Source organism: Ruegeria sp. BF12 (genome assembly GCF_056538705.1).
The window spans coordinates 1-49525 of the sequence record NZ_JBQFTP010000023.1; the positions used below are offsets into that span (position 1 = coordinate 1).

Genomic DNA, 49525 nt, shown 5'->3' on the forward strand with positions numbered 1-49525 from the left:
GTAATTGCACCGCTGCGGGCTGTTCATCCCCCGCGGCAACGCACCCGGCAATGCCTCGGTCTCAAAATCGTTCCCAAAGCCGGGCATGTAACCCTTGGAAATGGCGGCCTCATCATTAGCGATAGTCATTCCGCTATTCTTCTGGAGGTCAGTCATCAGGGTCTCCTGTTCAAACGATTCGGGCAGACTTTGAGCTTATGCTCAATAAACGTTTCAATTGCAACGAAGTCAATATTTTTGTTGCAGGTGCAACGAAGATCTGGCTTCAATGACGTTGAAAGGAAATTGATGCATGAGCACCAGAGACTTGCCTGAATTCGATTTGGAAGGGTTCTTGCCGTATCGACTTACAGTTCTGGCCGCGCACCTGAGCGCAGAAATGGCGCAACAATATAAAAACCAATTTGGAATCTCGAATTCCGAATGGCGCGTCCTTGTGAATGTTGGATATGCCGAGAATCCGTCGGTTCGGGACATTGAAAAAAGGGTCAATCTGGAAAAGTCAAAGGTCAGCCGCGCGGCGGCACGGCTCGAAGGCCGCGGCCTGATTACCAAAGTTGTGGATCCCGATGACCGACGGTTGGTCAATCTCGCTTTGACAGGCAAAGGCGCCGATCTTCTAAGTCAACTTGTCCCAATCGCGATGTCATTTCAATCCAGCCTAGAAGCCAAACTTGGCGAAGCCGAGGAAGCTCTGATAAACGCCCTCGATTTGCTGTCGGACGAACAGTAGAACTGAAAAAATCACGATTTTGGCAAACTGTAGGGTTCGGATTGCTCTTGGCCATGCCCGGGAAAACAAGGAAGGTGTTGTGGTAAAACTGATGTAAACCGAACAGCAGCCCAAAGCGCGTCTGTCCAAAAACTCGCATTGCCTGGTGCCACAGCTACACAATGCGCCTCGGTGGAGCATTGAACTGAGTGACGCGCCGAAAGTTTTGCGTATAAGGACCGCGTTGGCCGAGAATACGGCCTTTTTGACGCGCATCCGGATCGATGCCCATTTAGATCAACCGATTGCTCTTCGGTCTCACTTATTTTCAGTGACTGCCCTTGGGGACGGCAATAGCCCTCAGCAATCTGTCATGAGAAAGCCTCGGCTGCTTAGGGGGAGTTTCTTCGTCCCTGGGATTGCACCTATTTCCGCCAACTCGACTCGTTGCAAGTGCAACGACTTGATTTAGATCAAGTGGCGGTAATCCGATTCGAGATAATCATTGCAAATGCAACAATTATGGAGGAGGCCAAAATGAACGCTCAGACTCTCAAACTCGATCAAATTCATCACGTCGCATATCGCTGCAAGGATGCGAAGGAAACGGTCGAATTCTACACCAAAATGCTGAACATGGATTTTGTTCTGGCAATTGCCGAAGACCATGTTCCTTCGACGCATGAACCCGATCCATACATGCACCTGTTTTTGGACGCGGGTAACGGAAACGTGCTGGCGTTCTTCGAATTGCCGACCAAACCTGAAATGGGGCGCGATCCGAATACGCCGAAATGGGTCCAGCACATCGCGTTCAAGGTCAAAGACCGAGAAACGCTGATCGGGTTCAAGGAACACCTCGAAGCCAACGGCATAGATGTGCTGGGCGTCACCGATCACTCGATTTTCCATTCGATCTACTTCTTCGATCCCAACGGCCACCGTGTGGAACTGGCTTGTCCCGATCCAGAGGAAGAAGAAATGATCAAGCGGCTGGACGCGGTGAAATGGGACATGCTGGAAGAATGGTCGCGCACCAAGAAGGCGCCTCAGCATGCGGACTGGCTTCACGCCAAAGAGTTGGGGAAAAAGTGATGCTCAACACCTATGATTTTCCCAAATTTCCCTATGTGCAATCAGAGGATCAGAAATCCGGTCAATCGGTTCGCCACCCTGTCGTGATCGTCGGCGGTGGTCCGGTCGGGTTGACCGCAGCGCTGGACCTAGCTGCGCAAGGGATCAAGGTTGTTGTGCTGGACGACAACAACACGGTTTCGGTCGGTTCTCGGGCCGTCTGCTATGCCAAGCGTCCGCTAGAAATCTGGGATCGCCTTGGTGTAGGCGAGCGGATGATCGAAAAGGGCGTCGACTGGAAGCTGGGGCGTGTGTTCCTGCGCGATAAAGAGGTCTACACCTTCGATCTGTTGCCGGAAAACGGACACAAAATCCCAGCCTTCATCAACCTTCAGCAATACTATCTCGAAGAATACATGGTTGAAGCCTGTGATCGGAATTCGCTGATCGACATCCGGTGGAAACACAAGGTCGTGTCGCTGCACCAGCAGGATGACCATGTCGAGATGGCCGTTGAAACTCCTGACGGGATTTTCACCCTCGAAGCGGACTGGCTATTGGCCTGCGATGGAGCAAATTCGGATACCCGGCGCATGGTCGGGGCCGAATTTACCGGCCAGTTCTTTCAGGACCGTTTTCTGATCGCCGACATCGTAATGAAGGCGGATTTCCCGGCCGAACGTTGGTTCTGGTTCGATCCTGACTTTCACCGGGGGCAGTCGGCTCTGTTGCACAAGCAATCCGATGACGTCTGGCGGTTGGACTTTCAACTGGGCTGGGACGCTGACCCAGAGGTCGAAAAACGCCCTGAAAATATCATCCCCCGGGTCAGGGCAATGATTGGGGAGGATGTGGAATTCGAACTGGAATGGGCATCCGTCTATCAGTTCGCCTGCCGCCGCGTCGATCAGTTCCGTCACGGTCGCGTTCTGTTTGCCGGAGATGCGGCGCATCAGGTTTCCCCCTTCGGCGCACGCGGAGCCAACACCGGGGTTCAGGACATTGACAACCTGTCATGGAAACTGGCTGCCGTTCTGCGCGGCGAAGCCCCGGTTGCCCTGTTGGACACGTATCATGCCGAGCGGGCCTATGCTGCTGATGACAACTTGCTGAATTCAACCCGATCCACAGATTTCATCACGCCCAAGAGCGGCGCATCGAAACGGTTCCGCAACGCAGTTCTGCATCTTGCAAACGAGACCGAGTTCGCCCGACCGTTGGTCAATTCGGGCCGGTTGTCTACGCCTACGCCGTATCTGGACAGCGCGTTGAGCACGGCCGATGACTGCGCGTGGAAGGGGCGGATGGTGCCTGGCACCTGTGCTTCTGACGCGCCAGTAGTTTTGGATGGCAAGGATGGTTGGCTGCTGGATCAGTTCACTGGCGGTTTTGTCCTGCTTGCCTTGGGCGTTGAGGCTGAGCCGGTCGATGCCGGAGTCTTCACGCCGAAGGTGGTCACGTTGGGCAGCAGCTTTGACGATCCACAGGGGCTGGTGTCCGAGCGCTATGACGCGGCGGACGGCGCGCTGTATTTGATCCGCCCGGATCAGCATATCGCGGCCCGCTGGCGCAGTTTCGACGCGGACGCCGTAAAATCCGCGATTTCCAAAGCCACAGCGGGAGCTATCTGATGAGCCTGAACCTGACACCCAATATCGAGTCTCCGGACGATTTCTATCAGTTGCTCACAGATGCACAGCGCGATTTGACGGATGAAGACGCCAATGACATGAATGCGCGTCTGGTTCTGATCCTTGCCAACCAGATTGGATCACTGGACGATTTGAAAGAAGCAATTGAAATCGCAAAGTAAAGATCGCCACGCCCGCTTGGTCGGGCGTGGTTTTCCAGCCCGTCTTTAACGACACCTGAATCCGGCTGCGCTCCATCAAACGATAGCTGCCTATGCGCGCAGTTTGCGGAAAGTCCCAAGCCAAAAAATAGTTGCAAGGCGCCATAGTTCGAGGCGAGAGTTTTGAGGCCGACGCGGGCGATCAGAGCGGGCGCATGACAAAATGAAAAAAGCCATTAAAGCGGAAGACGCTGCTGAACTTATCCCTGATGGCGCCAGTCTTTTGATTGGAGGTTTCATGGGCGTTGGCACTCCGAACCGGATCATCGATGCCCTTGTTGCGCGGGGTGCCAAAGGCCTTGAGATCATTGCGAACGACACCGCGATGCCCGATGTCGGCATCGGCAAGCTGATCGCTGCGAATGCTGTGCGTCGTGTTGTGGCAAGCCATATCGGCCTCAACCCGCAGACGCAGGAAAAGATGATGTCCGGCGAGATCGAGGTTGAACTTGTCCCGCAAGGCACGCTGGTGGAACAGATACGTGCAGCAGGTGTTGGGCTCGGTGGAATCCTCACCCCGACTGGATTGGGCACCAGTGTTGCGGAAGGAAAAGAAATCGTGACCGTTGGCGATCGGGATTATCTTCTGGAGCAGGCCATTTCGGCCGAGTTCGCGCTGATCGCGGCCAAAAATTGCGACTATGTTGGCAATCTCGAGTATTCGCTGACCGCGCATAACTTTAATCCCGTCATGGCGCTTGCCGGAAGAACCGTGATTGCCGAACCCGAGCATATCCTGCCGGTTGGTGCTATTCCGCCTGACAGCGTCAAGACACCGGGTATTCTGGTGGATCATATTCTAGAAAGGGCGCGCAAATGACCCTGCCATCCAGCCCCAAAGACATCATTGCCCGGCGCGTGGCGCAAGAAATCAAATCGGGAATGCTCGTCAATCTGGGTATCGGCCTGCCGAGTTTGGTGGCCAATCATCTACCCTTGGACGCGGGCGTGTTCTTCCAGGCCGAGAATGGCGTTATCGGTCTGGGGGCCCGCCCGCCCGAGGGGATGGAGGACGAAAATCTGACGGATGCAGGCGGCGGCTTTGTCTCCGCAGTGCCGGGGGCTGCGTCCATCGACAGCGCAATGAGTTTCGGCATAATTCGCGGAGGCCACCTGGACATGACAGTCCTGGGTGGGCTGCAGGTTGATGCCATGGGGCGGCTGGCAAACTGGATGGTTCCGGGCAATCTGATACCGGGCATGGGTGGCGCAATGGATCTGGTTACCGGCGCCCGCCGCGTCATCGTCGCGATGCAGCATTCAGCAAAAGGTAAATCGAAGGTCGTGGCTGAATGTGACCTGCCTTTGACGTCGACCAGGCCCGTGGACCTGATAGTAACCGAACTGGCCGTTTTTGTGCCAACGCTGGACGGCTTGGTTCTCAGAGAGCTCGCTCCGGGCACAACTGTCGAAGAGGTCGCGCGCCATACGGAAGCTGGGTTTATCGTTGAAGACGATATCGGAGTTATGAACTTAGCGAACTGGACGAACTAACAGCGCACAGTGGTAGATCTGACCGGGGGTTAGACTTTGACCGCTTGCAATTCCTCGAGCAGATCCAACAGGTCGTCCAGTTTCTTGCGGCCCATCTGTGCCTCGATTTTGTCCGCAATCTCCAACGAAGCGGCAAGGTTCTCTTCCAGTATCTTGCGGCCCTCAACCGTGATCTTGACCATGGTTCGGCGCTTGTCCTGACTGTCTTGGCGGCGGCTGATCTGACATTCAGCCTCCATTGTACGTAAAATGCGGGTGAGGCTTGGCAGCAGCAGGCAAGCTTCGTGGGCGATGGTGCTTTGCTCGACCTCGCCCAATTCGTCCAGAACACGCAGGATTCGCCACTTCTGCTCGGTCAATTGAATGCCCTGCAGCATGTCGCGCACGGGGGCCATGACGGTTTCGCGGGCGCGCAGCAACGCAATCGGAAGAGAGCGCGCGGTGCTCTTTGTGTGGCTTTGAGTGTTCATGCCATCTTCTAGAGCGGCATTTCTGAAATTGCAAAGATTAACAAGGCAAGCACTTGACGGCGGGGACTCAAAAAAGTAAACATGTTAACAAATAAAGGAGAGCACATGCCACATTTTCACGTCGAATATTCCGGGAATCTGGAAGACAAGATCGACATGGCTGGCCTGTGTGAGTGCATCCGGGCAACGGCAGCTGACATCGACGCGTTTCCAATGCCGGGAATTCGTGTCCGCGCCGTGAGGGTCGATCATTTCGCCATTGCAGACGGCAATCCCGCGCATGGGTTCATCGACATTTCGATCCGTCTGCGCGCCGGACGACCCGACGAGGTTAAGCAGGACGCTACAACCCGCATTTTTGACGCGGTCAAGGCGTATCTGGCACCAGCCTTCCTACAGCATTCCATCGCGCTCTCGCTTGAGATGCGCGACATCGAACCGAACCTTTCGCCCAAAACCGGCACGATTCGGGACCATTTGACCGCGAATACCCAGGAGACCTGAAGCATGAGCGCACTGGATACAAATACCGATAAACTAGCGGGTTTCTTGGCGCGCTTCAAAGAGACAGGCATCAAGAACCGCATCGCCGGAGAGGATCGCGACGGGGCGGCAGGTGTGTTTCAGACTACATCACCGGTCGATAAATCGGTGATCTGCAACGTGGCGCATGGCACGGCAGACGACATCGATGCCGCAGCAAAAGCTGCCCACGCCGCCTTTGCCGAGTGGCGCGACATGCCCGCGACCGAGCGCCGTCGCATTCTGCTCAACGTGGCCGACGCCATTGAGGCGCGCGCCGAAGAAATTGCCCTGTGCGAATGCTGGGACACCGGCCAAACCTTGCGCTTTATGTCCAAGGCCGCGCTGCGCGGGGCCGAAAACTTCCGCTATTTCGCGGATCAGGTGGTTCAGGCTCGGGACGGCCAACACCTGAAGTCGCCTACGTTGATGAACATCACAACCCGCGTTCCGATCGGGCCGGTGGGCGTGATCACCCCGTGGAACACGCCGTTCATGCTGTCCACTTGGAAGATCGCTCCGGCGCTGGCGGCGGGTTGCACCGTGGTCCACAAGCCGGCCGAAGACAGCCCCCTCTCGGCCCGCCTGTTGGTGGAAGTCGCAGAAGAGGCCGGCCTGCCGAAGGGCGTGTTGAACACCGTCAACGGCTTTGGCCCTGATGCTGGCAAGGCGCTGACCGAACATCCGTTGATCAAGGCCATTGCCTTTGTCGGCGAAAGCCGTACCGGCAGCATCATTACCAAGCAGGGTGCTGACACGCTCAAGCGGATGCATCTGGAACTGGGCGGCAAGAACCCGGTGATCGTGTTCGATGACGCCGATCTGGATCGGGCACTGGATGCGGTGATCTTCATGATCTACTCGATCAACGGCGAACGCTGCACATCATCCTCACGTCTGCTGGTACAGGACACAATCAAGGAAGAGTTCGAGGCCAAACTGGTCGAGCGTGTGAACAACATCAAGGTCGGCCACCCGCTGGATCCGGCGACTGAGATTGGCCCGTTGGTGACAGAAGAGCACTACAACAAGGTGACCAGCTATTTCGACATTGCCAAAGAGGACGGCGCGACCATCGCGGCGGGAGGTGTCAAAGTCGGTGACGAAGGCTATTTCGTGCGTCCCACCTTGTTCACCGACGCCAACAACGACATGCGCATAGCGCGAGAGGAGATCTTTGGCCCGGTGCTGACCTCGATCCCGTTCTCGACCGAAGACGAAGCCCTGCAGATGGCCAATGACACCCCCTATGGTCTGACCGGTTACGTCTGGACCAACGACCTGACCCGCGCCCTGCGCTTTACCGACAAGCTTGAGGCCGGGATGATCTGGGTGAATTCGGAAAACGTGCGTCACCTGCCAACCCCCTTTGGTGGGGTCAAGGCCTCGGGCATCGGGCGGGACGGCGGCGACTGGTCCTTCGAGTTCTACATGGAACAGAAACATGTGGGCTTTGCCACCGGCCAGCACAAAATCATGCAGTTGGGCAAGCTGTAACAGCCTGCCCCAACAGAATCTGGAAGCGCGCGCACCTTAACCTCCAGGAGGAGAAAATGGGAGAAATCGTTCTTGCGGCCAAAATGACCCATGTGCCGACCATGCTGATGTCGGAACAGGAAGGCCCGGTCAAAGGCGCGCGTCAAGCCGCGATTGATGGCCACCGGGAGATTGCGCGGCGCGCAAAGGAACTGGGTGCCGATACGGTGGTGATTTGCGATACGCATTGGGTTGTGAACGCGGGTTTTCACATCAATTCGAATAAGCATTTCGAGGGCCTGTTCACCTCGAACGAATTCCCGCAATTCATCAAGGACCTGCCTTACGTATATGACGGTGACCCGGCGCTTGGGGATGCCATAGCCGACATCGCCACGAAAAAGGGCGTGCACACGCTCAGCCATCAGGTGGACAGCCTCGAGCTGGAGTACGGCACCCTTGTTCCAATGCGCTTCATGAGCCGCGAGGCGGATTTTAAGGTGGTCTCGATTGCCGCCTGGTGCACTGTTCACTGTCACGATGAAAGCCGCCTTGTTGGCGAAGCCATCCGCGAGGCGGTGGAGGCCAGCGACAGCAAGGTTCTGCTGGTCGCCTCCGGATCGCTGAGCCACAAGATCTGGCCGAACAAGGATTATGCCGCAAACAATGGTACATTCACCATCAGTTCCGAGTTCAACCGTCAGGTGGATCTGCATGTTCTGGACATGTGGCAGGCCGGAGATCACGCTACATTCCTGAAAATGCTTGGTGAATACGCAAAGTTCTGCTGCGGCGAAGGGTCGATGCATGACACCGCCATGCTCTACGGCGCTCTGGGTTGGGACTCGTATGTTGCGAAATGCGAGGTTGTTACCGAGTATTTTCCGTCCTCCGGAACCGGGCAAACCAATGTGATCTTCCCGGTAACCTGAACCAGCTGACAGGCGCGCAACGCCATTTTTGGAGAGGAGTCGATCATGGGAAAGATTGTACAGGCCGCGAAGATTACGCATGTGCCAAGTATCTGGATGTCCCACACGATGCCGAAATACAAAGGCATCCGCCAACCTGCCATCGATGGCTATGCGCGCCTGCGTCAGGATGCGATCGACCGGAAGGTCGACACCTTTGTCGTTTTCGACACCCACTGGATCACCAATCAGGGCTTTCACCTGAACACGAAAGAACACCACAAAGGCCGTTTCATCAGCCACGAACTACCGCACATGCTGGCGGATATGGAGTTCGACTATCGCGGTGATCACGAGTTGGGGGAAACCATCCTGGACGTTCTGCGTGAGCGTGGAGAACGGGCGCTAGGCCATTCGCACCCCGACATGGGCATGGAATATGGCACCCTTCTGCCGATGCATTTCATCAATGATGGCGTAAACGCGCGCGTCCTGCCTGTCGCGGTCAATCAGTTCTCGTCCATTGCCGAAAACCGGGTCTGGGGCGAGGCGATTGCCGAGGGCATCCGGCGGTCCGGGCGCAATGTCTCGATATTGGCCTCGGGCTCGCTCAGCCATGATTTTTCGCCCAACGAACGTTCGCAGGACGGACTGAACTCGGTCAACGGTGAGTTCAATCGCCAGATGGACCTGCGCGTGTTGGAGCTGTGGGAGCAGGGCCGTTTCGAAGAATTCCTCGCGCTTTTGCCCGACTACGCAAAGAAATGCGCAGGCGAGTGCGCCATGAACGATACCGCCCTGCTGTTCGGAGCCCTTGGCTGGGGCAGCTACAAGGGTGAGATCGACATCTACACGCCTTATTTCGGAAGCTCCGGCACAGGTCAGGCCAATGTCAGCTTTTCGGTCTGACGCAGGATTACAGGAACCAACAGAATGACAGAACTGCGTCTCAACGACCCCTCTTTGCTGATCCAGGCAGCGAAAGTTGGTACGAATTGGGTTGGCACCGCCGATGCGGTGGACACAATCGACGTCACCAACCCGGCGACCGGCGAGCTTATCGGCAAGGTCCCCAAACTTGGGGCGACCGAAACTGCCACTGCCATTGCGGAAGCGCAAAACGCTCAGAAAGACTGGGCGGCCCGCACCGCGAAGGAGCGTAGCCAGATTCTGCGACGCTGGTTCGATCTGATGATGGAACATCAGGACGATCTGGGCGCAATCCTGACAGCCGAACAGGGCAAGCCGCTGGCTGAGGCGAAGGGTGAGATTGCCTATGGCGCGTCCTTTATTGAGTGGTTCGCCGAAGAGGCGCGCCGCGCCTATGGCGATGTGACGCCCGGCCACGCGCCGGATAAGCGGATCGTAACTATAAAGCAACCGATCGGGGTGGTTGCGGCGATCACACCGTGGAACTTCCCCAATGCCATGATTACCCGCAAGGCCGGTCCAGCCTTTGCCGCAGGCTGTTCCATGGTGTTGAAACCGGCCAGCCAGACGCCATTCTCGGCCATTGCATTGGCGGAACTGGCTGATCGGGCGGGTCTTCCGAACGGGTTGTTCTCGGTCCTGACCGGGTCCGCGCGCGGGATCGGGGGAGAGATGACCTCCAGCAAGATCGTGCAGAAGCTGACCTTTACCGGTTCCACCGAGATCGGCGCGCTGCTTTACGCCCAATGCGCTCCAACGATCAAGAAACTGGGGTTGGAACTGGGCGGCAACGCGCCGTTCATCGTGTTCGACGATGCCGATCTGGACGCGGCTGTCGAGGGTGTCGTGATCGCCAAGTTCCGCAACAACGGCCAGACCTGCGTCTGCGCCAACCGCATTTACGTTCAGGCCGGTGTCTATGACGCCTTTGCCGAAAAACTTGCTGGAAAAGTCGCAACCTTGCCGACCGGTAACGGATTTGACGAAGGCATAATTTTTGGTCCCCTGATTGATCAGGCCGCCGTCGAAAAAGTGGCCGAACATGTCGCCGACGCGACCGGGAAAGGTGCGACTGTGACGCTGGGCGGCAAGGCCCACGAATTGGGCGGTACCTTTTTTGAGCCTACCATTCTGACCGGCGTAACCTCGGATATGGCGGTGGCCACCGAAGAAACCTTTGGCCCTGTCGCCCCGCTGTTCAAATTTGACACTGAAAGCGAAGTTGTCGACGCAGCGAATAATACCGACTTTGGTTTGGCGTCTTACTTCTACTCTCGCGATCTCGCCCGCGTCTGGCGCGTTTCCGAGGCGTTGGAATACGGCATGGTCGGGATCAATACCGGCCTGATCTCGACCGCCGAAGCGCCATTTGGCGGAGTTAAGATGTCTGGTCTAGGCCGTGAAGGTTCGCGCCACGGGCTGGATGACTTCATGGAACTGAAATACCTGTGCATGGGTGGCATTGACGCCGCCAAGGAGGCCTGATGCGCTTTGCAACTTACACCGCCAAAGGAGCGACCTATTTCGGTGCCATCACCGATAAAGGCGCAATCGCGCTGAACGACGCCTTCCCCGATCAGGCCAGCCTCTATGAGGTGATCGCCGCGGGCGATTTTGACAAACTGACCGGGGCAGCAGAGGGCCGCGAAGTGACGCATGCAGAGTTCACTTATGAAATGGTGATGCCGGATGTCCGCCGTATCCTCTGCGTCGGCGTGAACTTTCCCGACCGCAATGCGGAATACAAGGATGGCAGCGCACAGCCCAAATACATGTCGCTGTTCCCGCGCTTTGCGAGCGGATTTACAGGCCATGACCGCCCGCTGATCCGTCCGCCGGAAAACCACACGCTGGATTACGAGGGCGAGGTCGCCATCGTAATCGGAAAGACCGGCCGCCGGATTTCGCAGGAGGATGCTTATAACCACATCGCAGCGCTGACCCTGTGTAACGAGGGTACGATCCGCGATTGGGTTCGGCACGCCAAATTCAACGTCACGCAGGGCAAGAACTGGGATAACTCGGGCGCAATCGGCCCATGGCTGGTGCCCTTCACTGATGCGGCGCAACTGGATGATGCGCGCATTCAGACCCGCGTGAATGGCGAACTGCGCCAGGACGACACATTGAACCGCATGATGTTCCCGATCCGGCACGAGATCGAGTATATCTCGACTTTCATGACCCTGCAGCCAGGTGACATCATCGTCACTGGCACCCCCACAGGGGCAGGGGCGCGGTTTGATCCCCCGAAATATCTGGCGCCGGGCGACATGGTCGAGGTTTCGGTCAAAGGCATCGGCACGCTGCGCAACACGGTTGAGGACGAACAGGTATGACCCCCGAGGATCACAACCGCGCTGCCGCTGACTTGCTACAGGCAGAGCGTACGCGCGAGCAGATTGGCCTGCTGACCTTGCGCCATCCCGAGATGGGGATGGATGACGCATATGAGGTACAGAACGCCATCTATCGCCAGAAGCTGACCGAAGGGCGCAAGGTGATCGGCTGGAAGATCGGGCTGACCTCGAAGGCGATGCAATATGCGCTGAATATAGACATCCCCGACAGCGGTATTCTGTTCGATGACATGGCGTTCGAAAATGGCGCGACCGTACCCGCGAACCGCTTCATCCAGCCTCGGATCGAAGCCGAAATCGCGTTCGTCATGAAATCTGCAGTGGGCGGTGAACATGTCACCCGCGACGATATCATTGCGGCCACGGATTACGTCGCCCCGTCGATTGAGATCCTCGACACGCGCATTCAACGAGTGGACCCCGAAACCAGTAAAGCACGCACAGTTTTTGACACGATCAGTGATAATGCCGCCAATGCGGGCATTGTTCTGGGCAACGACCGGCACGCGGTCGAAGCCTGTGACCTGCGCTGGGTCGGCGCACTGACTTTCCGCAATGGCGAAATCGAAGAAACGGGGCTGGGCGCGGGAGTGCTGAATGACCCGGTCGAAAGCGTAGTCTGGCTGGCCCGCCGCATGGCGCAATACGGCCAAAGCATCGAACCCGGTCAGGTGATCCTGTCGGGCAGCTTCATCCGCCCAGTTGAATGCCCCTCGGGCACGGAAATCCACGCGGATTTCGGTCCGTTCGGATCGGTCGATATCAATTTTGCCTGAAGGAGCGCTGTGAATGCCTGCGCCAAAGAACACGTTCAAAGCGGCCCTGGCAGCCGGAAAGCCTCAGGTCGGTTGTTGGGTCGGCATGGCCGACGCCTACGCCGCCGAAATCGCCGCGACCGCACGGTTCGACTGGCTGTTGGTTGACGGGGAACATGCGCCAAACGACTTGCGCTCGGTACTGGAACAGGTGCGCGTGATCGAAGGATCGGGTAGTGCACCCGTCGCGCGCCTGCCGATCGGCGAGGCGTGGATGATCAAACAGTATCTGGATGCGGGCATTCAGAACATTCTGGTGCCGATGGTCGAAAGTGGTGATCAGGCGCGGGATCTGGTGCGCGCTGTACAATACCCGCCTCATGGAGTGCGCGGCGTCGGTTCAGCGCTTGCGCGCGCGTCGCGCTTTGCTGCGATCCCGGATTATCTGGCAACCGCGGATGATCAGATCTGCTTGCTGGTGCAGGTTGAAGACCGCGCCGGGCTTGAGGCGTTGGATGACATTCTGGCCACCGATGTAGATGGTGTTTTTGTCGGCCCCTCGGATTTGGCCGCCGATATGGGGCATATCGGTAACGCGGGTCACCCCGAAGTGGTCGTGGCAGTTCTGGACGCCATCACCCGCATCGTGGCGGCGGGCAAGGCGGCAGGTATCCTGACACTTGATCCTGAGATGCAGCGTAAGTGTCTGGATCTGGGCGTTACCTTTCTGGCCACCAGTATCGACGTCACGCTGTTTGCCAAGGCTGTGCGCGATGCAGCTGATGCCGGTTTGCGCCTGGTGGTAGATCGGATGGGTGATTGCCGCCCCATGCAGGCTTCTAGCCAAAGCCGATAGCATTTCCTTTCGCGGCACTAGAAATTCGAGGGATACTACTGATTTCGAACAGTTCAGCATCGCAGTCCAACGCGACCAATTCTGTACGTGAAACGCCAGGGCAAGAGCATGCGTACAGCATGTACCGAAACACGCTTAACGACTACGGAGCAGGCTGGATCGGAGCACAATGATGCGTTTTCTCCTGGCACTGCTTCTTCTTACCGGACCGCTTGCCGCCCACCCGCACACCAAAGTCGAACAGCAAGCCATTCTTTCCATAGGTCTCGAGCGTGCGGCCATACGTATCCGCATCTTGCCCTCGTATGATGAAGGCGCAGAGATCTTTGCCCATATCGACTTGGATGGCGACGGAAAGGTCCCGGAAGCAGAGGTACTACACTTCGCAGAGGAGGTGGCCTCGGAAACGGGTTGGCCATTGATGGAAGCAAGACCACCTTCGACAATCTGGCGGTTGCAATGCCGGATTCACATGGCGTCGTATCCGGCAACGGGATGATCGAAGTCAAAGCCGATGCGCGGTTTTCCACACTAAGTGGCGCTGAGCACGTGATAGGCTTCTCGATCAGCTATGCAGAGCTAACACACGATTGGTTCGTTCAGCCGTTCTTTTTTTGGTGAAGTGCAGGAAGCCTTTCCCAAAAAGGGCATAGAGTGACCCGCACACGGGTTACGAGTGACAGTCAAGTTGTCTGGAAAATGATATCGCTGCCATGGCTGTTTGATATGCGTTCGACACGAAAGGCCGGAAGCTGGGGCTGATACATCCTCAGCGCAAACCCGTCACCGAAACACTCAGGTGGCGGGTGAGATAATAGAAGACACTTATCGATTGGCTCAGAGCTTGATGCGGAAAGCTGCGAAGCCGTCCGAGCCTTCCCCGGCATCCTCGATTGAGACACCTTTGACGTCATCCATGTAGTCCCGGGCTTTTGGACCGGTCTCGAACAACACTGTCGTGCCCTCAAGCGGAGCAAACGACCAGTTGGCATCTGCTTTTGGGTCGATTGTGCCTTGCTCGACAATATAGCGCACGATGACGTCACGGTTGGTGTCCGGGGCCTCAAAGACGATTGTGTCACCCAGCGCACCGGGGAACGAGCCGCCGCCGGATGCACGGTAGTTGTTGGTGGCGATGATGAATTCCATGTCATCCGTGACGGGTTCGCCGTTGAAGGCAAGGTTCACGATCCGGGCAGCATCGGGATTTACCTCCTCACCTTTCGGTCCAAAGCGCGAAGCCTGGGACAGGTCGATTTGATAAGTTACACCGTCCATCACATCGAAATTGTAGGACGGGAACTCAGGGTTCAGCAGGATCGCATCCTCTGAGCCTGCTTCAACTTGATTGAACATGCCGGCAGAGCGCTCCAACCAACCCCGCACCTGCGCACCATTCACACGCACCGCGCGCACTGTGTTTGGGTAGAGGTAGAGATCTGCTACGTTTTTAATTGCAACGTCGCCGACAGGAACATCTGTATAGTATTCCGGGCCACCTCGACCGCCAGCCTTGAACGGTGCTGCTGCCGATAGGATCGGCAGACCTTCGTGCTCGGTGCCTTTCAGCATCTCTTCAACATACCATTTCTGCGCGATCGACACGATCTGGACAGATGGGTCATCCGCGACCAGCGCGAAGTAGCTGTGCAACGGGGCCGAGGTTTTGCCGACCGCACGACGAACATAGGCCAAGGTTTCATCGTGATCCTTCGCGGCCGAGTCGAGAACCTTCTGATCGTCGCCGACCAGAGCAGTTACCGAACGGTCTTCGTTACGTTTGGAAATGGGTCGTGCCTCGGACGTTGTGGTAACCACCCGCCATTCATTTCCGTCCCGCTCCAGCAGCAGGTCCAGCAGGCCAAGATGCGACCCCCAAAAGCCGCCCATGACCGCAGGTTTGCCCATCAGGGTGCCTTTTTCCACATCAATGCCCGGACGGTCTGCAAAGGTCGGCGACGGGAAGACAAGGTGATTGTGACCGGTAACCAGCGCATCGATCCCGTCGACACCAGCCAGAACGACCGAAGCGTTTTCCATACCCTCTTCATGATCGGCGGCACCAATCCCCGAATGTGACAGGGCGATGATCAGATCGCACCCCTGTTCCTTCATTTCGGGTACATAGGCTTGTGCCGTTTCGACGATGTCGCGGGTTTGAACGTTGCCGTCCAGATGTCTACGGTCCCAGCTCATGATCTGCGGTGGCGTAAAGCCGATGACGCCGATTTTGATCGGATGTTTAGTTCCGTCGCCCAATTCGATTTCACGGTCGAGAATGGCGTAGGGCTGCACAAGCGTCTTGTCGTCGCGAGGGGTCGCCCCTTTCTCTTTTGCGACATTGGCCAGAACAACCGGGAAGTCCGCCCCGGCCAGAGCCTTGTCCAAGAATTCCAGGCCGTAGTTGAATTCGTGGTTCCCCAATGTAGCAGCATCGTAGCCGACCGTGTTGAATGCGGTGATAATTGGGTGGCTGTCCCCTTCTTTCATACCCCGCTCATAGGCGATGTAGTCGCCCATCGGATTACCCTGTAGAAAGTCACCATTGTCGACCAGAAGTGAGTTCGTCGCTTCGGATCGGATTTCATTGATGATCGAAGCTGTGCGGGACAGGCCCACCGTGTCACGAGGTTTGTCCGCATAGTAGTCATAAGGGAAGACATGGACATGAATGTCCGTGGTTTCCATGATCCGCAAATGCGCTTGATTGTTGGCCGCAGCAGCCGAGAATGGGTGCAGAGTTATGGCTGCAGCACTGGCAGTTGTTGTGGCGAGAAACTGGCGACGAGAAATTTTGGAGCGGCTGGAGAAAGACATATGTCACCTTTCAGGTTCATGGGTTAACGCGCCTTTTGCGGGCTTTTCACAACAACGATATGACATGGGCTGCCAACACATCTGGCGCATTGTTTTTTGGGCGTAATGACCCTCACCATACCCCAACTTCACGCGCTTGCCAGGGCAGGATACGCTACCAATCGACAACATGTGCGGCGAGGGCGATTGTCGACCGGATGACCATCGGGAACCTGTGGTGACGAGTAGCGACCCGCCGCCAGTCCTAAAACTTGCCAAGCACGAAGCACAACCCGGTTGCGCCACCGCTTCCACCGTTTGTAGGGCTGTTGTGCAAATCGTGTTTTGCACGCGCATTGGTCCCTCTTAACACATTGTTAATAAATAAAAATACTGGTAAAAACGTGGGGACCATTAACGCGAGGTTTGCCGCGGAACTTAAAAACATAGGTTTCCAATCCCGCCACTTGCGCATCCGTCAACCTGATCAGAACTGACATGTTCTCTGATCGTTTTAGCAACCGAGAATTACGTCAGTTCACGGAAATCAATGGGTCCTGTGCCTGGATTGTTGACCAACGGTTTCGCATATTCGTTGATCAAAGCGGCGAGCTCTGGCCGACATGAACCACAATTCGTTCCCGCTTGAAGGGCTTCTCCGATTTCGTCCACGTCAATCAACTGTTCGTCGTGAATTGCGCGGACTAAGGTTTTTAGCCCAACTCCGAAACACGAACAGATCATCGGTCCGCAATCCTCTAATTCCACGGATGAGCGGCCGGACAATATTTGGTAAGGTGCGACCTCTGGCAATGTTGCAAGGTAGTCTCGCATCAGTGTGATCGGCTCAGAGGATACAAACAACACGGCCAACAGCCGCTCTCCTTTTGAAAACGCAATCCTGAATGACCCGCGCTTTGGATCCTCTATCGAAGTGGCCACAGCGTCGGGTATGCTGAACCATTCGCGGGCCGTGCTCTCCCAGTCGTCGATGGCACGATATCCTGCCAGCTCTGTCCTGAAACCTTTGTCCGTTTTAGCCCTTGCCCAGTAGTCCGCCTTGGGTGATGCGGTCGCAACCGACACTGCGAACCCATACCAGGCGGCATCCATACGCCGAATAGATACTGCGGTTGCCTTACTCTCCGGCTGACCAGAGATTGGGTCGGTAACACTTGGAACAAGCGTATCAACACGGGCAGTCGGAGCCGTTTCACCAGTCCAGTGAATGGGCGCGAACACCTGGCCGGGTTGGACAGTATCGGTGATACGAAGACGGAATATTCCCTTGCCAACGGGGCTTTCGAGCTCGACCAAGTCTGCAGAGGCGAGGCCCAGGCGGCTGACGTCCTCTGGGTTTATGTCCACAAAGGGTTCGGCAAGATGGGCCGATAACCGGGGCGACAAACCAGACCGGGTCATAGTGTGCCATTGGTCTCGATTCCGCCCGGTGTTCAAAAGAAACGGAAATCGCTTTGATGTTTCTGCCTTGGGTGCGCTGTGGGTTACTGGTACAAAACGCGCTTTTCCGTCTGGATGAAAGAACCGTCCGTCGCCAAAAAACCGCCCGTCGGTAGCGTGTGATATCACCGGCCATCTCGTTGGGCTCAACTCAGCATATTCATCGTCATCAATGTTCGAAAACGCGGAAATGTCGAAGTCCTTGCCAAATGATTTCGCAACAGATGACATTGCCGAATACTCTCGAAAAATCTGCGCCGGGGAGTCGTAGTTGAAAGACTTTGTCCATCCCATGCGTCGCCCCACTTCGGCCAAGACATCCCAGTCCGCACGAGCCTGCCCCGGAGGTGCCAATACGGCGCGTTGTCTGCTGATCGTGCGATCGGAGTTGGTTACGGTCCCGCTTTTTTCGGCCCAACCCGCCGCTGGTAACAGCACATCTGAGAGGCGGGCGGTATCCGTGTTGGCCGTCATATCGCTGACAACGGTGAAGGGGCAGTTCGATATCGCACCTTTCACGCGATCAGCGTCGGGCATTGATACTGCTGGGTTGGTGTGAATAATCCAAAGGGCCTTGATCTGATCGTCCTCGACGGCTCGAAACAGGTCGACCGCTTTTAATCCCGGCTTATGAGGCATGGATGGCGCATTCCAGAAGTCTTGGACGGCTAAGCGGTGGTCATTATTTTCGATTTCCAAATGGCATGCCAGCGTGTTGGCCAGCCCGCCTACCTCTCGGCCGCCCATGGCATTGGGTTGTCCGGTGACCGAAAACGGTCCCATTCCCTCACGCCCAATCCGACCTGTCGCCAGATGGCAATTCAGGATCGCGTTGACCTTATCCGTTCCGCTGGAGGATTGGTTCACGCCTTGGCTGAAGATCGTCACCACACGTTCGGTTTCTATCCAAATTTCGCAGAACTTCTCGATCTCACATCGACTTAGGCCAGTTACCGATGGATCGTCCTGCTTTGCCGCGCTTATGGCTTCTGCGAAGCCGCTTGTCCGATCTAGAAACTCCTGATCGAAATGCCCCCCTGCGTGAATTCTGCGCAGCAACTGGTTGAACAAGGAAACATCACTGCCCGGTTTCAGCGCCAGATGAAGATCCGCCTGATCGCAACTTGCTGTTCGACGCGGATCGACAACAACAATTTTTGTCCCGCGCGCCATCCGCGCTGCGAGCACGCGTTGATAGAGCACTGGATGACACCAAGCGAGGTTGGATCCCACCAAAACCACAAGATCGGATTGATCCAGATCCTCATAGGTTCCCGGGACCGTATCTGTCCCGAAAGCACGTTTGTGCCCCGCCACGGTTGAGGCCATGCAAAGCCTTGAATTGGTGTCGATATTGGCGGAACCGATGAAGCCCTTCATCAGTTTGTTGGCGACATAATAGTCTTCGGTCAACAGCTGCCCGGAAACATAGAATGCGACGCTGTCCGGCCCGTATGCCTCGATGGTGGACGAAAAGCGATCGGCGACCAATTGCAGAGCTTCGTCCCACTGAACGTCCTTGCCGTATGCTCTGGGCGTCAGCAAACGGTGATCAATTCCTACCGTTTCGCCCAAGGCCATACCTTTGGAGCACAAACGCCCGTAATTCGCGGGATGGTCCGGGTCGCCTCGAACCGACAATCCTCCGGCTCCGTCAGGGCGCAGCAGGACACCACATCCAACACCGCAATATGCGCAGGTCGATCTAACCTCGGGCAGGCCGGTGCCGTCCATCAGGCTGCACTCCGCTGAGCTACAGCGCTGTCGTCCAGCAGGATGCGGCCACCTTCAAGACGTACCGGATAAGTGGTGATCCGCCCATCGTCCGCACCCTGCGCTTCGCCCGTGTTCAGATCAAAGACCCAATTGTGCAGAGGGCAAGTAACGGATTGCCCATGTACGATACCTTCGGACAACGGACCGCCCCGGTGCGGGCAGCTGTTGGTCGCCGCAAACACCTCAGCCTCGGCCGTTCGAAAGACCGCGATGCAACCGATATGTGTTTTCACCAAACGCGCGCCGCGCAATGGTACTTCGTCGATATGTCCGATGTCGATCCAGCTCATTCTGCGGCCTCCAAGGTGAAATCTGCAATCGGCGCGTAAGTCTGCGCCTTGTCCCGCACGTGCTCGGCCCATGGGTCCTTGCGGTAGATGCTTTGCGACAGTTCGAACCGTTCGACCAAGGCGACGCGGTTTTCCAGATTGTCAATGACTTGAGCCTTGACCCAATCCATGCCGACCTTCCCCAGCCATTTGTACAGCCGATCCAGATACTTGCCGCCTTCGCGATAGGCTTGCGTGACGGCCATCACGACCTCAATCGCTTCGTCTTCGGTTGGCACCTGGCACAGCAGCTCGGTCTCTTTCACATCCATGCCGGCGGCCCCGCCGATGCTGATCTGATAGCCCGAGTCAACACAGACCACGCCGATATCTTTGCAGGTTGCCTCGGCGCAGTTGCGGGGGCAGCCGGACACGGCGAGCTTTAGTTTGTGGGGCGTCCAAGACCCCCAAAGGACTTTCTCAAGCTTGACCCCAAGTCCGGTGCTGTCCTGCGTTCCAAACCGACAATGATCGGTGCCGACGCAGGTTTTGACCGTTCTCAAGCCCTTCGAGTACGCATGACCCGAGACCAGCCCGGCCTTGTTCAGATCCGACCAGATCGCGGGAAGATCCTCACCCTTGACGCCCAGCAAGTCGATACGCTGACCACCGGTGACCTTGACTGTCGGCACGTCGTACTTGTCAGCTGCATCCGCAATGGCACGCAGCTCTTCAGGTGTAGTGATCCCGCCCCACATACGGGGCACAACGCTGAACGTGCCGTCTTTCTGAATGTTGGCGTGCTTGCGTTCGTTCACGAACCGGCTTTGCGGGTCGTCCTGATATTCCAGCGGCCAGTCCGCTAACAGGTAATAGTTGATCGCCGGGCGGCAGACGTGGCAGCCGTTGGGCGTATTCCAGCCGAGTTCCTGCCAGACGGCAGCCTGGCTCTTCAGTTCCTGCCCTTTGATCAGACGGCGCACATCCTCGTGCGTCAGGTCCGTGCAGCCACAGATCGGTTGAGCGGTCGGCATTTCGAAGCCGTCGCCCAAAGTGACCCGAAGCAATTGCTCGACCAACCCCGTGCATGTCCCGCATGAGGCGCTGGCCTTTGTGGTTGCCCGAACGGCACCGAGATCATTGGCACCTGTGCTGATCGCCTCGACGATATCGCTTTTGCATACGCCGTTGCAGCCGCAGATCTCCGCCTCAGGCGACAATGCTGCAACGGCTGAGAGAGGGTCCGCGGTGTCCCCCCCCTGATAGGCTGGCCCGAAGATCAGCGTCTCGCGCATCTCATCGATATCGGGGCCGTCTTTGATCAGGCCAAAGAACCAGCTGCCGTCGGCAGTGTCGCCATACATGACGGCGCCGATCAGGCGATCTCCTTCGATAACAAGACGTTTGTAGACACCGCGCGAGGGGTCTCGAAACACGATATCCTCGCGCCCCGGGGCGTCTGCAAAATCGCCCGCGCTGAACAGGTCGCAGCCAGTGACTTTCAGCTTCGTCGACAGTGTTTTCTGAACGAACGCGGCCTCTTCACCCAACAATGCTTGTGCCGCCACCTTTGCCTGATCGTAAAGTGGCGCGACAAGGCCGAAGACATCTCCGTTATGCTCCACGCATTCACCCACTGCATAGACGTCCGGGTCTGAGGTCAGCATCTGGTCATCGACATGGATGCCGCGACCGGTGGCGAGCCCTGCTTGTTGCGCCAGCGCCGTGTTGGGGCGGATGCCCACGGCCATGACCAGCAAATCGCAGGGCAATTCGGTTCCGTCGTCCAGCAACAGCGCACGAACCTTGCCGTCTTGTCCGAGTATTTCCTTGGAGTTCGCCTGCAGGCAAATCTTGATGCCTTTGTCCTGCAGCGACTTTTTCAACAGGTACCCGGCGGCCTCGTCCAGCTGGCGTTCCATCAGATGACCCATGATGTGTACGACGGTGACGTCAACGCCGTGTGCGGCCATCCCTGCGGCGGCCTCTAGTCCCAGCAAGCCGCCGCCAATCACGACGACCTTGTTGTCCGGGCCCATGCCCATCATCTGCTGTGTGTCTTCCAGATCGCGATAGGCGATCACGCCATCCAGATCATGACCGGGCAGGGGGATCATGAACGGGTTCGACCCAGTGGCGATCACCAGCTTGTCGTAAGGTACATGCCCGTTTGCGCACTCGACCACCTTCATCTCACGATCGATCTTTTCGACCTTTTCACCGAAGCGGCAGGCGATACCACGCTCGGCATACCAGGAGTCGTCATGGGTAACGATCTCTCCATAGGTCTTCTCACCCGACAAAACCGGGCTGAGCATGATGCGGTTGTAGTTCCCACGCGGTTCGGCGTTGAACAGGGTGATGTCGAACGCGTCCGGGGCGGCGTCAGTCAGGTGTTCCAGCACCCTGCCCGAAGCCATGCCTGCGCCTATGACAACTAGTCTTTGTTTCATGGTTTCACTCCGCTGCAATCGCCTTGGGGGCGGGCGATTTCGGCTTGGCGCCGTGTTCGTATTCTTCAAGGAAATCGAGAACTTCCTGCCGGTAGGCGTAATAATCCGGGTGCTCCAAAAGTGCTTTGCGGGTCCTTGGTCGCGGCAGGTCAACCTTGGTGATCTTGCCGATGGTCGCTTGTGGACCGTTGGTCATCATCACCACGCGGTCGGCCAGCAGGATCGCCTCGTCCACGTCATGGGTCACACAGATCGCGGTGACCTTGGTACGGGACCAGACCTCCATCAGGACTTCCTGCAATTCCCAACGCGTCAGGCTGTCGAGCATCCCAAAGGGTTCATCCAGTAGCAGCAGTTTGGGGGAAAGGGCAAAGGCGCGCGCGATGCCGACACGTTGTTTCATGCCGTTCGACAGATCGGAGGCAGATTTGTCCATCGCATCGGCCAGACCGACGCGTTCCAGATAGTATTCAACGACATCCTGCCGCTCGGCCATGGTGGCCTTGGGGTAGACCTTGTCGACACCGATAGCGACGTTTTCCTTGGCGGTCAGCCACGGGAACAGGTTGGGGGATTGGAACACCACCGCGCGTTCTGGGTCGGCCCCTTCGACATGGCGGCCATCCAGCTTGATCGCGCCTTTAGAGATTTCGTTAAGCCCTGCCGCCATGGTCAAAACCGTGGACTTGCCACAACCCGAATGGCCGATCAGCGAGATGAACTCGCCCTTGTCGATCTTGAGATCGAAATCCTCGACCACGGTCAGCGGGCCTTTGGGCGTCGGGTAAACTTTGTGCAGTTGCGAGAAGTCGAGGAAACGGCTCTCGATCATCCCCTTCTGCGCTTCGGCCACCGCCGTAGGTACGCCATGGATTGGCGTGACGTCGGGCAGGATGCGCGAGCCTTCGACCTTGGCTTCGATCCCCACATCCATCAGGTATTTGGTGACGTCGGCACGCAGGCGTTTGAACGTCTCATCGTTGTTCATGGCTCCGCGTTCGCGCGGGCGCGGGATCGAGACGCGGAATTCCTGCCCCAGCGTGCCATCGGGGTTCAGGGCAACGATCCGGTCGGCCAGAATTATTGCCTCGTCCACATCATTGGTGATCAGAACGCAGGTCTTCTTGTCGGCTTCCCAGATGTGTTCGATCTCATCCGCCAGATTGGCGCGGGTCAGCGCGTCGAGCGCGGACAGCGGCTCATCCAGCAGCAATACTTCAGGGTTCATCGACAGCGCCCGAGCCACGTTGACCCGCTGGCGCATCCCGCCGGATAGTTCCGCCGGGCGGCGTGTTGCCGCGTGGTTAAGTCCCACCATTTGCACGTAATGCGCTACCTTCTCGGCCTTTTCTGTCTTGCTGAGGTTGGGAAAGACGGTATCGACGGCCAACCCTACGTTGCCGCTGACCGTTAGCCACGGCATCAGCGAGTAGTTCTGAAAAATCACCCCGCGTTCCGGGCCCGGACCCTTGATCGGTGCCCCTTTGAACGTGACCTCTCCGCTGGTTGGGGTGTCCAGCCCTGCCATCAAGTTGATCAGGGTTGTCTTGCCGGTGCCTGAAAACCCGAGGATCACCAGAAACTCACCTTCTTGCACGTCCAGATCGATGCCTTTCAGCACATCCGCGCGCGCGGTGCCTTCACCGAAGGATTTCGTGGCGTTCTTGAAGCTAAGAATGCTCATTTCGCTCACCGGTTATTCGAAAAGGTGAAGAGGGATTGCAGCGCGTACATCACCCGGTCCAGCAAGAAGCCGATGATGCCGATGGTGAAAACCGCAACCATGATCTTGGCGAGCGAGCTGGACGAACCGTTCTGGAACTCATCCCAAACGAATTTGCCAAGACCGGGGTTCTGCGCCAGCATTTCAGCCGCGATCAGAACCATCCAGCCGACACCTAAGCTGAGGCGCAGACCGGTGAAGATCAGCGGCAGGGCCGAGGGCAACACCAGTTTGGTGATCTTGGTGTAAGTGTTCATTTTCAGGACTTTGGAGACGTTGACCAAGTCCTTGTCGATGGATGCCACCCCCAATGACGTGTTGATCAGGGTGGGCCACAATGAACACAGTGTTACAGTGATAGCAGAGATCAGGAATGACTTGGCAAACCAGCCGTCATTGGTGACGTAAACGGCCGAAACGATCATGGTCACGATCGGCAGCCAAGCCAGTGGCGAGACCGGTTTGAAGATCTGGATCAGCGGGTTCAGCGCGGCGTTCGCAGTCGGCGACAGACCAGCGGCGATCCCAAGCGGAACGGCCACGACTGTCGCGATCAGAAAGCCGAAGAACACGGTTTTGATCGAGGTCCAGATTTGCTGATAGTACGACGGCGCGCCGGTATAGGCGACCTGTTTGACCTCATCCCCGCGACCCGCATCAATCAGCTTCTGGTTCCGCTTCTCGACCATTGCTTCGAACTTGGCGCGCTTGGCGGCCTTGGCTTGCGCGTCCTCATTCAGGTTGACCATTTCTGCCCAGACCTGAGCCGGTCCGGGGACCGCGCCCAGAGAGGTTTGCACTTTTGGGGCCAATGTCGCCCACAACAGCAGGAAGGCACAGATCGACAACAGAGGCACGATCAGCAACCGCCAGATCTCGGTCATCTGGGCACGCGGGTTGTCTCCGGCGGCAGCTTTCAGAACCGGCGTAGCCCAGCTGAGGCCAAGAACCTGAAACCATTTGTCGGCGGCATTGATGCGGGTGAAAAGGCGGGCGCGACGTTCCTCGCGGGCGGCGTCTGCGTTGAATTCTGGATCGACCGTTGTCATCTGATGTGTCCTTGCGTTGGCGGGGCACTGGTGGGCGCCACGCCCGGTTCAAGCCGGGCGTGGCTGTGTGGGATTAGCCTTGCACGTCTGAGCCGACGATCTTTTGATCGCCCTTCAGACCGATGGACAAGCTTTCGAGATAGGCGTTGGGGGTGCGGCCGTCATAGGCGATGCCGTCGATGATATCCTCGGCCGGGGTCGGCGCTTTGTAGCCGTCGCTGTCCCAGGGGAAATCGGCCTCATTCGCCAAACCTTCGTCGACCAGCAGACGCGCGGCTTCCAGATAGATCTCGGGCTTGTAGACCGACTTGGCCACCTCGTCATACCAGCTGTCAGGCTTCGCGTCGGCGATCTGACCCCAACGGCGCATCTGGGTCAGGTACCAGACGGCGTCCGAGTAAAACGGGTAAGTTGCGTTATAGCGGAAGAATACGTTGAAATCGGGGACGTCGCGCTTGTCACCCTTCTCATATTCAAAGGTGCCGGTCATCGAGTTGGCGATGACGTCATAATCCGCGCCCACATATTCCGGGCGGCTAAGGATCTCGACTGCCTCGGGACGGTTGGCATTGTCGTTCTCATCCAGCCACATCGCGGCGCGGATAAGCGCCTTGGTCACGGCCAGAGTTGTGTTTGGATTCTCCTCGGCGAACTTGGCGTTGATGCCAAAGACCTTCTCGGGGTTGTTCTTCCAAAGCTCATAGTCGGTGATCACCGGGACGCCGATGCCCTTGAAGACGGCCTGCTGGTTCCACGGCTCACCCACGCAGTATCCGTAGATCGTACCAGCCTCTAACGTCGCAGGCATCTGCGGGGGAGGGGTCACCGACAGGAACACATCCGCACCGATCTGACCGGTTACGTTTTCCGGGCTGTAGAAGCCCGGATGCAAACCACCAGCTGCCAGCCAGTAACGCAGTTCGTAATTGTGGGTCGAAACCGGGAAAACCATGCCCATGTTGAAGGGCTTGCCTTCGGATTTGTATTTCTCGACGACCGGAGCCAGTGCCTCGGCGCTGATCGGGTGCTGAGGGCGGCCGTCCTCCATCACAGGGATGTTCGGCTTCATTTCGTCCCATATTTCGTTGGACACGGTGATGCCGTTACCGTTCAGGTCCATGGAAAAAGGCGTGATGATGTGCGCTTCGGTCCCGTATCCGATGGTCGCGGCCAAAGGTTGCCCAGCAAGCATATGCGCCCCGTCCAACTGCCCGTCGATCACTCCGTCCAACAGGACTTTCCAGTTGGCCTGTGCCTCCAATGTGACGAACAGGCCCTCGTCCAGAAAATACCCCTGCTCATAGGCAACAGCCAACGGCGCCATATCGGTCAGTTTGATAAAGCCAAAGGTCAGTTCGTCTTTTTCCAGCTCCAGCTCAGCCAATGCCGGAGACACAAGCGCTGTCGTTGCCGCGAGGCTCAGAAGTAGCTTTTTCATTTCGATCCCTTTTGGTTCGGCCCAACCCCTTGGGCAAACAAAAAAGCCGCCGACACACACCGCCGGGAGGAGTTGGCGGTTGGTCGAGCGGCTTTGCTCTTGTTGGGTGCCCAGTACTTTGGGCGAATTCTGTCGGTGGGCTTCGTTGCCTGCCGATGAGTTGATTAAGCCAGTCGCACGCTGGCGCGTCATCAGTTTTCGACAATTTGGCGTAGAAATTTCTGCGATGCAGCGTGAGCGGATGCTGCACTGCAAAATTTTTGTGCAAACTTACCCGGTCGGCTCGAAAATGCGCCGGTCGAAAAACACGTTTCGAGGCAGAATCAGATTGCCGGTCGCCGAGGCCACAGCCGTCGACTCGGGTAGTGCCCCTTCCAGTTTCTCCGAGGCACCGGGTGTCTCAACACTCAATCCCTGCAATTCCCGGCGATACAGGTCGCTGCGAAAGACCTTGGCCGCCTGACGTTCCGCTGTCGCCGGGTCCAGCCCGTTTCGTTTCGCCAGCTGATGCGCGACCCATTTCGCCTGGCTGCGCCAAGGAAAAGTGGCCGCGCCGGCAAAGAACTCGATAAAACCGTTCACATGGCGCTGCTCCCCTAGCGCGGAGATCGTGAATTCGCCCAAAAGCGCGCGATCAATCAACTCTGGCGAGACGTTGAGATAAGTTTTGCGCGACAGCATCTCGGATGCGGTTGTCCGGCTCTCGGGGTTGGACAGCCACCGGCCTGCGCGCCAAACCGCCCTCATGAGGCTGCCCAGTAAATGGGGCTCGGTTTCAGCCCAGTCATTTCTGACGGCCAGAACCTTTTCCGGTGCGCAAGTCCAGATCGCCTGACCCGGCAGCAGTAAAGCGCCTACGTTATTGTCTACGGCGAAAGTCCCCCAGGGTTCGCCCACGCAGAAGGCATCAATTTCCCCGCCCGCCAGCGCTTGCGCCATGAGTGGCGGCGGAACCGTGCGAATTTCGACTTGTTTCGAGGCAAGCTCGGTTCCTGCCACCCAATAACGCAGCAGTTCGACATGCATGGAGAAGGGGAACGGTACTCCAAATGTAAGAACGTCACCGGCTGCATTTGCCAACGCGGACCCGGCGGCCGTGGCATTCATAAAGTCAAAGCCGTAGCCATGATCTGCCAGTTGACGTGCCAATTGGGTGCCAACGCCAATGACATTGCCATTGAGGGAGAGAACAGAGACTGCGGAAAGGGGTGTCGCAATGCCGCCCAGACCCAAGGCCATCGCCACGGGAACCGGAGACAAAAGATGCGCTGCGTCGACATGCCCAAAGGCCAGCATGTCCCGCAGGGATGACCACGAGGGGGCCGGTTGAAGGTCCAGTGAGATACCTTCTGCATGATCGAACCCCATTTCACGAGCGACGATCAAGGGTGCCGCGTCGACAAGCGGCATATAGGCGACGGGCAAGGTAACCGTTCTCATGACAACAATCCCGACGCCGTCACCAAAGCCTCGGCCACTTCGGCCACACGACGGTTCTGGTTCATCGCGGTCTTGCGCAATAGGGCATAGGCTTCATCTTCGGACACGCCTCTGGCTTTCATGAGCACCCCTTTTGCTCGGTCGATCACTTTACGTTCTTCCAGCGCGCGCCGTGTTTCGGCCAGTTCCGTCCGCATTTGACGCAACATCTGGAACCGGGCAATGGCGGTGTCGATCACTGGTTTGATGCGTTCCGCCGTCAAACCATCGACGACATACGCCGAAACGCCCGCTTCGACAGCAGCTTTGGCCCAACGACCCGCTGCGTTAGATACGAACATGGCTACGGGCCGCTCAAGCGGACCCGAAGCAACCGTCAGCTCTTCCAGCATATCTCTCGATGGATTGTCGATATCGATCAGGACAATATCGGGGTTGTGCGCGGCAATTTTGCGCGCAAGACCCGAGACGTTGCCGATTACATAGACGTCGACATCCCCGGACTCTTTCAAGGCATCAACAATTGCGAAAGCGCGGTCTCGGTTGTGCTCGACCACAACGACAGTCAGGTTTTGGGTCATGCAGAATTGGCTGGGGCCAGATTTTGCGAACCACAATCAGAAAGTCCTCTAACTCTTCTTCAGGCGGCGGCAGCGCTCAATTTATCAGCGATAATTTGTGTCTTGCCGAAAGACAGGGCAGTTTGATTTGATCGCTGCACAAAGTGACATTTTCTGTGCGCCTGGATTGGGCCGGAAACTCCTGCGGTAACAGCATCTGTTTTCAGAGACGCCATGGTCCTAAATGATCTGTCGCGTGCAAAATCCCGCCTCGGGCGCGATGTTGATATTCTCGGTGCGGCGCAGCCATATCTGACAGGCCCGAATAAAACTGTTCGTGCATCTCTGGCCTTTGTCGCCTCGAGATGGTCGTTTTTTGCGCATTTAGGTGCGTTCTGTTGACTTGTCAGGAGCAGATCTGCCGAAGCCGATTAGATTTCGGCTGACCTGACCACAGCTGTGGCTAACGAAGCAATCTTACTGACGCAGATTTACCCAAAGCTACGCTGTCAGTTGCAAGCCCCATCGGTGCCGACATTGAACGCGCCGATATTATCCGAGTGAGTTTGTCCACTGTTGTTCCGGACAACTCTAGTGACTTGTCTGCTCCCACTGAATTGCACATGGTCATTGGCTGGAAACGGAACCGTTACTTTGACCAGCTCAAGCGCCGCCATCCTCCGCCGAAGTTATGTGACAAGCTCCCAAAGCTCAGTAACCAAACCCGCCCATTCCAAGCTCTCAACATACACCCTCCGTCGCCCGCTAATTTAGTCAACTATGACCGGGAAAACAGGATCCGGACGCGTCCAAACTCAAACCTGAGAAACCGAACTTCCGTTAACTGAACCTCGCACCGAGACAGATATGTGTAGATGTGGTAAGGCTTTAGCATTGTCCTAAAACCCTCGAGGTCGAAACGGCTGGTCGGGAAGCAACTATGGCGCGTTTGTTTAAAGTTATAGTTCGAATTGCCATCTGTGCAGTGGCGCTGATTATTCTTTTCTTTTGGCTATGGGCCGTACCTAGTGTCGAGAACCACCCGATCGCCACCAATGCCGAAACCATCGCACGAGGAAAATACCTGACCGCGGCCGGCGACTGCACGTCTTGCCACACCACGGAGGGCGGATCTGCGTTCGCAGGCGGGCTCAAACTTGATACCCCGTTTGGTGGAATTTATTCCGCCAATATTACCCCGTCTGAAAAGGGCATCAAAGGCATGAGCTCGGCCGAGTTCTACCAAATACTCGCGTATGGCTCTTACAAAACCTTTCAGCCACTCTATCCTGCTATGCCGTATCCATCATACCATTTGGTCACACGCTCAGATTCCGATGCGATATTTGCGTATCTGATGACACAGCCACCGGTGGATCAAGACGTTCCGAAAAATGAACTGAGCTTTCCCTTCAATATTCGGCAGCTTGTGCTTTTTTGGAATGTGCTCTTCGCCAAGCGGGGGACTTTCGATCCGGACAGTTCTCGAGATGCGGCTTGGAACCGCGGTGCCTATCTGGTGGAAGGGCTGGGTCATTGCGGTGCCTGTCACACGCCACATAACATCTTTGGCGCGGCAGAGCATGACCGGGCGCTGGCCGGGGCACCGCTTGCAGACTATGAAGCGCCAGATATTCGGCCAGAGGCCCTGAAACAACGCGGATGGACTGCTGAATATTTGACCGAATTCTTCAAAACAGGGAGAGGACCCAAAGGAACTGCGTTCAAGGAAATGTATCTCGTGGTAGAGAATTCACTGTCGCAGTTGACCGATGAAGACCGGCTCGCCATCGCCACCTATCTTCTGGATTTGCCATCCGCGCCAAGTGTCGCTGGCAACCTAACACTTGCTGCCGCAAATGGGGTAATTGCAGAATCCTATCCTGAAGGGCGGGCATTGTTTTTGAACAATTGTTCAATGTGCCACGGCCCGCGCGGTAAGGGAGTGAAAGATGGGGCACCACCGCTGGCAGGCAATTCCACGATTGCGCAGGTCGGCGGCCGCAATATGCTCTATGCAATCGCTAACGGATTTCCGGATCCCAGATCCACACCTAATTCCAGCCCGATGCCTGCCTTCAAGGACCGTTTCACCCCAACGCAGATCGCACAATTGGCCAATTTTCTGCGTCACACCTTCGCGGCCGAAACACCAGACCTGCCCAAGTTCACCGAGGCCGACGTAGAAGCAATACTGAAATAAGTGGTGCCCGCCAAGAACGGGAAAAGTGGAATTTGACATGAATGATGATCAAGATAACCAGGCCAAAAGCGGTACCAGCGTCACACGGCGCAGCGTGCTGACGGGCGGTGTCGGCGTGGCCACCGGCACGGCGGCCACATTGGTTGCCGGGCTTGGGGCCGAGGGTGCAGCGGCAGGTCCCTTGCAACGCCCGTGGGCGACCGAACTGGGCGATCCGGTCGGCACAAATCCTTATGGCCACCCGTCATCCTTCGAAAAGACAGTGATCCGTCGCCCAACCCCTCCCGAATACTCGCCCGAGGGCTATGTTCCGCCAATGAACGAGTCCTCCTGGACTGGGACTCCATTGCAGGATCTGCGCGGGATAATCACTCCCAACGGGCTGTTCTATGAACGATCCCACGGTGGCTATGCAGACATGGATCCGGCCAAGCATAAAGTGGCCATTCACGGGCTTGTCGACCGCAACCTTGAACTCAGCATGGAGGATCTGCGCCGATTTCCCACTGTCACCACGTTCAGGTTTCTTGAATGTTCCGGCAACAGCGATCTGATCTGGGGCAAAGCAACCTATGGCGGGCAGGAAACGTCGCCATATTTGACCGCGCAGGATATTCACGGCCTCCTCAGCTGCGCAGAATGGACCGGCGTCCGGCTGTCCGACCTTTTGCGTGAGGCAGGGGCCGACACAGCCAGGGCCACGTGGTTGATCGTCGAAGGCGCGGATTCCGGAGCATTGGCGCGCAGCTTGCCGATGGCCCGGGCGCTGGATGATTGTATTCTGGCTTTTGCACAAAACGGCGAAATGCTGCGCCCGGAGCAGGGGTATCCGGTACGGCTGCTGGTTCCGGGTTGCGAAGGCAATCTGAACATCAAATGGGTGCAGCGGATAGAGGTGACCGACCAACCCCTGTTTGCGACGTTCGAAACCGCTCAGTACACCGATCTGCAAAAATCCGGCAAAGCATGGATATCCTCGCTGGTGATGGAGGCCAAATCGATCATCACCTTCCCATCGGGTGGTCAATCCCTGCCGGAAAAAGGGTTCTACCAGATCCGAGGCATCGCTTGGTCTGGGCGCGGCAAGATTTCACAGGTGGATGTGTCACTGGATGGCGGGCGCAATTGGACCCCGGCGCAACTAACAGAGCCGGTAATGTCAAAATGCCTTACTGAGTTCACCATACCTTGGAGATGGGACGGCAGCGAAACGCTGTTAATGAGCCGTGCCACTGACGAGACCGGCTATACGCAGCCTTTCGTTCAGCAACTGGTTGAAGCGCGTGGCAAGTTCTCATCCTACCACAACAATGGCATTCAGACATGGCGGGTCGAAAGCAATGGTGAGGTGTATAATGCGACGGGTTAACCTGGTTTTCTTCGCCATTATGCCACTGTTGACCTATGGGCAGGCCGTTGCGCAGACTGCTGATTGCAGTGATCGCCCCCTCTGCCTTGGGCGAACAATCTCCGAAGCAGATCTGGCGGCTTGGTCTCTTAACGTTTTCCCCGATGGAACCGGGCTTCCCGAAGGAATGGGTAATGCCGAAGAGGGGCGTCAATTATACAGGGACAAATGCTCGGCCTGCCACGGCGAAAAAGGCGTAGGCGTGAAGGTACTGCTGGATCGCGGTGCATTTCCCACCCTTGTCGGTTCAACACCTCCGTTGACCGATACCGAAAAACAGCCTGCGCAAACTGTCGGCAGCTACTGGCCGCATGCCACGACCTTCTTTGATTACGTCCGCCGCGCCATGCCCTTCGCAACGGCCCATTCACTGAGCGATGACGAGGTTTATGCCATTACCGCGCATGTCCTAGTGTTGAACGACATCTTACCCGCAGGAGCAAGCCTGGATCGAGACAGTCTGATGCAGGTGAAAATGCCTAATGTCGATGGTTTCATTTGCGATGCCCGTCCAGACGTGTTCGCGCCTCGCTGCATGTCGAATTGTGCAATACCCGATGATACCGGCGTATTGCTCGGCTCAGGCGAGAACTATGGCAAACCAGTTCCGTTAACGGATTGCATGGTTCGATAGTGATCGCCAGCCCGGCGTGGCGGGGCGCTCCGCAGGATCCTCAAGTTGGGATGAAGCCTTGCAACTGGCCGATGCGACCGGGACCAATCAACTCAGATTGACTGGATCCCAAACCACCCTTTGGCTTCGGCTTTTGGGCACTGATGATTAGTTTGTGGACTACAGGGTGTAATCGGTGAATAGCGATTTTTGTTCGCGTTAGTATGGATGCCAAACAGGAGAGGTCATTCGGTTTGCCAGTGCGAATTCTCTGGAAGTGCGAACACCCAATAAAATTCCGTTCGAAACTGTAAATAGACCGCCAAGAGCGTTACAGCACATGTGCAGCACCGCTTTCTTTCGCGGCCAGCTGTTTCAAGGCCATCCGATCCAGCTTGCCGCCCATTGTCAAAGGCAGCGCACTCATAATCCGCACTACGTCCGGTGCCTTGTATCCAATCTGCTCTCGCGCAAAGTCGATGATGTCTCCGACACGTACCGGTGCCGCGCCTTCGGTCAGGCTCACAAACCCCCAAACATCTTCGCCGTGCATTTCGTCTCGCACTCCAACCACAACTGCTGCCGCAACGGCTGGATGTGCTGTCAACGCATCTTCCACTTCCGCCGGGCTGATATTCGACCCGTCATGTACAATGATCTGTTTCCGCCGTCCCCGGAACCAGAAATAGCCGTCCTCGTCCCGCCGCATTAAATCACCGGTGTCGAGCCAGCCATCCCGAAACGCCGCTGCTGTCGCCTCGGGATTCTGCCAATACTCCGTCATCATGGTCGGGCTCTTTACCCAATGCCGACCGTCTACTCCCACGGGCACCTCCTCATCAGCCTCGTCGTGAAGCGCCGAAACAAAACCGGGATTGTTCAGCCCGACTGCTCCGAGCTTTTCAGCGCCCCCGTGGGTGTTGGAATGCGACGTTCCCATTTCTGTCATCCCGTAAAACGCCCCAATCGGTACGCCGGCTAAAGCGCCGAACGCATCGACTAACTTTTGCGAGGGTTTGTCTCCTCCGGCCATCATCGTTTTCAGCGAACCAAAATCTTCACGCATCGCTCCGTGTCCTGTCAGCAACGCCGCCAAAGGCGCAGGTAATATTTGCGCCACTGTTGGCCGCGTCTGCCGCAAGAGCGCCAAAAGCTCGTCCGGCGTGAACCGTTGCGCAACATTAGTTGTAGCGCCGGCCCAAAGCCCTGCAAATGTCAGCCGCAATCCAGCGGTATGCGAAATCCATGAGGCTGGTAGAACCACGTCCCGGGGACCTAGGCCCAGCCCCTGCGCATTGCTCGCCACCATGTATCCCATGCTGGAATGACTATGCGTCACACCCTTGGGCTTGCCGGTGGTCCCAGAGGTAAAGAAAATAAACGCCGGAGCCTCGGCTCCAACCGGCGGTAGCGTCCCTTCGCCTTCGCCTTTCAGCAGATCTTCGAAGGCGAGCGCGCTGGTCATTTCACCTGCATACGAAATTACTCCAAAAGGCAATTGCGCTACGCCAGGTACTGCGGCCACATCCTTGGCCCGCTCGGCATGAACAAGAAGCGCTGCAGGTGTCGCCAGCCCCAATGCATAGTCGATATCCGCAGCCGTGTAGCGATAGTTGAGCGGCATCGCCACCAGACCCGCCCGCATACATGCCAGGTAATGGACCAAAAGCGCCGCCCGGTTCGGCATGATCGAGGCGACCCTGTCTCCCGGGTTTAAACCCAGGCTCAGGTACCTCAGCGCGAGCCGCGTACAGGCGGCATCCAACTCGCGCCAGTTGAATTTCTCGTCCAGTGCATAAAGCGCGGTCGCCTCGGGATCCGTTGACAATCCCCGTCGAAACAGGTCCGTCAAATCTGCTGGTGCAGCCAGTGGTGGTCCGGATACCGGCATGTCTTTCTCCCAAAAATCCAAGCCGTTCTTAGGTCTACAATATGCCGCCCAGGCAAAAAAGCCCCCAGCCAATCTGCCCAAAACACCTGGGCGTCAAAATGGCGCGGTTCCATGGAATGGAGTTGCAACCGTGGTAACTTAGGGAGCTTCCGTTCTTCGCAGCTTGGGACTAATTGGCACGAATGGACATGCCAAGATGGTGACCTAAGTCGACGAAGGTCAAACCGCTGAAGCGCTCCAAAAACTCGATTGGCGGCAATGCCGCCGAGGCTGCAATCCAGTAAGCAAATAGTTTCAGACAACTCTGGGAAAGCAGATTAGAAATTTCTGGAAGATAGTGATTATCGGCCAGAGATCTGACGGCCTCATTGAACCTGGCCGCTGAACCAGAGTGGCGCGTCACCTTCTGCCCAAGGCGAGTATTTGTTCATTACGTGCGAGAACGTTTCGCTTGCCAGGAAACGATCCAGCCATGCAATCAAACTCGGCCATTCCTGTGTGTCAAACCACTGCCTGTCTATATGGGCAAATTGGCGGACAAAGGGCAGAAGAGCCAGATCAGCAAGGGATGGGCGCCGCCCAAACAGCCAGGACCGACCGTTCAACTGTTCGTCGAGGCTGACCAAGTAGCTTGCAGCTTTCCTGCGCTCTTTTTCATGGTCAACTTCCGGATAGCGCGTGGCGTATTTTGTGTGATCCAAGGCAGCCTTGAACGGGCCATCATTTTCCTTGATCAGGTCCCACCCTTCCTGAGGCATGTCCAAAAGCCGCTGCGGATCATTTTGTTCAAGAGCCCAGATCATGATATCCAGGCTTTCGTCCAAAACCCTATCCGCAAGCCGAAGTGCTGGCACGGTGCCGGTTGCAGATGTTTGCAAGAAGGCTTGCGGCTTGTCCCTAAGAAGAATTTCACGCAGCTCGACTTTGACACCCGAACTTACCAATGCGAGGCGGGCCCGCATTGCATACGGGCAGCGGCGGAACGTCCATAAGATTGGGTGATGAACCATATGAGGATTTATCTGCATTCTGCCGGTACGGTCAAATCCTTCCTCGACAGTCAAGTTGAAGATTCCGTTTAAATGCTGCCGGCTCTGGTTAAACGGGCCACTGCTTCGCAAATATCAGCCACCGTCGCCGTCGGTTCAGGGTCAAACCGGCTCTCGTCGCCATCACGAAACTTACCGGTGCGCACCAGATACGCCTCTGCGATTCCAGCGGCCAAGGCGCCGGCAATATCACTTTCAGCATCATCGCCGATCATAGCTGACTGCGCAGGCGCGGCCCTGGTGGTCGCAATAGCGGCTCTGAAGAACCCGGGATCTGGCTTACCCAGCAACTGAGCCCGGATGCCGGTAGCGTGTTCAAGGGCTTTGACGAAGCAGCCGGCATCAAGGCTCAGTTGTCCATCCTGATCCATAAAAATGCGGTTGTTTGCGAGGGCGATCAAAGGTGCCCCGTTCTGTAATAATCGGTATGACCGGTTCATGTTTTCATAGGAAAATTCTTGGGCGGCATCGCCAACAACAACGGCGGGCGGTCCGCTGCGGTCGCAGCCGGAAAACTCTTCCTCAAGTGCAGGGTGGACGAGCAAATGCGGGCTGTGCCCCGTGCGCGACAGCCAATCAAGGCAGGCGGCAACCGGTGTAAACACCTCTTCCGGCTGAATCGTAAACCCAAGCTCGTACAGCTTTTCCATGATGCGGTGTTTTGGCTGTCGGGTGCTGTTGGTGAGGTATCTCACGTTCCGCCCGCTGGAGCGCAACCGGGTAAGCGCTTCCGCGGCCCCGGGAATTGCTTCGGCCCCCTGGTAGAGAACTCCGGAGACATCAACCAGAACTGTTTGGATCATAGCCAAACTTTGCCCGAGCCTTCGCAAAGCGTCAACTTCGTCACTTGCCAGGCTGCCCGGAACTGGTGGTGTCTGGACCAGCTTTCCCTCCGCTGAAATGCGGTAATAGTCGTTTCTGCCTCGGAGCGGGCGCTTCTAATTTGTGAGGTCGGAAACTGGAACGATTGTCCTAGATGTTGAGGGTAGTAAGGGCTATTCGGACTGACCAAGCTCTTTGATTTGGAGCAGACATTAAACAAAACCGAACCCGACTGGCGTCCTTGAAATGACACTATGGTTGTCGCGGTTCCGTTCCAATTGATGACACTCTCAAGAAGTGGTCTCTTGTTCAGAAGGTTCTGCGCGCTCATCCAGGTCCAACAGCGCAGGGTCGATCATGCGCTTGTTTGCGCTCATCTTGACAGAATTATGCATCGTTTCACTTCGCTGGAGTAATCGCCGGAAACGCGCTTCGTCGAGCACAAGCAGTGTCGAGGGGACCAACGCCCGCACATTTACGCGACGGGGTCGTTTTATCAACATCGCCAATTGCCCAAACATTTCGCCACGACCTAACCGCGCAGTGTGTCTGCCGAACTCCACTTCGACCGCCCCGGAAGCAATGAAGAAAACACTACGGGCGAATTCATCTTTGGAAATGATGGTGTCACCTGGGTTGGCATAACGGGTTCGCAGAGCTCTACTGAGTTTCCTCAGTGAATCTCTGTCGAGATCAGAGAATAGCGGAAACTGCCTGACCAGATCTCTTCTTTTCAGGGCGATGTCCAGTACCGGGCGCCCTTCAGATAAGGCGCGTCTTGCCGCCACTTCCTGCATCAATACCGAATAAAGCTCTTCACCTACCAGGCCGTCCTCGTGCATGACCGTGTATTCACGCTCTTCCAGTCGCAACGCTGTCCTTCGGATGAACCGCCGCTCCAGCTTTTCCGCATACCCTGGATATTGTAGCCGCAAACCGTCAAGTGCGGCCTCGACCGCTTCGGATCGACGTGCCAACAGGTCATCAAGCAATTCCGCAACACGGCGGCCGTGAATCCGGCGTATGCGGCCACGGACGAATCCGTCGAGATCCCGCAGGATCAGACGTTGCATGAGCAATCGTTCAAACCGATCCGTCGTAATACGAGTAAGTGGGAACGAGATTCGAAGGCGATTGTGCAGAAACACGGCGATCCGAAAAGACTTGCCATAAACGATGGACCGATTTGACGCGCGTTGGTAGCCGATCCTGCCTCCGGTCCGTGCGCCTTCAATGAGCCGATCAGTGTCGGACAGAATCTTCTCGCTCAGAACCGATGACATGATGCGCTCTCGCATGCGGGCCAACACGGAATCCCGTTCTGCACCGGCCAGCGCAATAAGGCCAAGCGTGATCCGGTCACGGTCAAGGATCTGAGCGCTGTCTTCGGCGGCCTTTACAGCCTCGTCGAGGCGTTCGCTAAACTGTATAGCTTCGTTTCTGACGATATCATGGGTCAAGTCGTAGTTTTCTGCGGTGCGGGATACGTCCTCGCGAACCGATTGTAAGGCCACTGCGACCACTTGGCGTGAAAGTGCCGTATCAAGCGGAGAAAGCCTGTCGAGCCCCAGTTTTGTGATCACTGTACGCAAGGTTGTGCCCTGTACAATCAGTGTAAACAGGGTGAAACCAGTGGCCAGGATGCCGACCAGACGCTTGGTTTCTAGCGGGATATGCGTGCTTTCGGTAACTGCCAGCGCCAGCGCCAGAGTCACGGCACCCCGCAGCCCACCCCACAGCATCGCAGTGCGATAGGGGGGTTCCACAGCGGGTGACACACCGATTGCCGTGAGCAAGGGCAACAAGCCAAACAGAACAGCCGCCCTCGCGAGTGTTGCGGCAAAAACCACCACAGCCAACAGGCCAAAATCAGACGGTCGCGCCCCTTCCAACAATCTCGGTATCAACAATGCTGCAAGAATAAAGATCAGCGCTCCGGCCCAATGTGCCAGAAGATCCCATACTTCTTGCAGATTGCTCCAAGCAACCGGTGACAAACGACCGGGGCCCGTGAGGTTAAGCGTAAGACCTGCGGCCACCACCGCAATGACGCCCGAAGCCCCAACGCTTTGTTCTGCAACGATATACGCGAGATACGGCAGCGACACAGAAATTGAAATCTGCGCCATTTCCCAGCGGTCTACGTAAACCATCAACCAAACTGCCATGCGCGCCATGAACCAACCTGTGAGCGCTCCACCTGCGATCAACAGCGGAAATTGCCCCACGGCTTCACTTAGCAACGGATCGGGTCGTCCGATCATGACAAAGCTCATGAAAAGCCCGAAAAGCGCAATCGCAGCTGCATCGTTAAGGAGGCTTTCGCCCTCAATTATTCGCGACAGCCTGCGTGGTGCGGAGATCGATCGAAAAATGCTGACAACCGCCGAGGGATCAGTTGTCGACACAATAGCGCCGATCAGCAGGCACGCGGCCAGCGGAAGCGTACTGACCCAACTGAGCGCATAGCCAATGGAAAGCGTCGCTACAATCACTGCCACAACGGCCATCATCAGGATGGGCATCCAGTCGTCCAGCATCCTGCGTAAGTTCATGCCGAGCGTCGCCTGAAAGAGCAGTGTTGGCAGGAAAACATAGAGGAATACGTCAGACCGGATCGGCAGATCAATAATCGCTTGCGCACCTGGGTTCAGGGCATCCGTCAGGTTAGTGTTGAGAAAGAATGTCGCGCCAAGCCCAATCACTATCCCGAGGACGGCGAGGATAACGCTGTAAGGCAAGCGCAATCGTGCGGCCAGTGGTTCCGCCAGGCCGATTACTACAAAAAGAGAAGTTATGATGGTCGTAATGACGACGATATCCATCAATACGTATTACCTGAGAACTCGATTTTATGGAATCCACCTTTTAAAGCCGGATCGACTACGTGGGATGAATTTGTGAATTTACACCCGTCCAGACTGTGCAGTTGCAGCGAGTGTCAGGAATGACGGGCCGCAGTGCGACATCTGCGCGGTTAGGGAACGGCTTGAATAACCGCTCATAGCCGGTCAGTTGTTGAACCGCGGACTGCGACCGCTGGGTCATTGCGCATGTGAATGCCAATGCCTGCTGACTTGGCTGCAGCGTGGTTATGCATGACGTCCGGTAGGTAAGCTGCTATGCCATCTCCAAAAGCGTATCGGAAAGTGTGCGTTCTGAAACGGCTCCCGGCGTACCAATCGCAACGAGCTTTGTTTCGTGTTTTCGATCACCCCATGCGCCTTCCCGGGCAATGTCCATTCTTTTTCCGACGATCTGAACAAGAATGCAATGATCCGGATCTTCCACGCTGAAAACAAAACCCTTACGTAGAACTCGGATTGCCCAGACATGTTTTGGTTTTTTCCGGCTGCTTCTGACCAACGATACGTCCTTTGTTCCAAACTGGGCGAAGCGCTCGAATGGCAGGTAAGTTTGTTGTTTCCACGACTGATCCGCTGATCGGCATTACTCTCCCACAACGACAACCCGACGTTGACGAGCGACGATATCACAGGATGCTGTGCTCACTCCGATGTCTGCAGTGAGCCTAAAATGACCATTAAACAAGGCGGAGCAATTTACTGCTGTTTCGAAGTATTCGTTTACCTATCAACTCGCGCCAAAGCGAGACCGATACCCGACCCAAAGAAAAGGACACCCGTTAACCTGTGACGCAACCGCCTGAGCCTAGCTACTGCGGGTCGCGCCGTCTGCGCAGACGCGACCGACTTAAGATCACCAAGCATGATTACGGCAAGGTAGATCGCAGAGGTAATAAGCAAGGCAGAAACGCCTGATCCGGCAACCGCAAACTGCGGCAGGAAAGCCGCGTTGAATACCAACGTCTTTGGATTGATCGTGGCGAGTCGTAGTCCCTGCCAAAAGACTGCAGTCAGCGGCTCACGGCTGGCGCCTCGGATGTCGAGGTCCGCGATGCCCTGACGCCATGCGTTCACGCCGAGATGGACCAGATAGGCCACTCCGATCCATTTCAGTCATAGAATAGCAGAAGCCGCAAATTCGAGGAGCGCGGCCAGGCCAAGTACGACGACTACAAGTTGCAATGCCACACCGATAGTTATGCCAAACACTGTCATCGCGCTGAAGCAAAATCCGTACGCCAGCGTGTTTCCAACAATCTATGCTACGTTCGGCCGAGGAATGGCAACCAAGAGAGTGCTAGCGCCGACTAGCGCGAGTATCCGGATTAGCTCCATCGGAAATTCCCTTCGGAGAACAGCTTAAGCAATCCTTGTCCAAAAGCCAGCTTCATCCCACAAAGCGGGAACTGCAAAACACGGTTTTATAGGTCTAAATCGAGTTGACTTCAGCGGCGCTAGCTTCCATGCGCGGTTGATCAGTTCAAGTACCGGTTGCGTAGTTTTTCCAGGTCCTCGTCCGTCAGGCCAAGCCCTTCATGCAAGTAATTGTCCACCGAGCCATAGGTTTCGTTCACGCTCCTGTAGAAGTTGTCCAAGTACTCTATTCGAACGCCCAAGGATGGCCAGACAGCTTCTGGGGGCATGCTGGTGCCGTGTTCGGCATTCACTTGGTCAGCAATCTTCACAGACGCGTTGTCAGCATCTTTGAGGACATTGCTCATCATGAAATCAGCTTCGATGTCCTCTCGCGTGACCCCCAATGCACTGAGGACCATGGCCGTTGCAACGCCGGTTCTATCTTTCCCACCCGAACAATGGTAAAGAACGGCTTCACCCTCCGGCTGGTTGATCAAGACGTCGAACAAGCCACGCAACTCAGTAGTATAATCGGTCGGGATGTATCCGAAGGCATCAAAGAAAAGCGCGTCTGTAACAGCTTCGGTAGCCGTTCCAGACTTAATATCGTGGCGCATATCATCAATCATCTGAGCTTCTTTTTCCATAACGGGAAAATTGTAGCGCGCGGGTCCTTGTCCGTCCGGCCAGAGGATCGGATGAGCAGTCGCTTCCAATGTGGTTCTGAGATCAACGATTGACGTCACTCCGAGGTCTTCTAACAGAGTCATCCCGTCGGCGCCCATGCCATCTATTTCGCCGGAACGTATGAGCTGCCCTATACGGACAGAACGCCCATCGTCGGTCTTCAGGCCGCCAAGATCCCGTGTGTTTGCTACGCCCTCAATGGGGATGACGCGGTCTTCAGAAGCCAGTGCATAGTTGAAGGCTCCACCACATGTAAGAGCGGCGGCCAAGGTCAACATTCGTAGGATGGTCATTTGCTTCCTCCTCTCAAGTGATCATTAGGTCCGTTCTCCGTCAGGCGCAGACTTGAGTTCGATGAAACAAAGGTGCTGATTTGCTCCGGTTTCAAAAATCAAACCTTGCGCCGACAAATGGACCGTCAAGGGTCAAGTCCGAGATCGACCGCGAGTTGCCAATATTCCAATCGAGATACCGATAGCCCATCACGAGATCCCAATTGTTAATCCTGTAGTTCGCCGCCAGGCTTACTTGGGTTGTCAGGTCGCTGTCTCCGGTGCCGATATCGGCGTAGTAAGATAGCCCCCAACGGTCAGTGAGTTGCTGTGTCCAGCAAAAGCCGTCGATAGCATCCCAGTTGTTGATTTGCCGGAAATGCGCCGTGATCCGCCCGCGACAGCGATGCTGACTGTGTTTTCAAAGTTTAAGCTTCGTATTCCGCCCAGTATTGAAAGGCGCGCATCTTGTGTTTCAGTTATGTCGTACCCGACCGAACCAGTGAACACCGTGCCTTTTACATCGACGTCTCCGGTTGCCGGGATACCCGGACTAGCGGCAGAATTCTGGTCATTGCCCAAATTGAGATACAAACCGTCAACAAAGACCGAGAATTTTCCGCGCCGCGCTTCCACCGCACCCATCAGGCCAAAGTTCAGGTTGTCTAACATCTCGCTGAAACTGATGTAGATGTTGGTCCCCGTCGTTGTTTCTCCGCTCAAGGCGGGTCCCCAAAGATACAGGTAGCCCGTGAATTCCCAGGTCGGGTTTTCTGCACGTGCGGATGAGGCAAACGCAATCCAAAGGGCGCAAGCCATCGCGGACAATCGCCATTTTCGGTCAGCCAAAGAGCTAGTGTTCATTTTCGGGGCCTTTGCGATTGTCCCAACTCGGGCGCTGGTGCAGCGGTTCAAGCCCCTACACCCACTTGGATCGGTTTATTGCCAGCTTGAGAACACTTCGCGGGCCAGTTCACTTTCGGGCCGGAGGTTTTCGATCCCTTCATATGGGACGCCCTTGCCAAGCGGATTATGAGGGTGTTTTTCGATGGTCTTTTGGTGTCGCTTCACCATGTCTTGAAACGAAGCACCCGACCACAGCGAATACCCCACTAGGGGATGCTCTTCCCGCGGGTCACGATAGACGTTATAAACCGGGGCTGCAGCTCCGGGCTGTCCCGGCGCTGGTAAGTGCATTTTGAACTCCTGCTTCACGACAGAACGCAGTACCGGCCCTTCATAAATGTAGACATAGTCGCGTCGGGAATTGCCTTCGCCTTCCAAAAGCAGTGCCGTTTGATCGACCCCATCAATAACACGGTCGCGCGGAATTCGGTCCGTCGCACCCGCAATTCGGGCGAAGGTCGTAAACAAATCTGATACGTGAACAATGTCACCGGCAGCGCTTCCCGCTTCGATTACACCGGGCCATCTGATGAACGCGTCTGTCCGAACCCCGCCTTCCAGATGTTGTGTCTTGCCCCCTCGATAGATGAGCTGGTTCAGACCGGATGTTCCCTCGTAATGATACATCAATCCGTTGTCGGCCATGATCATGACAATTGTGTTGTCTGCCTTGCCGGTTTCTTCCAATTTGGCCAAGACATCCCCGATCCATGCGTCGAGAACTTGGAGTTTATCCGCGTGAAAGCCGCCATTCCGAGATACGGCCTCATCAGGATAAGCAAAGTTCAGCGGATACAGCGGCCAGTATTGCAGGAAGAACGGCTCATCGCTGGCGGCTAACCGTTCTAGCTGTTCCAATGCCTGTTGCTGATACCGAAGGTTCATCTCTTCGTATTTGGCCTGCGTCCACTCCTCGCCCGGCTCCAAGTCTACTTCGCGTGCCTGACCTCCGGCCACAGCTTCGACGCCCGTTACTAGGCCGTATGGCTTAAAACGCTCATCCAGTTGAAACTGGTTGGATTGGCCGGATGGATGATAGCCGAGCATATTGTTGGCGACCATCGCATCACGTGTCATCAGGCTGAGTTGGACCTGTTGATGCAGGGGAAATGCTGCCCAGTCGAAACCTTGGTTATGCGGATATGCCTGCTCGATGTCCCCCTGGTGCCATTTGCCGACGTGCGCAGTGTTGTAGCCCTCTTCTTTCAATATTTCGGCAATCGTTACTTCCTCAGCAGAGAGACCTTCTCCAACAAGGGCAACTTTGACCTCCTCGACACCCGCGCGAACTGGGTGGCGGCCTGTCAGCATTGCCGTACGCGTGGGTGTGCAGGACGGCTCTGTATACATTCGCATCAAAGACATGCCCTCTGATGCAAAATCATTGATGTTGGGTGTGTCAAAACCAGTGACGTAGTTCATTGTCCGGTTGCCCATCTGGCCGAAACTGACGTCATCAATCAGGATGTACAGAAAGTTAGGTGGCTGACCACCATTGGCGTCACGAATTTCAGTCAGCCTTGTCTCGATATCCGCATCTTGCGCATCCCATTGTTCGCCGAATTGGGCTCGCAAGTACGAAAATTCGCCGTCGTGAATTATTGGTTCGCTTTGTGCGGCAACCGGCGCGCCCAGGAGTGATGTCAGCACGGCTGTTACCGACGCAACTTGTTTTAGCCTAGTCTTCATTACGGGTTCTCCTGTTGGTGGCGACTTGTTTCAACGCCTCAGCAATCAAGTCATGGCATTGGGCCGACAGCGATTGTTCGGATTGATTGGCCAGTTCCGTTAGGCGCTGGTACTCTGGTGGGGTAAGAAAAGTCACAACCCTCTCCGAACGAGCGTCGGAGATCGGCAGGCGAGGCCGACCCATAGGCGGCTTGGGGATTTGATGTGTCACTTGACTCAGTCCCTATCGGATTAGTTTTCTTTTCCGGTAAACTGTCAGGATGCCGGAATGGACCACATCAAAAATCGGCCAAACTTGTCTAATTCTGTCGATAACATGGGTGAAAACAGTTCACGTGCGATCCGGCTGAACCTGATGCACCCAAATGACCTTGCGGAAATGACGCCATGGGAAATGGACTTTCGTCAATTGGACGCAGGTCCTCTGACAACACAGTTAGCTGTTCGTACCAGCCGGACTTCTTCTGTGTTGAAGATCTCGTTAGATGCGGCAGTCCACCAACGAGGTGTCTCACCCGATGGCTGGAGCACGTTTGGTATCTCCCGCCGTGGCACAGTCAATTCGTGGCAAGGTTGCAACATGGAGCATGACGCGTTCCTCACATTCGGGAACAATGATGGTTTTGATGGCGTGTCTACGGACCGTTTTTTTGGCAACGTTGTTTCGTTCAACACCTCTTGTTTCGAAAAACTTGCGCAGTCTTGCGGATATAACCTGGCAACGGGCGGTCCAGCGGTCAGATTGCTGCTATCCGAAGACAACGCGCGCAGGATGGACTGGTTGGAGCGTGAGATAGCGAGCTTGCTCGGCAATCCCGAGGAGCAATGGACCGAAGGCGTTGACGAAGCGCTCATGCTTGGAGTGCTGAATATCCTGACAAATAGCGAAGCCCATCAAGACAAGAGTACGGCCCAAACCAGACGCCGGGCTCTCGACCGAGCATTGGAAATAATGCAGGACAATTTTGCGTCACCGGTTTCTATCGAAGAACTATGCGTCGAAAGCGGAGCTTCTCTACGCACCCTAAATCGCGCGTTCAAAGAGCGCTTCGGGCAAGGTCCGAAAGCTTACTATGTCAGGCTGCGGCTGGATAACGTTCGAGAGGAGTTGCTCAATGGGTCGTCCTGGGAGTCAATCGCTGACGTTGCTAATAACCATGGATTTTGGCACATGGGTCAATTCGCACGGGATTATCGCTCGTTCTTTGGCGAGTTGCCGTCAGAGACATTAAAGAAACGGATGAATCGGTAAAATCCGCCTACAGTGAGAATTACAAAGAATGGTTTCTTAGGGCTGCTTCGGGCTGGAGATGTCAGCAATCGGACTTCTGCAGCAAATTCACAAATGGTGGCTCCGATCTAGTCGTCAAGATTTCCCGTAAACCGATGGCGGCGCATTGGGGACACAGGCCCATCTCGTCTCATTCGCTTTGGATAACTGGTGTCAGGTCTGCGACGGCTCCGGGTTTTGGGGCCGGAAGCAAACCCAACGAACATTGCGTCGAGCGAACCGGGTAGCTGACTTATGCGACGTGACATGGCATGTTCCTTCTCTGTTTATGCGTCGAGCTTGGCTCGTTTTAAGGAACTTGGACACGGACGTGATCCGCCAAAACCCGTAAGTCATCCGTAAGTCACTTGGGCAATCACCTATTGTCAGGCATATTGATAAGCAGCGGCACCACCGTTTCGGAGACAACATGACCGCCTCATCTCCCATCTTCGCCGACAAACTTCGAAGCTATCGAGCTCGCAACGGCAAGCACGGTCGAATGTCACAGGAACAATTGGCTGTTTTGCGAGGGTTAAGTGTAGATGCGATCAGCAAATATGAACGGTCACTGTCGTACATCAGAGGTGACCTAGAACACCTTTTGATAGAAAAGCTCGGATGGACGCAGGGCGAAGTTGTGGCTTGCCGTGAGGATTGGGAAATCCGTTCAAATGAAAAGCACGACTCCTACCGGGTTCTTTGCGAACATGAAGTGGCATTGGAATACGGATCTATCGAATTTGCCGATGCTGCAGTTTAGGCCTTGGAACTCGCTAGTGCTCATGAGTTTCCCGACGGGTTCTCCGCTTGCGATCCCATCTGGGCGGAGATTCTAAAGAATGGGGCGATGTCCGGCGTTTACGTCATGGTTGGAGACGAATTGGCCGCTCATATCTCGCTTGTTTTCCTGGATGAAGATTTGGAAGCCAGGTTCCGCGAGTGCCGACTGGTTGAAGCTGAATTCAGTCTGGGAGCCCTTCGACGCCCGGTTCTTCCCGGCAACTATTTCGGCTATTGCGCCGGTGTCTACATCGCGCACGGGCATCAAAAATCTGCGCATCATCTGCTAAATGGGTTTGTGAAAGTCTTGTAAGACCTCGTGGAAAGGGAGGTTTATCTAAAGGATCTGGCCGCCATCGACGCAAGCCCAATAGGGCATCAGCTTTGCAAGGATCCTAGTTTCCAATTCATCGGTCCAAACTATAACGCCACAGGTCTCGAATTCTGGCGTCTCGCCGGTAAAAACATACCCAATTCACTCTTTGCCCGACGCAGCCCTGAGCTCATGAAAGCTTATGCCGACCGTTTCGGAAAAACCTAACTTCCGTCTGACAATTGGTCATATGCAGGAAACGTCCAGCCAAGAGCTTCAATTCTGGGCGATACTTAGAACTGAATCTTGTGTACTGTTACATGTAGCAGGGAACGTCGACAGTGATCCCTTTTTTGGCTGAAACTGCGCGCTCAACGATGGAGCGTCAAGCGATTTTGCCGTCGTGCATGAAACCCACGGAAATGGAGCCGAAAATCGAGAAAAAGTTGGGTTTTTCAACCCGGCTGAAAAAGGATCGGTTAACTTTGAAGCGGGAGATACTGGTGAGTCTCTGGCGAGCCAGACCCGACTGACTTAGTTGGAACCTTTGGGGTACGTGCTACTCCTTGCCGATACAGGTTTTGACGGTACAGGGATAAGCGGCGGTGGGCTTGTTCCACGGTAACGCAGGCACGAAGGTCCGACGCTCGATCCGGTGGCTTTATTTCGCGCATTCGGAGAGGAAATCGCCGAACCTCGCCGAAAAACGAAACTTGCCACGAGGTTAACACGGATTTTGGGGTGCTCAAAATCATGAGAAAACGCAGTAATTCCAAATCTTATCCCGAACCAGTATCCTATGTCGTGACGCAGCCGTGACGTATCTGTCCCATAAGGCATCCTTCCATTCCATCGAATGGATCCGACTATCAAACCTTGGGATCAAACACCTAGTTCACAACAACTGGCACAGTTTCCTATATAATGGTTTGTGAAGCGCCCTGATCTTGCCACTCTCCCGCCCTAGAGGGCATCATTGTTGATGCCGTGCAGGTTCATAAACATCGAAATGTCGTGAGACGGGTTTTGGGGCCCGGTATGGCTTTCGTAAGCATTAACCTTGAACAACTTTTTCCACGCTTCACGTAGCGACGCAGACCTGCGAGTCGAGCAAATTCGAGGGCAATCCAGTGGTCCCCTCCGGCTTCGAGATGTCGCGCTTGAAGATCGGCGGCTCTCTTCAGTCCTAGAGCAATTTTCGCTTTCTATGCCTTTTGGTTGGATTGATTGGGCCAGTCAAAAACTTGCCCGTTGCAAAGCCAGAAGTAGTACCCTAGCGCTTTGATGCCCTTCTCAGCGCTCGAAATACCGGGTGGTTTGGCTAGGTAATTTCCGCATAGATGATCAGATACACTTTTTACTCGCAATGAAACTAGATGATGAGCTTTCGAACCAAACAGAAGGAGAACCAAGGGGCTTTTGGCGCATTTTGGTTGTCTGTCAGGCCAAAGTCTGGCGCGATCGGGTTCGAATGGAGTTGAAACAGTGCTCAGAAACCACGCCCACCTTAGAAACGGCTTCTTTCTCGGAGAGGCCGGATACCGTCGCCTCATCACCGACAATCCGGCATTGTCACGCGGTTGGGACTGTCCAATGGTGATGCCCCATCGACCCATGTTTCTTGCTGGCGCGACCTGGGCAATCGTGGGGGTAGGTATCGTCGGCTGGAACTCGGGAATAGATCTGACGAATTCGCCGTTTGGTAACCGGTGGGCGTGGCACGGGCACGAAATGGTCTTTGGGTTCGCCGCAGCCATGTTTGCTGGCTACGTGCTGACTGCGATGCCAAGCTGGTCCAGTGGAACTCGTATGTCGGCCCGGAGTGTTGTCTTCCTTTTGGTTCTTTGGCTCCTTGCCCGGCTGACTGCGGCAGGCGCAATTGGAACCGATCCCGCCGTGGTTGTGTTTGGAGCAGCAGCCTTTATGGGCTTTGTCACGGTGACCCTTGCCTGTGCGGCCTTGCGACGCCCATCCATAAAAGGTGTGGGATTTGCGCTTTTTGCGCTAACGATGACCTGTATCCAGATCGCAGTGCTTCGCGGCGGAACTATGCCGTCCATCCCGGTACTGGGATTTGCCGCCCTGCTGTCGGTCGTCGGCGGCCGTATGGTTGCCGCCTTTACCTGGAACAGGCTGAGTTGCACCGCTCCTTACTCCAGGCGCTTCAAATTGGCGAAGCTGTGCGGATACGCTTCTGCGGCGGCACTCCTCGTCACACTCATTCTGGACACAATTGGAAGCGCATCCTATTGGGTCTTTGCAGGTCTGATAGTTGCAGCCGCAACCGAGGCCGCCCGATTGTTGATTTGGCATTCCACAGACACTTTCAGGGACGCTTTACTAAGCATGCTTAGACTGGCCTACTTTTGGCTGCCATTAGGTCTGTTGCTGGTGGCACTGAGCAGGGCAGATTTGGGGAAGGTGCCCGACAGCGCAGCTCTGCATGCGTTAACCGCTGGGGCGATCGCCTGTTCTATCTATGCTGTCGCTTCGCGTGCTGTGGCGCAACGCGGCAGTCAATTGCAGCCGTCTTTGATCGACCAAGGCGGTTTCGCGTTTTTGTGGGTAGCTGCTGTTTTGCGGGTATTCGCCCCGACCGATGCACAAGGGTACGCATTGGTGCCCCTGATCTGGTGTATTGCCTGGGCCATTTTCTTGCTGAGGCATGGCGTGGCGTTACTCCACCCCGCGCCGCGGCCAGTATTCAGCGGTCCAAAGCGAACCACCGATGGCATTTCTGAAAGCGCATGACCGCTTCATTTACCCTGATCAAGAGAGATTTACTCTACGCTATATGGAACGGAAGTGCCAATCCGTTCAGCGCCCCATGTCGAGAGGTTCATCAAGGTCGCGCTCTATACTAGCGTCGGGACCCATTGATTTCCGTTTTGCGGCGTGATTCACGGTTCAAAAACGAGCGGTGAACAAGTCTGATCTCTTCTGGCTTGCGGATGCGCAAATGGCGCGTCTGTAGCCCTTCTTCCCGAAGCCCCACGGCAAGCCGCGCGTCGATGACAGG

General features: G+C 56.0%; 42 protein-coding genes and 1 pseudogene. 22 read left to right on the top strand and 21 right to left on the bottom strand.

Going from position 1 to position 49525, the window contains the following annotated elements:
* A partial coding sequence (locus ACR0J0_RS22010; protein WP_480666167.1) for a homogentisate 1,2-dioxygenase occupies positions 1–156 on the bottom strand: 156 nt, incomplete at its 3' end.
* Between the two features lie 136 nt (positions 157–292).
* Between ACR0J0_RS22010 and ACR0J0_RS22015 the strand changes: the two genes are divergently transcribed.
* The 6 genes from ACR0J0_RS22015 to ACR0J0_RS22040 all read left to right on the top strand — a co-directional run bounded on the left by ACR0J0_RS22015 (position 293) and on the right by ACR0J0_RS22040 (position 5132).
* Complete coding sequence (locus ACR0J0_RS22015; RefSeq protein ID WP_480666130.1) at positions 293–733, top strand: MarR family winged helix-turn-helix transcriptional regulator; 441 nt, start codon at positions 293–295, stop codon at positions 731–733.
* Between the two features lie 516 nt (positions 734–1249).
* Entirely contained in the window at positions 1250–1807 is a 558-nt protein-coding gene (locus ACR0J0_RS22020) for a VOC family protein (protein ID WP_480666131.1), read from the top strand.
* Positions 1807–3417 (top strand): FAD-dependent oxidoreductase, encoded by a 1611-nt coding sequence (locus tag ACR0J0_RS22025; protein WP_480666132.1) that lies wholly within the window; start codon positions 1807–1809, stop codon positions 3415–3417. The genes ACR0J0_RS22020 and ACR0J0_RS22025 overlap by 1 nt, the downstream gene beginning before the upstream one ends.
* Positions 3417–3599 (top strand): DUF2783 domain-containing protein, encoded by a 183-nt coding sequence (locus tag ACR0J0_RS22030; protein ID WP_480666133.1) that lies wholly within the window; start codon positions 3417–3419, stop codon positions 3597–3599. Before ACR0J0_RS22025 ends, ACR0J0_RS22030 begins: the two co-directional genes overlap by 1 nt.
* Positions 3600–3801: 202 nt before the next feature.
* Positions 3802–4458 (top strand): CoA transferase subunit A, encoded by a 657-nt coding sequence (locus ACR0J0_RS22035; RefSeq protein ID WP_480666134.1) that lies wholly within the window; start codon positions 3802–3804, stop codon positions 4456–4458.
* Positions 4455–5132, top strand: coding sequence for a 3-oxoacid CoA-transferase subunit B (locus ACR0J0_RS22040; protein WP_480666135.1), 678 nt, complete (start codon positions 4455–4457; stop codon positions 5130–5132). Before ACR0J0_RS22035 ends, ACR0J0_RS22040 begins: the two co-directional genes overlap by 4 nt.
* A gap of 29 nt (positions 5133–5161) precedes the next feature.
* On the opposite strand, the gene hpaR is transcribed toward ACR0J0_RS22040, so the two are convergent.
* The gene (hpaR, locus tag ACR0J0_RS22045; protein ID WP_480666136.1) at positions 5162–5602 is read right to left on the bottom strand and encodes a homoprotocatechuate degradation operon regulator HpaR; all 441 of its coding nucleotides are present in this window, start codon (positions 5600–5602) and stop codon (positions 5162–5164) included.
* A gap of 105 nt (positions 5603–5707) precedes the next feature.
* On the opposite strand from hpaR, the gene ACR0J0_RS22050 reads away from it, so the two are divergent.
* From ACR0J0_RS22050 to ACR0J0_RS22090, 9 genes are all read left to right on the top strand, one after another.
* Complete coding sequence (locus ACR0J0_RS22050; RefSeq protein WP_480666137.1) at positions 5708–6106, top strand: 5-carboxymethyl-2-hydroxymuconate Delta-isomerase; 399 nt, start codon at positions 5708–5710, stop codon at positions 6104–6106.
* Positions 6107–6109: 3 nt separating this feature from the next.
* Positions 6110–7621 (top strand): 5-carboxymethyl-2-hydroxymuconate semialdehyde dehydrogenase, encoded by a 1512-nt coding sequence (gene hpaE / locus ACR0J0_RS22055; protein WP_480666138.1) that lies wholly within the window; start codon positions 6110–6112, stop codon positions 7619–7621.
* Positions 7622–7677: 56 nt separating this feature from the next.
* The gene (gene hpaD, locus ACR0J0_RS22060; RefSeq protein ID WP_480666139.1) at positions 7678–8532 is read left to right on the top strand and encodes a 3,4-dihydroxyphenylacetate 2,3-dioxygenase; all 855 of its coding nucleotides are present in this window, start codon (positions 7678–7680) and stop codon (positions 8530–8532) included.
* A gap of 45 nt (positions 8533–8577) precedes the next feature.
* The gene (gene hpaD, locus ACR0J0_RS22065) at positions 8578–9420 is read left to right on the top strand and encodes a 3,4-dihydroxyphenylacetate 2,3-dioxygenase (protein ID WP_480666140.1); all 843 of its coding nucleotides are present in this window, start codon (positions 8578–8580) and stop codon (positions 9418–9420) included.
* Between the two features lie 24 nt (positions 9421–9444).
* Complete coding sequence (locus ACR0J0_RS22070; protein WP_480666141.1) at positions 9445–10926, top strand: NAD-dependent succinate-semialdehyde dehydrogenase; 1482 nt, start codon at positions 9445–9447, stop codon at positions 10924–10926.
* Entirely contained in the window at positions 10926–11780 is an 855-nt protein-coding gene (locus ACR0J0_RS22075) for a fumarylacetoacetate hydrolase family protein (protein ID WP_480666142.1), read from the top strand. The genes ACR0J0_RS22070 and ACR0J0_RS22075 overlap by 1 nt, the downstream gene beginning before the upstream one ends.
* Entirely contained in the window at positions 11777–12577 is an 801-nt protein-coding gene (hpaH, locus tag ACR0J0_RS22080) for a 2-oxo-hept-4-ene-1,7-dioate hydratase (RefSeq protein ID WP_480666143.1), read from the top strand. Before ACR0J0_RS22075 ends, hpaH begins: the two co-directional genes overlap by 4 nt.
* A 13-nt stretch (positions 12578–12590) precedes the next feature.
* Positions 12591–13412: an aldolase/citrate lyase family protein gene (locus ACR0J0_RS22085; RefSeq protein ID WP_480666144.1), complete on the top strand. Its 822-nt coding sequence runs from the start codon at positions 12591–12593 to the stop codon at positions 13410–13412.
* A 169-nt stretch (positions 13413–13581) separates the two neighbouring features.
* Positions 13582–13911: a hypothetical protein gene (locus ACR0J0_RS22090; protein ID WP_480666145.1), complete on the top strand. Its 330-nt coding sequence runs from the start codon at positions 13582–13584 to the stop codon at positions 13909–13911.
* 338 nt (positions 13912–14249) lie between these two features.
* On the opposite strand, the gene ACR0J0_RS22095 is transcribed toward ACR0J0_RS22090, so the two are convergent.
* The 9 genes from ACR0J0_RS22095 to ACR0J0_RS22135 all read right to left on the bottom strand — a co-directional run bounded on the left by ACR0J0_RS22095 (position 14250) and on the right by ACR0J0_RS22135 (position 28398).
* The gene (locus ACR0J0_RS22095) at positions 14250–16229 is read right to left on the bottom strand and encodes a bifunctional 2',3'-cyclic-nucleotide 2'-phosphodiesterase/3'-nucleotidase (RefSeq protein WP_480666146.1); all 1980 of its coding nucleotides are present in this window, start codon (positions 16227–16229) and stop codon (positions 14250–14252) included.
* Between the two features lie 507 nt (positions 16230–16736).
* A complete protein-coding gene (locus tag ACR0J0_RS22100; protein WP_480666147.1) occupies positions 16737–19403 on the bottom strand; it encodes a molybdopterin-dependent oxidoreductase in 2667 nt (888 codons plus the stop codon).
* Positions 19403–19735, bottom strand: coding sequence for a nitrite reductase small subunit NirD (gene nirD / locus ACR0J0_RS22105; RefSeq protein WP_239338221.1), 333 nt, complete (start codon positions 19733–19735; stop codon positions 19403–19405). Before nirD ends, ACR0J0_RS22100 begins: the two co-directional genes overlap by 1 nt.
* Positions 19732–22167, bottom strand: a complete 2436-nt coding sequence (gene nirB, locus ACR0J0_RS22110; protein WP_480666148.1) for a nitrite reductase large subunit NirB — start codon at positions 22165–22167, stop codon at positions 19732–19734. Before nirB ends, nirD begins: the two co-directional genes overlap by 4 nt.
* 4 nt (positions 22168–22171) lie before the next feature.
* Entirely contained in the window at positions 22172–23851 is a 1680-nt protein-coding gene (locus ACR0J0_RS22115) for an ABC transporter ATP-binding protein (protein ID WP_480666149.1), read from the bottom strand.
* A gap of 5 nt (positions 23852–23856) precedes the next feature.
* A complete protein-coding gene (locus ACR0J0_RS22120; RefSeq protein WP_480666150.1) occupies positions 23857–24939 on the bottom strand; it encodes an ABC transporter permease in 1083 nt (360 codons plus the stop codon).
* 73 nt (positions 24940–25012) lie between these two features.
* Positions 25013–26377 (bottom strand): CmpA/NrtA family ABC transporter substrate-binding protein, encoded by a 1365-nt coding sequence (locus ACR0J0_RS22125; RefSeq protein WP_480666151.1) that lies wholly within the window; start codon positions 26375–26377, stop codon positions 25013–25015.
* 270 nt (positions 26378–26647) lie between these two features.
* Positions 26648–27817 carry an ABC transporter substrate-binding protein gene (locus tag ACR0J0_RS22130; RefSeq protein ID WP_480666152.1) on the bottom strand — a complete coding sequence of 390 codons (1170 nt, stop codon included), beginning with the start codon at positions 27815–27817 and terminating at the stop codon, positions 26648–26650.
* A complete protein-coding gene (locus ACR0J0_RS22135) occupies positions 27814–28398 on the bottom strand; it encodes an ANTAR domain-containing response regulator (RefSeq protein WP_480666153.1) in 585 nt (194 codons plus the stop codon). The genes ACR0J0_RS22130 and ACR0J0_RS22135 overlap by 4 nt, the downstream gene beginning before the upstream one ends.
* Before the next feature lie 919 nt (positions 28399–29317).
* On the opposite strand from ACR0J0_RS22135, the gene ACR0J0_RS22140 reads away from it, so the two are divergent.
* Genes ACR0J0_RS22140 through ACR0J0_RS22150 form a run of 3 tightly spaced genes read left to right on the top strand, consistent with a single transcriptional unit; the run spans position 29318 to position 32622 of the window.
* The gene (locus ACR0J0_RS22140) at positions 29318–30580 is read left to right on the top strand and encodes a c-type cytochrome (protein ID WP_480666154.1); all 1263 of its coding nucleotides are present in this window, start codon (positions 29318–29320) and stop codon (positions 30578–30580) included.
* A gap of 37 nt (positions 30581–30617) precedes the next feature.
* Entirely contained in the window at positions 30618–31949 is a 1332-nt protein-coding gene (soxC, locus tag ACR0J0_RS22145) for a sulfite dehydrogenase (protein WP_480666155.1), read from the top strand.
* Entirely contained in the window at positions 31936–32622 is a 687-nt protein-coding gene (locus ACR0J0_RS22150; RefSeq protein WP_480666156.1) for a c-type cytochrome, read from the top strand. The genes soxC and ACR0J0_RS22150 overlap by 14 nt, the downstream gene beginning before the upstream one ends.
* Before the next feature lie 310 nt (positions 32623–32932).
* On the opposite strand, the gene ACR0J0_RS22155 is transcribed toward ACR0J0_RS22150, so the two are convergent.
* From ACR0J0_RS22155 to ACR0J0_RS22200, 10 genes and pseudogenes are all read right to left on the bottom strand, one after another.
* Positions 32933–34492 (bottom strand): class I adenylate-forming enzyme family protein, encoded by a 1560-nt coding sequence (locus ACR0J0_RS22155; RefSeq protein WP_480666157.1) that lies wholly within the window; start codon positions 34490–34492, stop codon positions 32933–32935.
* A 365-nt stretch (positions 34493–34857) separates the two neighbouring features.
* Positions 34858–35502: a glutathione S-transferase gene (locus tag ACR0J0_RS22160; protein ID WP_480666168.1), complete on the bottom strand. Its 645-nt coding sequence runs from the start codon at positions 35500–35502 to the stop codon at positions 34858–34860.
* A 68-nt stretch (positions 35503–35570) separates the two neighbouring features.
* The gene (locus tag ACR0J0_RS22165) at positions 35571–36344 is read right to left on the bottom strand and encodes a TIGR01458 family HAD-type hydrolase (RefSeq protein WP_480666158.1); all 774 of its coding nucleotides are present in this window, start codon (positions 36342–36344) and stop codon (positions 35571–35573) included.
* A gap of 309 nt (positions 36345–36653) precedes the next feature.
* Complete coding sequence (locus tag ACR0J0_RS22170; protein WP_480666159.1) at positions 36654–39188, bottom strand: cation:proton antiporter; 2535 nt, start codon at positions 39186–39188, stop codon at positions 36654–36656.
* Positions 39189–39483: 295 nt separating this feature from the next.
* Positions 39484–39654 (bottom strand): GTP-binding protein, encoded by a 171-nt coding sequence (locus ACR0J0_RS22175; RefSeq protein WP_480666169.1) that lies wholly within the window; start codon positions 39652–39654, stop codon positions 39484–39486.
* A 24-nt stretch (positions 39655–39678) separates the two neighbouring features.
* Positions 39679–39793: pseudogene (locus ACR0J0_RS22180) on the bottom strand (integrase); the annotation flags it as partial.
* A gap of 157 nt (positions 39794–39950) precedes the next feature.
* Positions 39951–40343: a LysE family translocator gene (locus tag ACR0J0_RS22185; RefSeq protein ID WP_480666170.1), complete on the bottom strand. Its 393-nt coding sequence runs from the start codon at positions 40341–40343 to the stop codon at positions 39951–39953.
* Positions 40344–40705: 362 nt separating this feature from the next.
* On the bottom strand, positions 40706–41566 hold the full coding sequence (locus tag ACR0J0_RS22190) for a tyrosine-protein phosphatase (protein ID WP_480666160.1): 861 nt from the start codon (positions 41564–41566) through the stop codon (positions 40706–40708).
* A 243-nt stretch (positions 41567–41809) separates the two neighbouring features.
* Entirely contained in the window at positions 41810–42409 is a 600-nt protein-coding gene (locus ACR0J0_RS22195; RefSeq protein ID WP_480666161.1) for a hypothetical protein, read from the bottom strand.
* 75 nt (positions 42410–42484) lie between these two features.
* Positions 42485–44101, bottom strand: a complete 1617-nt coding sequence (locus tag ACR0J0_RS22200; protein ID WP_480666162.1) for a sulfatase-like hydrolase/transferase — start codon at positions 44099–44101, stop codon at positions 42485–42487.
* Positions 44102–44408: 307 nt separating this feature from the next.
* Between ACR0J0_RS22200 and ACR0J0_RS22205 the strand changes: the two genes are divergently transcribed.
* The 4 genes from ACR0J0_RS22205 (at position 44409) to ACR0J0_RS22220 (ending at position 49257) form a co-directional block, all read left to right on the top strand.
* The gene (locus tag ACR0J0_RS22205; protein ID WP_480666163.1) at positions 44409–45392 is read left to right on the top strand and encodes a helix-turn-helix domain-containing protein; all 984 of its coding nucleotides are present in this window, start codon (positions 44409–44411) and stop codon (positions 45390–45392) included.
* 448 nt (positions 45393–45840) lie between these two features.
* Complete coding sequence (locus ACR0J0_RS22210) at positions 45841–46173, top strand: helix-turn-helix domain-containing protein (protein ID WP_480666164.1); 333 nt, start codon at positions 45841–45843, stop codon at positions 46171–46173.
* Between the two features lie 87 nt (positions 46174–46260).
* Positions 46261–46506: a hypothetical protein gene (locus ACR0J0_RS22215; protein ID WP_480666165.1), complete on the top strand. Its 246-nt coding sequence runs from the start codon at positions 46261–46263 to the stop codon at positions 46504–46506.
* A gap of 1485 nt (positions 46507–47991) precedes the next feature.
* Entirely contained in the window at positions 47992–49257 is a 1266-nt protein-coding gene (locus tag ACR0J0_RS22220; protein WP_480666166.1) for an NnrS family protein, read from the top strand.
* Positions 49258–49525 lie beyond the last annotated feature (268 nt).

Coding starts and splice junctions, on each gene's coding strand:
- ACR0J0_RS22015 (WP_480666130.1), top strand. CDS start 293: ATGAGCACCAGAGACTTGCCTGAATTCGATTTGGAAGGGTTCTTGCCG.
- ACR0J0_RS22020 (WP_480666131.1), top strand. CDS start 1,250: ATGAACGCTCAGACTCTCAAACTCGATCAAATTCATCACGTCGCATAT.
- ACR0J0_RS22025 (WP_480666132.1), top strand. CDS start 1,807: ATGCTCAACACCTATGATTTTCCCAAATTTCCCTATGTGCAATCAGAG.
- ACR0J0_RS22030 (WP_480666133.1), top strand. CDS start 3,417: ATGAGCCTGAACCTGACACCCAATATCGAGTCTCCGGACGATTTCTAT.
- ACR0J0_RS22035 (WP_480666134.1), top strand. CDS start 3,802: ATGAAAAAAGCCATTAAAGCGGAAGACGCTGCTGAACTTATCCCTGAT.
- ACR0J0_RS22040 (WP_480666135.1), top strand. CDS start 4,455: ATGACCCTGCCATCCAGCCCCAAAGACATCATTGCCCGGCGCGTGGCG.
- hpaR (WP_480666136.1), bottom strand. CDS start 5,602: ATGAACACTCAAAGCCACACAAAGAGCACCGCGCGCTCTCTTCCGATT.
- ACR0J0_RS22050 (WP_480666137.1), top strand. CDS start 5,708: ATGCCACATTTTCACGTCGAATATTCCGGGAATCTGGAAGACAAGATC.
- hpaE (WP_480666138.1), top strand. CDS start 6,110: ATGAGCGCACTGGATACAAATACCGATAAACTAGCGGGTTTCTTGGCG.
- hpaD (WP_480666139.1), top strand. CDS start 7,678: ATGGGAGAAATCGTTCTTGCGGCCAAAATGACCCATGTGCCGACCATG.
- hpaD (WP_480666140.1), top strand. CDS start 8,578: ATGGGAAAGATTGTACAGGCCGCGAAGATTACGCATGTGCCAAGTATC.
- ACR0J0_RS22070 (WP_480666141.1), top strand. CDS start 9,445: ATGACAGAACTGCGTCTCAACGACCCCTCTTTGCTGATCCAGGCAGCG.
- ACR0J0_RS22075 (WP_480666142.1), top strand. CDS start 10,926: ATGCGCTTTGCAACTTACACCGCCAAAGGAGCGACCTATTTCGGTGCC.
- hpaH (WP_480666143.1), top strand. CDS start 11,777: ATGACCCCCGAGGATCACAACCGCGCTGCCGCTGACTTGCTACAGGCA.
- ACR0J0_RS22085 (WP_480666144.1), top strand. CDS start 12,591: ATGCCTGCGCCAAAGAACACGTTCAAAGCGGCCCTGGCAGCCGGAAAG.
- ACR0J0_RS22090 (WP_480666145.1), top strand. CDS start 13,582: ATGATGCGTTTTCTCCTGGCACTGCTTCTTCTTACCGGACCGCTTGCC.
- ACR0J0_RS22095 (WP_480666146.1), bottom strand. CDS start 16,229: ATGTCTTTCTCCAGCCGCTCCAAAATTTCTCGTCGCCAGTTTCTCGCC.
- ACR0J0_RS22100 (WP_480666147.1), bottom strand. CDS start 19,403: ATGGACGGCACCGGCCTGCCCGAGGTTAGATCGACCTGCGCATATTGC.
- nirD (WP_239338221.1), bottom strand. CDS start 19,735: ATGAGCTGGATCGACATCGGACATATCGACGAAGTACCATTGCGCGGC.
- nirB (WP_480666148.1), bottom strand. CDS start 22,167: ATGAAACAAAGACTAGTTGTCATAGGCGCAGGCATGGCTTCGGGCAGG.
- ACR0J0_RS22115 (WP_480666149.1), bottom strand. CDS start 23,851: ATGAGCATTCTTAGCTTCAAGAACGCCACGAAATCCTTCGGTGAAGGC.
- ACR0J0_RS22120 (WP_480666150.1), bottom strand. CDS start 24,939: ATGACAACGGTCGATCCAGAATTCAACGCAGACGCCGCCCGCGAGGAA.
- ACR0J0_RS22125 (WP_480666151.1), bottom strand. CDS start 26,377: ATGAAAAAGCTACTTCTGAGCCTCGCGGCAACGACAGCGCTTGTGTCT.
- ACR0J0_RS22130 (WP_480666152.1), bottom strand. CDS start 27,817: ATGAGAACGGTTACCTTGCCCGTCGCCTATATGCCGCTTGTCGACGCG.
- ACR0J0_RS22135 (WP_480666153.1), bottom strand. CDS start 28,398: ATGACCCAAAACCTGACTGTCGTTGTGGTCGAGCACAACCGAGACCGC.
- ACR0J0_RS22140 (WP_480666154.1), top strand. CDS start 29,318: ATGGCGCGTTTGTTTAAAGTTATAGTTCGAATTGCCATCTGTGCAGTG.
- soxC (WP_480666155.1), top strand. CDS start 30,618: ATGAATGATGATCAAGATAACCAGGCCAAAAGCGGTACCAGCGTCACA.
- ACR0J0_RS22150 (WP_480666156.1), top strand. CDS start 31,936: ATGCGACGGGTTAACCTGGTTTTCTTCGCCATTATGCCACTGTTGACC.
- ACR0J0_RS22155 (WP_480666157.1), bottom strand. CDS start 34,492: ATGCCGGTATCCGGACCACCACTGGCTGCACCAGCAGATTTGACGGAC.
- ACR0J0_RS22160 (WP_480666168.1), bottom strand. CDS start 35,502: ATGGTTCATCACCCAATCTTATGGACGTTCCGCCGCTGCCCGTATGCA.
- ACR0J0_RS22165 (WP_480666158.1), bottom strand. CDS start 36,344: ATGATCCAAACAGTTCTGGTTGATGTCTCCGGAGTTCTCTACCAGGGG.
- ACR0J0_RS22170 (WP_480666159.1), bottom strand. CDS start 39,188: ATGGATATCGTCGTCATTACGACCATCATAACTTCTCTTTTTGTAGTA.
- ACR0J0_RS22190 (WP_480666160.1), bottom strand. CDS start 41,566: ATGACCATCCTACGAATGTTGACCTTGGCCGCCGCTCTTACATGTGGT.
- ACR0J0_RS22195 (WP_480666161.1), bottom strand. CDS start 42,409: ATGAACACTAGCTCTTTGGCTGACCGAAAATGGCGATTGTCCGCGATG.
- ACR0J0_RS22205 (WP_480666163.1), top strand. CDS start 44,409: ATGGACCACATCAAAAATCGGCCAAACTTGTCTAATTCTGTCGATAAC.
- ACR0J0_RS22210 (WP_480666164.1), top strand. CDS start 45,841: ATGACCGCCTCATCTCCCATCTTCGCCGACAAACTTCGAAGCTATCGA.
- ACR0J0_RS22215 (WP_480666165.1), top strand. CDS start 46,261: ATGTCCGGCGTTTACGTCATGGTTGGAGACGAATTGGCCGCTCATATC.